Below are 57,671 nucleotides of genomic sequence, written 5' to 3'. Positions count from 1 at the left end.
TCTCTTCGTGATATTGGTAACTCGGTTATTGTAGTAGAACATGATAAAGACATGATTGAGCGTGCAGACTATGTTATTGATATTGGTCCAAAAGCCGGTAAACATGGTGGAGAAATTATCAGTATTGGTAATCCCGATGAATTAAAAACGCATAATACTTTAACAGCAGATTATCTTAATGGTTCTAAAAAAATTGAAGTACCTAAAAAAAGAAGATCTGGGAATGGTAAAAAACTGGTTTTAAAAGGGTGTACTGGTAATAATTTGAAAAACGTTTCGGTTGAGCTTCCTTTAGGTAAAATGATTGGTGTGACTGGTGTTTCTGGAAGTGGTAAGTCAACCTTAATCAATGAAACGCTTTATCCAATTCTCAATGCACATTACTTTAACGGTGTAAAGAAACCTATGCCCTACAAAAGCATAAAAGGCTTAGAACATATAGATAAAGTTATTGATATTAATCAGTCACCTATAGGAAGAACCCCAAGAAGTAACCCAGCTACTTATACAGGAACTTTTAGCGAAATAAGAGCTTTATTTGCCAAAATTCCTGAAGCTATGATTCGTGGTTATAAAGCTGGAAGATTTAGCTTTAATGTAACCGGCGGTCGTTGCGAAACATGCAAAGGTGGTGGTTTAAGAGTCATTGAAATGAATTTCCTCCCAGATGTTTATGTAGAATGTGAAACTTGCCAAGGGAAACGATTTAATAGAGAAACATTAGAAATAAGGTATAAAGGAAAAAGCATTAGCGATGTTTTAAACATGACCATTAATGAAGCGGTGTCTTACTTTGAACATATTCCTAAAATATACAAGAAACTAAAAACAATAAAAGATGTTGGTTTAGGTTATATTACTCTCGGGCAACAAAGTACTACTCTTTCTGGAGGAGAAGCACAAAGAATAAAACTCGCTACAGAACTAAGCAAGCGCGATACAGGTAATACCTTCTATATTTTAGATGAACCAACTACTGGTCTTCACTTTGAAGATATTCGGGTACTTATGATAGTTTTAAACAAGCTTGTAGACAAGGGAAACACGGTTCTTATTATTGAACATAATCTAGATGTTATTAAAACAGTAGATCACATAATTGATATAGGATACGAAGGAGGAAGAAATGGCGGGGAAATAATAGTGGAAGGGACACCAGAGACAATTATAAAACACAAAAAAAGCTATACTGCGAAATTCCTTAAAAAAGAATTAAATTAGCAAAAAAAGGTATATGAGAAAAGAACAGCACCATAAAGGATGGAATCAAATTAAAACGAATGATTCATGGGCAATTTTCAAAATCATGGGAGAGTTTGTAAATGGTTTTGAAAAAATGAGTAAAATTGGTCCTTGTGTCTCTATTTTCGGATCAGCAAGAACAAAACCAGATAACGAGTACTACAAATTAACTGAGAAAATAGCCAAAGGCATTGTTGAAGCTGGATATGGAGTTATAACTGGTGGTGGTCCTGGTATTATGGAAGCTGGAAATAAAGGGGCGCATTTAGGTGGTGGAACATCAGTTGGCTTAAATATTGATCTGCCATTTGAGCAACATGACAACCCTTACATAGACCATGATAAAAGTTTAGATTTCGATTATTTCTTTGTTAGAAAAGTTATGTTTGTCAAGTATTCCCAAGGCTTTGTGGTTATGCCCGGGGGCTTTGGGACATTAGATGAACTTTTTGAAGCAATTACGCTTATTCAAACTCATAAAATAGAAAAATTCCCAATTATCCTAGTGGGTACTTCTTTTTGGGAAGGTCTTTTAGATTGGGTAAAAGCTACACTTTTAGACAAGTTTTCTAATATTAGTGCAAAAGATCTTGATTTAATTCATTTGGTAGATACTGAAGAAGAAGTAATTACAATTTTAGATGCCTTCTACAAAGAATCAAGGTTAAGTCCAAACTTCTAGATCAAATGCCTTTTGTCGATAAATTAACATACAGATTTGCTGTGTGTTGAATTATTAGTTCAGATAAAAAACATATTTCATTATATTGCACCGCTTGAAAAAAAATTATCACTTAACTTCAAATAAATTGAAATTCAATCTTATAGCTTTATCCGTATGCCTTCTATTGGTATTACATACTTTTGGTCAAAATAATATTGACTTAAAAGCCTATTTTGATATTGATAATAAGGAAATAACAATTTCTCAGTCAATTACTTATACAAACGAAACACAGGATGAGCTAAAAATTATTTATTTGAATGATTGGAACAACAGTTATGCAACTAAAAAAACACCATTAGCTACGCGCATTGCAGATGAATACGTAAACGATTTTCACTTGGCAAAAAACGAAGATCGAGGATTTTCTGTAATCACCGCAATAAAACAAAATGGTGAGGATGTGAGATATGAACAAGTAAAAAATCAAATTGACGTTATAAAAGTGATCTTAAACACCCCATTAAAAGCGAATCAATCTTATACGTTAAAGCTAAATTATATCGTTAAGATTCCAAGTGATAAATTCACAAATTATGGAATCACGCCAGAAGGTGATGTTAATTTAAGATATTGGTTTATTACGCCAGCAATTTACAACGGAAAATGGCGCTTTTATAGTAATAAAAATTTAGACGATTTATTTATCCCAAAAACAGATTTAAGTTTAGAAATCGAGTATCCAAATAGCTATTATGTAACATCTGATTTAGATTTAACTAATGTATCTGAAAGCACTAACAATCAGATAATTAAACTAAAAGGAAAGGATAGAATTAATAATAGAATTTATTTTAATAAGGAGAAGATATTTAACACCGTTACTTCTGAGGATTTATCTATCACTTCAAGTATAGGAGATGAAGGATTAGAACTTATGAATAAGGTTTTAATTACGGAGAAAATTAAAACTTTTTTAGATGAAAATTTTGGTAATTATCCTCATAAAAAATTAGTAGTTAGTGAGATTGATTATAATAAAGATCCTGTTTACGGACTTAACTTGTTACCAGATTTTATTAAGCCATATCCAAGTAATTTTGAATACGAATTAAAGCTGTTAAAAGTTGTTATTCATAATTATTTAGAGAATACTTTATTAATAAATCCTAGAGAAGAGCAGTGGTTGTTAGATGGAATACATATATTTTATTTAATGAAATATATTGATGAACATTATCCTAGGATGAAATTCCTAGGATCTATGGCCGATATTTGGGGAGTACGTTCATTTCATGCTGCAGATATGACATTCAACGATAAATATGTTTTTGCATATATGTCTATGGCAAGAACTAATCGAGATCAGCCCCTCACAATGGCAAAAGACTCTTTATTAAAATTCAATAAAAATATAGGAAATAAATATAAGGCTGGTGTTGGTTTCAAGTATTTGGATGATTTTATCAATTCAGATATTTTAGAAAATTCTATTGAATCTTTTTTAGCAAACAACAAACTTCAAAATGTTACAGGACAAGATTTTGAATCCTACTTAAAAACCAAAACACCCAAAAATGTTGAATGGTTTTTTAATGACTATTTAAGTACCAGAAAAAAAATCGATTTCAAAATTAAAGATGTTCATAAAACAGAAGATTCTGTTACCCTAACAATTAGAAATAAGAGGGACAACAACATGCCAGTTTCTTTGTATGCCTTAAAAAATGATAGCATTGTTTCTAAAACCTGGGTTGAAAACATAAATGAAAACAAAACAATTACTATTCCAAGAAATGGCGCTAATAAATTGGTACTGAATTATGATAAAATTATCCCAGAATACAATCTTCGTGACAATTGGAAGTCATTAAAAGGTTTTTTCTTTAATAATAAACCATTACAATTCAGATTAATAAAAGACATTGAAGATCCTTATTATAATCAAGTATTTTTAATGCCTATAGTTGAGTTTAATAATATTTACGATGGAATAACATTGGGAGCGCGAGCTTATAATACAACCCTCTTGAGAAAGCGTTTTAATTATAAAATTGCACCCAAATATTCTTTAAAATCAAGATCTCTAACAGGTGGTGCTTCAATTATAATGACACACTTTTTTGAGGAAAGTAATCTATATGCCATAAAATATGGAATTGGTACCAGTTATACTTCATATGCTGAAGATTTATTTGTTCGCCAAATTAAGCCAACTATAACCTTTTCATTTCGACAAAACGATGATTTTAGATCAAATAAAAGACAATCAATTATTTTAAGATATCTAGACATAAATCGAGATAAAGATCCTAATGATCTATTGAATGAAACTGAGCCAAATTATAGTGTATTTAATGCCAGATATATCCATTCCAACGATAATCTTATCAACTTTAGTAAATGGTACGCAGACTTCCAAGTAGCTAAAACTTTTACTAAAGTATCCTTTAATTATGAATACAGAAAACTCTTCGAGAGTAATCGTCAACTTAATTTACGCTTTTTCACAGGTACTTTTCTAAGCAATAAAAACGATGTTGGCTCAGATTATTTTAGTTTCGCTCTAGATAGACCAACAGATTACTTATTCGATTATGCATATTTAGGCAGATCTGAGGCTTCAGGAATATTTAGCCAACAATACATTGATGCAGAAGGTGGTTTTAAATCTAAGTTGGAAACACCATTTGCAAATCAATGGATAACCACTTTAAACACAAGTACCACTTTATGGAAATATATACTTGCCTATGGTGACATTGGATTAGTTAAAAACAAATTTACCGATCCACATTTTGTATACGACTCTGGAATTAGGGTAAACTTAGTTACCGATTATTTTGAAATCTATTTCCCAATATATTCCAATCTTGGTTGGGAAATGGGTCAACCTCATTACGATGAGAAAATAAGATTCAAATTTACAGTAGACCCACAATCACTACTTGGACTCTTCAGAAGACGCTGGTATTAAATGTTAAAATATTGAATAATATCACGTATTTTACTAAATTATTGTGATAATATTATATATGACTATATATATTGTTGTTTTTTTATCATATTCGTAAATACTTATAGTATTCATTAATTGCAAAACAGATAAAATTTGACTAAATTTGCATGGCTTTAACCATATCCTATGCAAATAATTCCCGATTTAAAAAATAATATATCATTTGAAGATTTTAAAGCAGAAGTTTTAAATGATTATGCTATTGCCGTTAGAAGTCGTGAATGTAGTTTACTTGGAAGAAGAGAAGTGCTTACTGGAAAAGCGAAATTTGGCATATTTGGCGATGGAAAAGAAGTTCCTCAACTTGCTATGGCTAAAGCATTTAAAAAAGGAGATTGGCGTTCTGGTTACTATCGTGATCAAACGTTTATGATGGCAATTGATGCATTCACTGTTAACCAATTTTTCTCAGGTTTATATGCTAATACAGACATAGAACTAGAACCTATGTCTGCAGGACGACAAATGGGTGGACATTTTGCAACCCATAGTCTAGATGAAAAAGGTAATTGGAAAGATCTTACTAAACAATATAATTCAAGTGCAGATATATCCCCTACTGCAGCTCAAATGCCACGTTTATTAGGCCTTGCTCAATCATCAAAAATTTATCGTAATTTAAATGAAATAGACAGCACAAAATTTTCTGTAAATGGCAATGAAGTAGCTTGGGGTACTATTGGTAATGCTAGTACAAGCGAAGGCTTGTTTTTTGAAACTTTAAATGCCGCTGGTGTTTTACAAGTACCAATGGTTATTAGTGTTTGGGATGATGAGTACGGTATTTCTGTGCATGCAAAGCATCAAACAACTAAGGAGAATATCTCAGAAATACTAAAAGGCTTCCAACGAGATAAAGACAATAAGGGTTATGAAATTTTACGTGTAAAAGGTTGGGATTACCCTAATCTTATTGAAACATATCAAGAAGCTGCTGCTATAGCCAGAGAAGAACATGTACCTGTTTTAGTACATGTACAAGAACTCACACAGCCACAAGGTCATTCAACTTCTGGATCACACGAACGCTATAAAAACAAAGAGCGACTAGACTGGGAAGCAGACTACGATTGCAACAAAAAAATGCGGGAGTGGATTATAGAAAGTGGTATTGCAGACAATGTGTCTTTATTAGAGGTGGAACGATCTATCAAGCGAGAAGTTCGTGAAGCCAAAAAGAACACATGGGATGTCTTTTTACAGCCTATTAGAAAAGAGCATAAAGAGTTATTAGCAATACTTGAAAATGTAATTCCTACCAGCGCTAATGGTGTTTTTATATCTAAGTTAAAAGATAATTTAGCCAAAAATAATGAACCTACAAGAAAAGATATTTTATCTCATGCTAGAAAAGCACTAAGGTTTATGATTGGTGAAACTTCAAAAGAAAAAGATATTTTAGCCAATTGGATTTCTACAAACATTAAAGAAAGTCAACCAAAATTTAGTTCTCATTTATATACTGAATCAGATAGATCAGCCTTATTTATAAAAGAAGTAAAAGCAACTTATGATGATGATGCAAGTCAAGTAGATGGAAGAATTATTATTAGAGATAATTTTGATGCTATTTTTAACAATTATCCTGAAGCTTTAATTTTTGGGGAAGACACCGGAAATATAGGGGATGTTAATCAAGGTCTTGAAGGTTTACAAGAAAAATACGGAGAACTGCGCATTGCAGATACTGGTATAAGAGAAGCAACGATTATAGGCCAAGGAATTGGTATGGCTTTAAGAGGATTGCGTCCAATCGCAGAAATTCAGTATTTAGACTATGTTCTATACGCTTTGCAAATTATAAGCGACGACTTAGCGACACTTCAATATAGAACTAAAGGAATGCAAAAAGCACCTTTAATTGTTCGAACACGTGGTCACAGACTTGAAGGTATATGGCATTCAGGATCTCCTATGGGCGGTATTCTTAATTTGGTTAGAGGTATTTATGTTTTAGTACCAAGAAACATGACTAAAGCAGCTGGTTTTTATAACACACTCTTGCTTAGTGACGATCCAGCCTTAGTGGTTGAATGTTTAAATGGTTATAGGTTAAAAGAAAAAATGCCAAATAATCTTAGTGATGTTAAAACACCTATTGGCGTTGTAGAAACCATAAAAGAAGGGTCTGATATTACGTTAGTTTCATATGGGTCTACACTTCGCATTGTTATGGAAACTGCTAAGGAATTATTGGCCGTTGGTATTGATGCCGAGGTTATTGATGTACAATCTTTATTGCCGTTTGATCTAAATCATGATATTGTTAAAAGCATTGCAAAGACTAATAATGTTATGATAATTGATGAAGACGTTCCTGGTGGTGCTTCAGCTTATATTTTGAATGAAATTTTAAACATTCAAAATGGATATCAATATTTAGATAGTCAACCTAAAACATTAACGGCTAAGGCACATAGACCTGCTTATGGAAATGATGGGGATTATTTCTCAAAACCATCTGCAGAAGATATTTTTGAAGCCGTATATGAAGTAATGCACGAATTGAGTCCTAATGATTTTCCAAAATTGCGATAATAATGCTATTTTAGGTTTTTAAAACCATTTTAGTGTTTCCTAGTTTCAATTTTTACAGTACACCTCTTTTAATCCTTGTATTACAAGGGCTTATTTTTACATTTCTCTTATTATCGCGATATATAAGAAAAGGTAACATCTCAGATTTGTTTCTAGGTTTAATTCTATTATTTACATGTTATAGTCAAACATGCTATACTGTTGGTTTTATGGGTTGGTACAATGTATTTCGTACTACTAAAATAAATTACTTCTTATATAACATTGCAATAGTTTTAGGTCCTTTAATTTTTTTATATGTCAAGTCTATTACGGAGTCCAATTTTAAATTTAAAAAAAAACATTGGTGGCATTTTTTATTAGCAATTGTTTTTCTTTTTTATCGAGCATCAATATATATATATGATGCAACACAACCTGGCTTCGACGAAAATCAAAATGGTGTTTTAAAGATTACTATCGATGAAGCTTTCGTGCAACCGATAATGAGTTTCATTGAATTTCCTTTCATGCTATTGTATCTTGCTTTTACCTTGCAACTATTCTATAATTATAGGAAGAAAATAATTCAATATTTTTCAAACACTTACAAATTAGAGCTTAACTGGATACTTAGCTTTTTAATATTATTCACCGTTTTATTTTTATATAGTACTATACAGTCTATTGTTGGAGCTTTTGTTACTAATTTAAATTACGAACAACGCTGGTGGTTAAATTTGCTTACAGCTATAATAACCATTTATGTTGGTGTAAAAGGTTATTTTACTGATACTGAAAGACTTAATAAATTGAAATTTAATTTTTCTCCAAAAAAAGACACAAGTCTTTTTAGTAAAGAGAAAAACAAGATTAAGTCGATATCATCAGAAGATATTAAATCGGTAAGAAATAGCATGATAGAAAATAAAGCATATTTAAACCCTGATTTAAATTTGTCTGATTTAGCAGAACAAATTAATATGTCTAGAGCAAAATTATCTGAAGTCATTAATTCTGAATTTAATAAAAATTTTAACGATTTTGTAAACACCTACAGAGTCGAAGCTTTTAAGGAAATGCTAAAAGCAAATAAACACAAGCACTTATCATTATTAGGGATTGCATACGACTGTGGCTTTAATAGTAAAGCAACATTTAATCGTGTATTTAAAAAACTCACCAATTACTCGCCATCTGAGTATTTAAAATCTGCATAAAGTAAAGAGTCTCAAATCGTATTTAAGCCTTCTTTCATACAAAATAGGTCTTTCATTAAATGCTATTTATACAAATTTGCATATCAATACAACATTATGAAAATCTTAAAAACAATTATTAAACCAAGAATTCAAGATTATTGGTTTGCAGATTTGGTTTTTGCCCTTATCCGTTTTATTTGTGGTATGCTACTTTCTCTAACCTTTGGTGCGGATAAGTTTGGAGTCCCATGGACGGAAAGCCACCGAAACCTTAATTTATTTGAAGTTGCAGCTTGGTTTCCAGAAGATGTAGCTTCATATGGAGGAATATTTGCCATCGCTCCTGTATTTTTTGCATGGATAGGAGCTTTTAGCGAAGCTGTTGGCGGCATCTTATTTGCATTTGGATTAAAAACAAGAGTCGCAGCGTTCTTAATTATGTGCACCATGTTGGTTGCTATTTTTATGCAAAAATGGGCTCAAGGGATTTGGGGAATGCTACCTGCCATTAGTTTTCTTTGGGTTAGTATCTACACCCTGTATTTTGGATCTGGCAGATTTGGATTAGATTATTTAATAAGTTTAAAACTTAATAAAAATTAATACATATGAAAACTTTAATAATTACGTTTAGCATAATTTTCATTTCAACCTTAAATTATGCACAAGAAAATACAATAGCTCTATCTGACTTTTACTTTTTAAATAATACAAATTGGAAAGGCACACTAACATATATCGATTATCAATCAGAAAAACCTACTGATGTAGATGCTACTTTACAAATTACTATTGAAGGTGATAAAATTAAGTCAAACATGCAATACACTTATGAGCCAAATAAAAACAATAAATCTTCGGTCACAATTAAAATGAATGGTACTTATTTTGGAAGTGAAAAAGTAGTTTCTAATACCTTTAAAAATAACCTCAGAACTATTGTTACAACTTATAAAGGGCTTGATGGTGGAAAAAAGGCAACTATCTATATGACTCGTATTTTTAATTCTACAATCTATACTGTAAGCAAAAGAGTAGTTTTTAAAGATACTTCGGAGAGTTTAATCAGAAACACTTATAAATTCATGAGGATATAATTACTTCAAAAAAACCTTTTACCCAATAAATTTTTAAAGTATAAAATTTAATTATAATCCAGAAATCTTAACATATATGTTAAATTTAACTGTCCAAAAGAAATAATTAATAGAGAACATTAATATTATAAATTAAACATTAATACATACTTTTCATATATTTAGATTCTTATCATAAAACAATTTATACAATATGAAAAATTTGTACGATTACGGGCTATTATTACTTAGAGTTGGCATTGGCGGATTAATGCTTACACACGGAATTCCTAAAATATCAAAGCTTGCAGAAAGCCCAATTAAATTTCCGGACCCTATAGGTTTAGGTTCTACAACCTCTTTAATTTTAACCTTAATTGGAGAAGTAGTCGCTCCAATTTTAATAATAATTGGTTTAAAAACAAAGCTTGCCTCTATTCCAGCTGCCATTATAATGTTTGTGGCATTTTTTGTAATACATGCCAGCGATCCAATGGGTAAAAAGGAAAAAGCTTTATTATACCTAATCTGTTTTATCGTAATATTTTTGACGGGACCAGGGAAGTATTCTATTGATTCTATGAGAAAAAATAGCTAACGAATATCTCATTAGATAGCTTTATAAGTAAATACTTTTATCTAAATTGTAAAGGATTTTTATAAACATCCTTTTTGTATGCTATCTAAATTAGACAAAGAAAATTTACGGAGTTCCATTTTTAGACATCTAGATGGTATTGCTACTGCCACTACCGCTTATGCACTTCATAAAAAAGGTGTATTAAACTATCTTTTAGAACATAAGAAATCTAGTTTAAAAAATCTCACTAATAAATTTAAAGCTAATGAGGGTTATCTCAATATAGGTTTAAGAATTTTATGTTCACAAGGTTGGTTAATACAGAATCTGGATAATAAAACTGATGGCATTACTTATGAAATAAATGAAACTAGCCAAAAAGCTTTTTCACTTGTTCCTTTATATGAAAAACCTGTAAAGCTTCTTAACTATTCTGTTAAGTTTCCTACTGAAAGAATAGGGCCAGATGCTTTCAATGCTTTGGATGCTGTTTTCAAACAATTTGACACTAATTTTGATCTAAATAATATTGAAATCAATTCTATTGAAAGTCAAATCTTAAAGCATATAGAAGGTGTTATAGCAGCTCCTCTAATTGTTTTACTTGGTGTTAATGGTTTGTTTCATAAATATTTCATGGAAGCTTCATTTAGAGCGCAAGAGTATCATAATGACCCAGAGAGTTTTAAAAAGATATTAGATTTTTTAGCGAGTCTAGGATGGTTTTCTAAAAAGAAAGACACTTATCAATTCACAGATGCAGGCTTGTTTTTTGCAAAGCGGGCAAGTGCCTATGGGGTAACAGTTTCTTATCTTCCTACCCTTGTTACGCTTGATGACTTAATCTTCGGCAACCCGCTTATCCTTAAAACAGATACGCCTGAAGAAACAGAAAAGCATGTGCATAGAGAAATGAATGTTTGGGGCAGTGGTGGTGCTCACTCTACCTATTTTAAAGTGGTAGACGAAATAATTATTAAGCTTTTCAATAAACCAATTGAAGAGCAGCCAAAAGGAATCTTAGACATGGGCTGTGGCAATGGCGCTTTTATTCAACATATTTTTGATGTTATAGAATTTAAAACACTAAGGGGAAAAATGCTAGACGAACACCCTTTACTACTAGTTGGTGCCGATTTTAATAAGGCCGCATTAAAAGTTACTAGGGCAAATTTAATTAAAGCAGATATTTGGGCCAAAGTAATTTGGGGAGATATTGGTAGACCCGATTTACTGGCTAAAGATTTAAAAGAAGATTATAACATCGACTTGAAAGACCTTTTAAATGTGAGAACGTTTCTTGACCATAACCGTATATGGGAATCCCCAGCGAATAAAACAGAGCGAATTAGCAAGTCTTCTGGCGCGTATGCCTTTAAAGGAAAACGACTTAATAATAACTTGGTGGAACAATCATTATTAGAACATTTGAAGAAATGGAAACCCTACGTTGATAGATTTGGCTTATTAATTATTGAGCTTCATACAATTAATCCAAAATTAACAGAAGCTAACTTAGGAAAAACAGCAGCTACAGCCTACGACGCTACTCATGGGTACTCAGACCAATACATCTTAGAAGTAGGCGTATTTAATAAAATTGCTACTGAAGCTGGATTAGAACCCGATCCAAATTATTTTACTACATTTCCAAATAGCGAATTAGCAACCGTTAGTATTAACTTGCTTAAAGACAATAACAAATAAAATTAATGAAAGCAGTTTCTGTAACTACAATCAAAAAAGAATTACAACATCATTCTCAAAACGATCTTTTAACGCTTTGCTTACGGCTCTCAACATTTAAAAAAGAAAATAAAGAACTCCTTACATATTTGCTCTTCGAATCACATGACGAGCAAGGTTATATAGCTTCTATAAAAAATCATGTTGATGATCAATTTGAATTGATAAACACCAAAAGTTATTTCTACATCAGAAAAAGTGTTCGTAAAATACTTAAAGAAATAAAAAAATTCACGAGGTATTCCAAACAAAAAGAAACTGAAGTTGAGCTCCTGCTATATTTCTGCCAAAAGTTAAAAGACTTTCGCCCTAGTATCAATAAAAGCCAGCAATTGGTTAACTCATACGAACGACAGTTAATACTAGCAAAAAAAATTGTATCATCATTGCATGAAGATTTGCAGTATGATTATAGCTTGGTAATTGAAGAACTAGAGTTTTAATATACTCATGCAAATAAAGGTCATTATTATTAGGGCTTTATCAAGATTTTCATACAAGAATTTATAAATTTGTCATTCTTGAAAAAGGCTTAGATAAATAGATGATTAACATTCATAAAAAAACATTACAAGATTTAGAATTTCATACGGTTTTACAGCAAGTTAGCGAGCTATGTATAACATCCTTAGGAAATGAAAAGGCATTAGATATTTATCCTTATAAAACAAAGGAAGAACTTCATATTGCGCTTAAATTAACTAATGAGTATGTGTCATCTTTATATAATGATAATCGTATACCAAATCATGGGTTCGACACTATCTCCAAAGAATTAAAACTCCTAAATATTGAAAATACTTTTCTAGAAGTTCATGGTTTAAAGAAAATTGTAGCCATGTCAATAACGGTAAACGCCATAGTAGTTTTTTTAAAAAAGTTTGAAGAGTATTACCCAACCCTAAACGATTTTGCATCACATATAGAAGTTACGAAAGTAATTATAGTAAAAGTGGATGCTATAGTTGATAGATTTGGAGATATTAAAGATAACGCATCAAGATTACTTTTTGAGCTAAGACAATCTATTAACCGCATAAAAGGAAAAATAAATCAAAGTTTTTCTACAGCTTTAAATATGTATCATAATCTTGAATACTTAGACGATATTCGAGAAACCGTTGTAGAAAATAAACGTGTTTTGGCAGTAAAAGCCATGTATAGGCGTAAAGTAAAAGGCGCTATCATGGGTGGTAGTAAAACGGGGAGTATTGTATATATAGAGCCAGAAACGACCTTACAACATTCTAGAGAACTTAATAATTTAGAGTATGAAGAACAGGAAGAGATTACAAGAATTTTAAAAGAAGTAACCAATTATATTCGTCCGTTTTTACAATTATTAAAAGACTATCAAACTTTTTTAATCAATCTAGACGTTATTTCGGCAAAGGCTAAGTATGCCAAATCCATGAATGGGATTCTTCCAGAAATTTCAGAAGACAGAAGTATGTTTCTTCGCGATGCCTTTCACCCACTGCTCTATTTAAATAATTTAGAAAAGAAGGAAAAAACGTTTCCGCAGACAATAAAACTTAAACAGGATAGTAGAATTATCGTTATTTCTGGTCCTAACGCAGGTGGAAAAAGCATTACATTAAAAACGGTGGGTTTATTACAAGTCATGCTCCAAAGTGGTATGTTAATTCCAGTACATGAACGCAGTACAGCTTGTTTGTTTGATCGTATTTTAAGTGATATAGGCGATAATCAATCCATAGAAAACCACTTGAGTACGTATAGCTATAGGCTAAAACAAATGAATTATTTCTTGAAGAAATGCAACAAAAATACGTTGTTTCTTATAGATGAATTCGGAACAGGTAGTGACCCAGAATTGGGTGGCGCTTTAGCTGAAACGTTTTTAGAAGAATTCTACCATCGAGATGCATTTGGGATTATTACTACCCACTATTCTAATTTAAAGATATTAGCTAACGAGTTGCCGCACATGCTCAATGCGAATATGTTATTCGATGAGCGCACATTAGAACCGCTTTTTAAACTCGTTATTGGTCAAGCTGGAAGTAGTTTTACATTTGAAGTCGCACAAAAAAATGGTATTCCATACAGTTTAATAAATCGTGCTAAAAAGAAAATTGAACGCAGTAAAGTTAGATTTGATGCTACCATTGCAAAACTACAAAAGGAACGCTCTAGATTAGAAAAAACAGGACAATCATTAAAACTTAACGAGAAGAAAAAAATTGAAGAAGCCGATAAGTTAGAAGAAATTAATGTAAAAATTCAGAAAAAACTTGAGAGTTATCAAGAGCTTTATGATAGCAATCAGCGTTTAATATACTTGGGACAAAAAGTAAATGACATAGCTGAAAAATACTTCGATAATAAGCAGAAAAAGAATTTGATGGATGAGCTTTTTAAATTGGTTCAAATAGAAAATTCGAAACGTAAAAAGGTTACAGTAAAACAGAAAAAAGTTATTAAAGCCAAAGAACAACAAACAAAGCAGGAAGCAGAAAAGAAAGTAGAAGCTATTCGAAAGAAGAAAAAAATAGCAAAACAGAAGGCTATTGAAACTCCAAAACCAAAAGCGATTATTAGAATTGGTGACCGCGTTAGAATGGAAGATGGTAGAGCTATTGGTACTATTGATAAAATTGAAAAAAATAAAGCCGTTGTTAATTATGGCATGTTTACAACTAATGTAAGTTTGGAACAATTAGAATTAGTTGAAGCGGTTAAGAAATAGTTTTCAGTCGCAGTTTACAGCCTCTGATCTATTAATATGAGTGCCTTAAAAAGAAGCTAAATCTGAATAAAGAAACCGATTTGAATAGCTTTTTGAATATATATGTAAAGCGGTATCTTTGTAACGTCATTCTGAGCTTTTTTAGAAACGTAAGAATCTGTCAAAAAGTTAGTTGTAATTATGCATATTGTTACGTCATACTTCCTCACAATGACATATTATTATGGTAAATATCCCAAAACATAAAAAACTCATTCTATTTGATGGTGTTTGCAACCTTTGCAACAGCTCGATACGATATGTAATTAAGCATGATAAAAAGGACTTATTTATGTTTGCACCTTTACAGGGAGACGTTGGAAAAAAGATTATATCTCATTACCATATAGATACTACCAAAATAGATTCCATTATATTATACACGCCAGAAAAAGGAATTTATTATAAATCTACAGCAGCTTTAAAAGCAGCATCACAATTAGACTTTCCAACAAATTTATTAAGTATATTTTTAATTGTACCAGCTTTTATACGCAATTGGGTTTACGATTTTATTGCTAAAAATCGTTATAAATGGTATGGCAAAAAAGATGCCTGTATGATTCCTACTCTTGAATTAAAAAGTAGGTTTTTGTATTAACACACTTTATTTAAAAACAATAATTTCATTTCTAACAAATGTTGATTATTAAAGTTGTACCTATGCAATCTTTAGTAACAAACTTCTGTTAATAAAGCTATTAACAGTCTCTGTCGAGATTCAAAGTTTGTATTTCAAATAAATGTTTAATTTAAAATCAAAAAAATGATTAAAAAATCAATGAAAACGATGTCCATTGTATTTGGGGCATCAATGTTATTAACTTCTTGCTATTCATATACAAGTGTTGTAGGTACTGGAGCTCAAGGAAGCAATGAAACAACTAGTTGGAATCATTATGTGATTTATGGATTAGCACCTGTTGGCGTTTCTGATTCAAAACAAATGGCTGATGGGGCAGAAAATTATTCTGTTCACACTAGACAATCATTTCTTAATGGATTAGTCTCTGCGATTACTTTTGGTATATATACACCAACAACTACAACAGTAACTAAATAGTCCAAATTAAAAAGAAAGGTTTGGTTACATACTTAACCTTTCTTTTTATTATTTTGAGAGCATTATGAAAAAACTAATATTTTACATATCAGTCATTATTTCAATTATTCTATTGGTAAATGTTGTAAAAATATTAACTAATGATTTTGACAGATTAACCGAATATGGTTTTGGTTTTTTAGCAGGTAAAGTGATTTTGATAATAATTTTCCTGTCAATAATATACATTACTAGGAAAAACAAAATTAACTAGATTTCTACATTAGGACTTAGATTTATAACTCTTCAGTGTGAATCCAAAAGTCAAAAAAGTATCCTCTTGTTCTTGGTCTTCTATTACAATACTCTCAAAAGTATGGAGGTAGTTTATTTTAAAATTAAGGAATTTCCAAACGGGAAACTCTAATCCTAAATCGGTTTGCCAACGGTAATTATTTCCTTCTTCTAGGGAAGGTTGGATATAATTTTCATGACTCAGAATTACCTTATCTTTAAATAAATGAAATTTCCCGTTCACCCAAAGTGTAGCGCGTAGTGTATTAATATGTCTATTGCCATTGTATTCTGCCTTATTAAAGCTGAACCTATTAAATGCCGTTTGCTCATATTCGCTGGTAAGTGATAGCTTTAGCCAATCATCCTTTTTACTATATGCTTGATAGGCTATACCCAATCCGAAAAGAGATCTTAAATCTATTTCCCTTCTAAAATTAGTACTTACAAAACCTAAAACAAGCGGATATAATTTTCTGTCCGGATTTAAATACAAAAAGTTTAAACTCAAAATATCCTCATCTGCCTTTTCTTTTCCAAACTCTTGATACACGTAAGAGTTTTTTGTTTTAAAAACCCAGTTCTTCCATGGTTTAAAACCAATCTCAGACTTTGTTCTGAATATAACCGTTTCTACATTGCCACCTTGCCAAAACCCAGTGATGGAAAGATTTGCCTTAAAGTTAAGCGAATCGCTTTCGTTTATTTGAGCACAAAGAACAATTGGTAAAATAAGAAACCAATATACTAGCTTTTTCATTCAATTTTCCTAATAAATAATTTGGCAAATATAGGTATTCAAGTATTAATCTGTAAACTCATAAATAATATGTAGTATGAATTCCCTGAATAATAAAAACTCCTAATAAGCTTAATATAGCTTTAAAACGAATCTTTAGCATTATAGATAAACAATAACAATTAATTGTGAATACGCTACTTCAAACTCTTTAAAATAAAATCTACCTTTTTGTTAGTGTTTTTATTTTCGGTATAGGAATCGGTAATATGCTTTGATGGAACTGCTAATCCTTTTTGTATTAACGATTCTATTTCTTGTACATATTCAAGAGATACTTTACCGGTTAATAGCAGACTTAAATCTTTACCAGAATGGTAATAATCGTATACTTTTTTAAGCCCAGTGAGATATAAATAATCCTTTGTAAATCCGCCACCACGATGGGCGCGGAGTGTAATATAAAATGCGGTTTCTCTATCTAAATCGTATTGGTTGTGTAATAGTCTAAACGTTCTAGAAAAGGGATAGCCTTTTGCTAAAGTATCTACTGCAATAACCCGATAAGCTAATTCTTTAAGACGTGTTATGGTTAAGTTGTTACTCATGTATTCTGAGAAAACAGCTAAACCTTCTTGGGTTTCTTCGTTATTTGGGAACCCATGTGAAAATATTTTTAAAGGATGCAATAAACCATTCATGGTCGTTACCATATGCACCCCAATTTCATGATTGGTAAGTACGGCAATTTCATTATCTGAATACGTATGGTTCGTGTTTAAAACCAGAGTCTTAATGTTATTTAACACCATGGCAATTGCCGAAATCTTATCTGAAAAAGCAATATTATATTCGAAATCATACTGCTTAGAAAATGCTTCAAAATGTCCTTCTGCTTCTTTTGCAGAATATTTAGGTTGAAACGCAGGAACATTTGGGTTCTCATCTTCAAAATGAAGAATAAATTTAGCGTTCTCCACATCATTCTCTGTAGGTGTACCAAAACAATGCAAACAATTATAATAAAACTTTTTGCCGTTACCAATAGTTTCAATACACTGGATTAATCCTGAATAGGCATAAATAATATCTTCATAGAGGTTTCTTACTTCATCGTCTTCAATAGATTCTAGCGATTGGGTAAATAACTCTCTATGCAATTTAAATTTATCAAAATTTATAGAAGGGTATTTAAAAACAGGGTCTGTTAAATATTTTGATGAAAAAAATCGTGCTTTCTCTTCTTCAATATTTATGGGATTGACATAACTAAGCAACTCGATTTGCTTGACTAGCCTATCAATATTTTTATCAATTTCTAAAAGTACTTTGGATGTTAATGTATCTTCAATCTTCATAAAACCTAACTTTTAAACATTTCATACACTTCAAAAGCGTGTTTCGGGATGCGGTTTTTCAACTCCATCTCAACCGTTTTCACAACTTCTGGATACATAATCTGTTCATATTCATCGCAATACACTTTCGCGATTTCAGTAGCCAAAACTAAGGTATTTTTAAAGTTTTTAGTAATATATTTCAAGAAATATCCGTTGCCTTGAAAGGTATCGTTAATTAATGCTGTAGATTTAATGTTATTAGGAAATTGAATCTCAGAAAGGCTTTCTCGCCATGTTTCAATAACATCTCCAAAGCGGTCGTTATCGATATTACTAGTGCCTAAATTCCATGTTGGTACTTCCCTATCCCATCGTTTCCAATTATAGCTATGCATATCGTAAATTGTGCAAAATCCGAATTTGGATTCTAATGTTTCAATAAGTGCATGTACAACTTTATAAAAGCTGGTGTGCTTTTGAAGACTTTTAGCTTTCATTACTTCCGAAAGAGGTTCCTTCCAAAGATCCTTACCCCAAGCGGTCACAAATACCGCATTATTTGGTTCACGATTTAAATCGTATTCGAAACGAGAATCACAACACGCAATAACAATGGGATGTGTGTTTACCATATTTTTGGTTTCGGGGTCTTCTTCATACCAGCGTTCGTATTCGGTATGGATGCAATTGTCCCAAAGTTCTTTTCTAAATTGATGCCCATCATGTACAGCACCACAGGCATACGGCACATACTCATCAATTTTTATTGTAAACGAATAATCTGAAGACACCGCTTCAAATATTTCTTCGCTTTTAATCTTAGTGATAATGTCTTTTAATGCTAACTTTTGCATAATCTATTCCTTTACCAAAGTGCCCCACTCGGTCCAACTTCCGTCGTAAACAGAAATATTTTTATAACCTGAAATTTCAGCACCCAAAGCTAAAATACAGGCTGTAAGACCAGATCCGCAAGAAAAAATAATATCATCTGTTTTATTTGCAATCATATATAAAGCCTTCGCTAAATCTTTCTTGGGTTTTAAAAGACCCTCTTCTAACAAATCGGTATATGGCAGATTTACTGAATTAGGAATGGTTCCCATGCGCAAGCCTTCTCTAGGTTCGGCATCAATACAATTAAATCTTCCAGATGAACGTGCATCTACAATGGTATGTGTATTGTTGTTTGAGGCTTCTTTAACATCATTAAAAAACTTCATATAATCAGATTGTAGGTTAGCCACAAAATCACCTTTTTTTCCATTATATGGTGACATGGATTCGGCTGAGTATTCTGCTTTTAACCAAGCTGGAAATCCACCATTTAAAACAGCAATATTGTTAAATCCAAATGCTTTAAACAACCACCATACTCTTGCGCTAGAATATATCCCTTTATCATCATAAACTACAATAGCACTATCTTGATTAATACCTAGTGTTCTAGCTTCTCTTTGAAATTGTGTTTGGGAGGGAAACGCACTTGGAAACGGATTTGACTTGTCACTAAACTTTTTCTTAATATCAAAAAAACGAGCATTTGGTATTTGCGTCAATGAAGCATCTGAAGTCTTATTTATTGTGCCATCAAGAATAACTAAATTTTCAGCTTTTAAGTTATTATGAAGCCATTCCACGGAAACTATTGGAGATGTTAAACTAATCTTTGACATGTTATTTATTGAAATGCTTTAAAAAGTCTTGGGATAATTATCCATTTGTTATTTACATTAAAAAACGCAGCGCGCGACTTATTTGGCGTACCATCATTATTTAAATATTGTAAACCATAAACCGTAATATCGTCCTTGAGGTACTTTGATAATATGCTGTAACCTGCTTCTAATCCATTTGAAACACCATTGCTTAATTCTTTTTTCGATGCACGAATTATAGCATGATTATCACCTTTATTAATTGGTTTCATACTATTAACCGGTATATTATGAATACTTTCCCATTTAGAATCAGAATATTTTAATGCTATTTCGACAGATTCATTTGTTATGAATAATGCTTGCAAATCACTTTTGGTAGGTCTTAAGGTTGTAAGGAATTCGTGATTTGAGTCTATTTTAAGCTTTTCTGCAACTAAAGAAAGTCCTTCAGTATTATATTGAATATCCTGCGCTGAAACAATAAAAGGATTAAATAATAGCAGAAAAAGAAATGGTCTCATAATAATTTAATTATGCATCTTGAACAGTTTTTCTTAATCTCGTACGTCTATCGAATGCTTGAAGTTTATCAATAACCTTCATTTCAAGAAAATCAATAACTTTTTCTTCAATCTTAGTCTTCAATTTATAAACTTTATTAATATAGGTTATACCTCCAGGAGACATTACATTAACTTCAACTAATTTTCCGCCAATTACATCTATACCAACAAAATAAAGTCCGTCGTTTACCAATTTAGGGCCAATTTGCTTGCATAAGGCTTTTTCTGCTTTAGTAAGCGAATGCTTTTGTACACTGCCTCCAGCAGATACGTTAGAACGATGGTCATCACTTCCTGGAACACGTTTCATAGCACCAACTGGTTCACCGTTCAATATTAAAATACGCACATCGCCTTGATCGGCACCTTCTATATAATCTTGCAGAATAACATAATTAGAAGAGCCATCGCCACTAGTAATATAAAAATCAAGTAACGAATTAATATTACTCATAGCCGATTTTTCAATTAAAATAACCCCTGAACCACCAAATCCATTTAATGGCTTTAAAATCATTTTGTCTGCTTTAGACTCTTTTATTTGTTTAATTAAATAGTTTTTACTTTTCGATACATGAGTTGCAGGAATAATATTACTATGTGCATCACCAAAAGCCGCAGTATATAATTTGTTGTTTGCTTCACGCATACCTTCTAATGAATTCATAATAAATACATCGTCCTTAACTGAATCTAAAAAGTTAAGCATGATGGGGTCTAATGGTGGATTAGCACGAAAGAAAATAACATCAAATCCCGCTAATGGTAGCATTTCTTCGCGTAACTCTGCTTTGTTATAAAAAGATTTTAATGAACTAGGTGTTTTTTCCATTCTACCAATAACGGTGCAATTAGCGGTTGTAACGCTATTTCGTATGGTTAAATTTGCCGGCGTACACATAGCAACTCCATGTTTACGTTTTACACATTCTTTAATTAACGCTAAGGAAGTATCGTTATCTGGGTCTATTTCTTCCCATGGATACATTATAAAACATACGTTCATTTTAAATTTTTTTAGTTGTAGCTAAATTTAAAAATTTTATTTCACTTCATCGTAGTGATCGTCCCATTCTTTAGGCTTCGGATCATGCAACTTATCTAACGACTTTGCTACAATCATTGACACTGTAGCATCACCTGTTACATTTACAACAGTTCTACACATATCTAAGGGTCTATCTACCGCAAAAATAAGCGCCAAACCAATTGGAAGTAGCTCTGCTGGGAATCCAATAGATTCTAATACAATAACTAGCATAACCATACCGGCACTTGGTACTGCGGCACTCCCTATAGATGCTAATAATGCTGTTGCAACAATAACTAATTGATTTGTGAAGGTTAAACCTTCTGGCCAAATAACTTGCATAATAAATACGGCTGCTATCCCTTGATATAAACTAGTGCCGTCCATATTGACTGTTGCTCCTACTGGTAATACAAAACCAGAAACTTCTTTATCTACGCCTAAATGTTCTTCAACACGCTCCATGGTTACTGGTAAGGTTGCTGCACTGCTACTTGTTGAAAAAGCCAATAATTGTGCTGGACTAATTTGCTTTAAAAACCACATAGGTGATTTTTTAGTGTATACGCTAACCAAAATTAAATAGAATACAATCATTAGCATCAACCCACCAAGAACACAAAATGCGTAATATAAAAGCTTGATTAAAATTTCAACATCATCAAAAGCAATGATAACATTTGCTAATAAAGCGAAAACAGCATACGGCGCAAAAAGCATTATTAAATCGACCATTTTCATAACTACTTCGTTTAATGAATCGAAGAAATTAATTAATGGTTTTGCTTTCTTTTCACCAATTAATAACAAGCAAATACCAACAAAAAGCGCAAAGAAAATAACTTGAAGCATTGATGCTTCTACAAAGGACTCAAATATATTGCTTGGAAAAATATCTACTAGAGGTTGCAACGGACCTGCTTCTTTTTGAGCTGATGCTTTCATTAATTTATCGGTTACGCCTGCATCGTTTTCATATTTTAATTTAATTTTCTCAATGGTTTCTTGAGGCATCCCATTACCTGGTTTAAAAGTATTTACAATGCTTAAACCAATTATAATAGCAACTAAAGTTGTTCCTACATAAATACCTATGGTTCTTAAACCCATAGATTTTATTTTAGAAATATCTTTTAAATCTGAAATTCCTTTAATTAAAGAGGCTAATATTAAAGGCACTGCAATGAGTTTTAAAAGGTTTATAAAAATAGTTCCAAAAGGCGCAATCCAATCTGTTACGAATCCTTTCCCACCATCTACTGTATTCATTATAAAACCAAAAATGATTCCTAGAACCATTCCTATAATAATTTTCCAATGAAGTGCTAATTTTTTCATATGAGTACTTTAAAGTTTGTTGATGACAAGATAAGTAATTTTGATGTTTAACTGAAATGTAAAAAGCGACTTTGATTTTAGGAAAAATGAATAATTATAACACATTTGTATTCAAGTAAATACGATACTTAAATACCCGTATTGTTTAAAATATCAAGTCTTCGTATAACACCTCTCTAGATATTCCCTGGACATTCCCTAAATAATCTCTGCCTCTCAATTTACCTACAGTGTAAGCTCTCAATTCTCCCTCAGGATATGTTTTAATTAGTTCCTCTATATCCTTTTTATCAGCTTCACTACTTATAGGGTTTAACCACCCATCTTCCTCCTCCTCAGTTAAGATTAACGGCATCCTCGGGCCCTTAATTTTTGGGTTATTATGAATTTTAGCTAGCATTGAATTCCCTTTTGTCGTAACTATTGAAAATGTAATTAATTGCCCTTTTGTATCTGGATTATTCCATTCACTCCATAGGCCTGCTAAGGCCATTGGTTTTTCATCTTTTCGTTGAATGAAGAATGGATATGTCTTGTTATTATAATGGTGGTGCTCATAGAAGCCATCAACAAATATTAAACAGCGATAGTTATTTGCAGATTCTTTGAATGAAGGTTTCTCGAAAATTGTTTCACCTCTTGCATTAATGGTATTATTCCATAACTTTTTAAGTTGGATGCTATCTTGTACCCAATGTGGTATCAATCCCCAGGTAGCAATTTCTGGGAATTCTGGTGATCTATTGGTGTAGATTAATAAATCGGGGTGACTGAATCCAGAGACATGATACAATGGTAAATCTGTTAAAGGAATTAATCTTTCCATAATTTCCTCAATCGCAGACAAATCACCTTTACGCTTTGCTCTCTTTAGCTGTGCATCATAGCTTGCCTTAATATCGTAACACATGACTTTTAAAGATTTTCTGCGTGGATAAAATAATTTACAGCACCTTCAATAGCTCGCGGGAAATTTTTAGACGTATCAAAATACTTGATATTATTTTTTTTGCAAGATTTCTTTATTTGAACACTATGAGCAACCATGTTTTGGATGTGATCTGTTATATATTCATTCGATTTATCACTTAACCAATCGTTCTTAGAGTTACTAAATTCCTTTACCTCTTTTACTTTTTCATTTACATCTATATCAGTAAAACCTAAAAAACATATTTTTAATTTATCGGGATATTTCTTTAATACATCAGATATTAATTCTGGAAGCATAGCTTCTCCTTCTATAATATAGTTAAGGTCTTCATATATCATGTTTTCTAACATAGCTTTCAAAAAGCTCCAAAACCTCTTAGCTATATCATCTGGGAATAGCATATCATCTATTCCGTATTCCGGAATACCATTTGTAAAGCCCATTATTAGCCAGTCAAGTGAAAGATAAGGGATTCCAACTTGCTCAGATATCCTTTTTGCAATCAATGTTTTACCTGCTCTCGATGCTCCGCTAATTAAATATAACATAATTTAAATCTCCTGTTTTTAGTCTTATTTCAAAATAAATGGGCTTGTAACCAAAGATAGCGAATAAGTAAATACCCTTCTGTATAGAGCTGTGCATTGCAGTTTTAATATTATTGTGCCAGAAATAAGTTTGAATTCCTTAATTTAATATTGCATATTCTTTCAAAGATTATATTAACTCCAACAACAAGCTATTGAGATATGTGTTATTTTATATTACATTTACATTCTCTTATAAATATCTCAATTTGATATCACCAACATCTATAGATCAAGTGTTTGAAACCGCCCGTGTAGAGGAGGTTATTGGTGATTTTGTACAATTAAAAAAGGCTGGGAGTAATTTTAAAGGACTCAGCCCATTTAGCGACGAGCGTTCTCCAAGTTTTATGGTGTCGCCAGTTAAACAAATCTGGAAAGATTTTTCGAGTGGTAAAGGCGGAAATGTTGTTGCATTTTTAATGGAGCACGAACATTTTACTTACCCCGAAGCTATCAAATATCTAGCTAAAAAATATAACATTGAGATAGAAGAAACCGAACAAACTAACGAGCAAAAAGAGCAAGCAAATGAACGTGAAAGCCTTTATTTAGTGAGTGAGTTTGCTAACAACTATTTTCAAAATATAATACATAAAACAGATCAGGGAAAATCTATAGGTTTAAGCTATTTTAAAGAACGCGGATTTACAGACGAGACAATTAAAAAATTCAACTTAGGATATTCACTTAATGAGTGGCAAGCTTTTACTGATGAAGCCTTAAAAAAGGGTTACAACATTGATTATTTATCGAAAACAGGATTAACCATTGTAAAGGAAGATAAGCGATTCGATCGCTTTAAAGGACGCGTCATGTTTCCTATAAAAAGTATGAGTGGACGTGTACTAGGTTTTGGTGGACGTATTCTTATTGCCGATAAAAAAGCTGCCAAATATGTAAACTCCCCAGAAAGTGATATTTACCATAAGAGTAAAGTTTTATACGGTATTTATCATGCAAAGCAAAGTATAGCAAAAGAAGATAACTGCTATTTAGTTGAGGGTTATACCGATGTTATTCAATTTCATCAAACAGGTATTAATAATGTCGTGTCCTCTTCTGGAACGGCGTTAACCTCAGAACAAATCCGACTTATAAACAGGCTTACCAAAAACATTACGGTACTTTTTGATGGAGATGCAGCTGGAATGAGAGCGTCACTTCGTGGGATTGATTTGATTTTGGAACAGGGTATGAATGTTAAGGTATGTACAATTCCAGATGATGAAGATCCAGATAGTTTTGCAAAAAAGAATACTTTAGAAGAGTTGTCATTATATCTTGATGAGAACGCCCGAGATTTTATTCAGTATAAAGCATCTATACTCTTTGAAGATTCTAAAAATGACCCTATAAAAAAAGCGGAAACGATTCGGGATATTGTGAATAGCATTTCAAAAATTCCAGACCGTATAAAAAAAGAGGTTTATATTCAGGAGTGTGCAAGAATCATGGATATTAGTGAGGAAGTTCTTTTTTCAACCTTAGCCCAAATAAGTAAAAAGGAGTCCAACGAAGAAAACAAACATAATAAAAAAGAACAAAAAGCCTTTCAAGTCGTTAAACATCAACAACCTTTAAAAAAAGTTGATGTTCAATATGTTTTAGAACAAAAAATAATAGAAGTCTTGTTGCTTTATGGAAATAAAACAGAAGATTTTGAGGATTTAGTTCTAAAAGAAAACGAAAAGGGCGAACTTATATTAGAGCCTGTAATTCATCAAACCAAAGTTTTTGAGAAAATATTTTTGGATTTGCAAGATGATGAAATGGAATTCACTAATGAAAAGTTTAAAACACTTTATTACACGGTTATTGATACGCTTAATCAGAATCCAGATTTTGAATTGAGGACTTTTGTTAATTCAGTAGACCAAAATATGGCTAATGAAATAACAAATATCTTAATGGAAGATGAGCGTTATGCATTAGATAACTGGGAACGTATGAATATATTTCCCAAAGGAAAAAATCACAGCGTTGCCCAATTAGTAAGTGAAACTATTTTAAGTCTTAGATGCTTTTTAATAGATCAAAAGGTGAAAGAATTTCAGCAAGAAACTATGCATAATATTAATGATTCCAATAAAAATATTCTAGAGGAAGTAAAAGATTATTCTAGTTTAAAAATGCTGCTTTCCAGGAAACTTAACCGTGTTCTATAACTCGGCGGTTCTAAGTTTAGCTTGATTAACTAAATCTACCAAATTAGTAACCTTAAGTTTTCGCATTAATCGCGCTTTATAGGTACTAACAGTTTTTTCGTTAATGTCTAACTCCTTAGAAATTTCCTTGTTTTTTCTACCGATTGTTAAAAGCTTTAATACTTCTGCTTCTCTGGTCGATAATTTCTTATAAAATCTACCAGACCTGCTCATTTTAGTCCCAAAAGCAAGTTGCTGCGTAAGTTCATTGCTCAGGTAAATACCACCTTCAGCTACTTTCATTATAGCCTCGCTAATAGCAATAATGTTAACAGATTTCGAAACATACCCAGAAGCACCAGCTTTTATAGCATTGATAGCGTAAACCTCTTCTGGTTCACCACTAAAAATAATAGTTTTAATGTCTGGATACTCCGTTTTTAAATGTCTTAAAACCGTAAGCCCGTTTAATTTTGGGAAATTAACTTCGGTTAGAATAATGTCTACAGGAGTTCTCTTAATAAACTCCAAGATGGCTTCGCCATCGTCTACGCTTCCTACAATTTCAATGCTAGAAGACGCTGAAAAAAGCAATTCAAGCCCTTTTCTGATAATCGGGTGATTATCTGCTATTAATAATTTTATCATAATTTTTTAAGCTTTTTTTAAATCTTAATCACTTGAGAGATTAACTAAGATATAGAGAGTTATAAGCTATGCGTAAATATAGGAAATTAATGATAATATCGCAATAATTACCTCAAATTCGTAGGAATATCGCAGATAGGGATAGGGATCATTTTATGATTATTGGCAGTGTTAAAACGCTTGTAAATTTTAAACACTTCTTTTTCACGTCCAGTAAAATCTATAACAGTTTTTCCGGTATCATCCATGGCCATTGCCCATTCAAGTTCTGGGTAGGAGGCGCCAATTTGGTCCTCGTCACTTCTGGTATCTCCAAATAGCCCGTCGCTAGGCGCCGCATTCATAATACTTATTGGAACTTTTACATGTTTTCCAATCGCATAAACTTCAGATTTTAGCAGATCGGCAATAGGACTTAAATCCACACCACCATCGCCATACTTAGTATAAAAACCAACACCAAAATCTTCAACTTTGTTACCAGTTCCTGCAACTAATAATTTTTTAAGACCAGCATAATAATAAAGCGTTGTCATTCTTAATCGGGCTCTCGTATTGGCTAGAGCCATATCTACAATTGCTTGGTCACCATCTAGAGATACTTCCGTTTTAAACTCTTCGAAAACTGGCGTTAAGTCAGTTCGAGTATCTGTAACATTTTTAAAACGTCCTTTTAATTGAGAAATATGTTCTTGTGCCCTCGATACATGACTTTCTGCTTGGTGTATAGGCATTTCAATGCATAAAACTTCTAACCCTGTTTTAGCGCATAAAGTTGAAGTAACTGCCGAATCGATACCTCCAGATATACCAACAACAAATCCATTTACACCTGCATTTATAGCATAATCTTTTAGCCAATTAACTATGTGATCAACAACTTTTTCTGTTTGCATATTAAATGAATTTAATTCTAAGAATAGTACCTTTGCAAACAAAAATAAACGAATCACTCAATTAATAAAAATTTATGACGTCTAAGTTTTATATGAAACATTTATTATGTTTTTTTATCGTTTTTTTTATGCTGTTTTCTTGTAAAGATGATAGTGCGATACAAAAAGAAATTACTGAAATTAAGACTGATGTAAAAATTGAGCGCTTCGAAGCTATTTTTGCAAACTCTACTGTAAATGATTTACCGAAACTTAAGAAAGCATATCCCTTTATGTTTTCTGAAAAGTATGCCGATTCTTTTTGGATTGCTAAAATGAATGACACCTTACAGTTACAATTATTTGATGAAGTAGAAAAAGTGTTTTCAAATATTGATGAAACAGAAAATGAGATTGAATTGTTGTGCAGTCATCTGGAATATTACTTTCCGGAGTTTAATCCACCACGAGTTATTACTACTACTTCTATGGTCGATTATAGAAATAAAGTTATTGTAACAGATACCATCGCCTTAATCTCTCTTGACACTTATTTAGGTAGTGACCATGAGTTTTATGGTGGTATTCAAAATTATATAGTTGCCAATTTAAGGAAAGAACAAATTGTAGTTGATTTAGCAACCGAGTATGCAAAAAAATATACTTACCAAGGAACTAAGAAAACCTTGTTAGATGAAATGATCTATTTTGGAAAACAACTTTACTTTAAGGATATGGTTATTCCGTTTATAGATGAATCAGAACGCATAGGCTATACTCCGCAGCAATTAGATTGGGCAAAAACAAACGAGAGTTATATTTGGAGATACTTTGTAGAACGCGAATTATTATATAGTACCGATTCAAAATTACTAGGTAGATTTATAAATCCAGCCCCGTTTTCTAAGTTTTATTTAGAAGAAATTGATAGTGAATCACCAGGACAGTTAGGTCAGTATATAGGATGGCAAATAGTAAGGGCTTATATGAATAATAATGATGTTTCTTTAAAGGAAATGTTATTAAAAACTCCAAACGAAATTTTTAATAAATCGAAGTTTAAACCACATAAATAATGGCAGATAATAGAACCTCTAAAATTGAATTAAATGTTGAACTTGATGCAAATCGGGTCCCTGAAAAACTACATTGGACAGCGGAAGATGGAGGTATTACAAACGAAGAAGCAAAAGCTATGATGCTTGCAGTTTGGGATGCTAAAACTAAAGAAACTTTGCGAATTGATTTGTGGACTAAAGATATGCCAGTGGATGAAATGAAACAATTTTTTCATCAAACATTAGTTGCAATGAGTGATACATTTAATAGAGCCACACAGGATGATAAAATGACAGCAACCATGAAAGATTTTTGTGATTATTTTGCTGAAAAACTTGATTTAAAAAAGTAAATAACTAATTGATTAATTTTTTAAACACCAAAAACATAGTATGTGTGTTTATGAATAAACCTTATTAATCAAATGGAAATCTGCTAAAACCAATGCCGCCATCGCTTCAACAATAGGCACGGCACGTGGAACAACACATGGGTCATGTCTTCCTTTTCCTTGCATTTCAACAGTATTACCTTCCTTATCAATAGTTTCATACTTCTGAATAAGTGTTGCAACGGGTTTAAAGGCTACGTTAAAATATATATCCATTCCGTTACTAATACCTCCCTGTACACCTCCTGAAAAATTAGTTTTTGTTGTACCATCACTATTAAATGAATCATTATGGTCACTTCCGTACATAGTGCTTCCATGAAAACCGCTACCATATTCAAACCCTTTTACAGCGTTAATAGAAAGCATTGCTTTACCTAATTCTGCATGTAATTTGTCGAAAACAGGTTCGCCTAAACCGACAGGAACATTTTTTATAACACAACTCACTATACCACCAACGGTATCGCCTTTACCACGCACTTCTTTGATGTAAGATTCCATCTTTGATGCAACATCTTGGTCTGGACATCTCACAATATTAGATTCTACTTTAGTGAGGTCAAGCTCGGTATATGGTTTATCTAATTTCATGGTACCCACTCCTGAAACATAAGCAGTAATTTCTATGCCCTTGAGCATTTGTTTCGCTACTGCACCAGCTACAACACGACAAGCTGTTTCGCGAGCAGAACTACGTCCGCCGCCACGATAATCTCTTACTCCATATTTTTTATCGTATGTGTAATCGGCATGACTTGGTCTGTAACTATCTTTTATATGCGAGTAATCGTGTGACTTCTGATTGGTGTTTTCAATTACAAAACCAATGGAAGTTCCGGTGGTCACACCTTCAAAAATACCTGAATAAAATTTGACCGTATCTGGTTCTTTTCTCTGAGTTACAATAGCAGATTGTCCAGGTTTTCTTCTGTTTAATTCGTTTTGAATAGCATCTAAATCTAATGTAATTCCAGACGGGCAACCATCAATTACACCTCCTAAAGCTGGTCCATGAGACTCGCCGTATGTCGTTAAATTAAATAGTTTACCGTAGGAGTTACCAGCCATAATTTGAATTTTTGGCTAAAATAAAGGTTTTTTAGAAAATAGCACCCAAAATAAAGTTGTTTAAAAGCTATTGGGTAAAAGAAATTTTTATAATATTATGCTATAATAGCATACACTAATTTTTGTTATCTTCTATGTTATTAAGAGTCAAAAAATATAAAAATGAGATGGATAAAATTACTTCTTGTAATATTCCTTGCTAAATTTAAAAGCAAGATTAAATCCTCTGATACTTTTATTTTAAATTTTAGAGTTTGGGTTACCGATATAGATGTTTCTGTAATGAATCATGCCGCAATTATGACTGTGTTTGAAATGGGGCGTGCAGAATTTATGGTACGATCTAGTTTTTTTAAAATCGCCACAAAAAACAAATGGTTTTTTCCAAATCAAGCTATAAGTGTTCAATTCTACAGACCTCTGAAAATGTTTCAAAAAGCTAAAGTGTATACAAGAGTTTCGTACGTTGATGATACTTTTTTTTATTTTGAACAAAAAATAATGAGAAATGGTAAGCCAATGGCTGCTTGTTTTGCAAATGGTATGGTAAAAAGCGGGAGAGATACGGTTCCAACATCAGAAATAATTAATGCTTTAGATTTTGAAGAAGTTCCGCGAACTAAGTTTGAGTTAATTACTGCTTTTAAAGAAAAAAACAAACATATGACAGATAAAATCATTGATAACTGGGAGGTATAGTTAAAAATTAAGTTACACAATTTAGACCTTTTATCAATATTCTATTTTTTTAGAATAGGTTTTATAAATACTATTTATGAAAGTAACAATAACATCCATAGAATTAAAAAACCCCTTTAAGTTTTTTGTTTTGTCCATCATTTCCTTAAAAATTGTTAGACAATTAAAATTAACTAATTGTCGAAAACTAAAAAACACTGGGTTTTGGACAAAACATTATACAATGACGCTCTGGGATAACTTAGGCGATATGAGAACCTTTGCAACGAGTGGAGCACATTTAAAAGCCATGAGAAGAAGTAAAGAAATTTCAAAAGAAATTAGAACAATTACTATTGATGCTTCCGAATTACCCAAATGGAAAGAAGCTAAAGAATTACTTAATAATGGTAAGGTTATAAGATTTTAAATTAAAGCCTCCTTCAAAATAGTAATTGGGTGTTTTGCTAATCTCTGTGTGCCATCTTTTATTTGGTGCCTGCAACTTGTCCCATTTGCAGAGATAATAACATCATCAGAAGCCTTTCTAACAGCCGGAAATAAAGCCTGCTCTCCTATTTGCATACTCACTTCATAATGTTCTTTTTCATACCCAAAGCTTCCTGCCATACCACAACAGCCACTAGGGATGATAGTTACTTTATAATTTTTTGGAAGGTTCAAAACTGAAAAACTTGATAATTGATTACTCATTGCTTTTTGATGACAATGCCCATGAAATTTAATGGTTTTTTCTCGTAGTGTAAATTGCTCTGAATTTATATTTACAAGCTTAATTTCTTGCTGAATAAATTCTTCAATTAAAAATGTATGATTCGCTATATTTTCTGCTGAAACTTTGTCATCTGCTAATTTTAGATATTCATCTTTAAAGGTTAAAATAGCTGAAGGCTCAATACCAATTAACGGTGTTTCTTTCGAGATTACATTTTTTAATTCAGATACATTAGTATTAGCTAAACTCTTTGCTTGCTCCAATAACCCTTTAGATATATAAGAGCGTCCACTCTCTAACTTATGTATTGGAATTACTTTATAATTTAAAGCTTCCAACAAAGTTAACGTATCAATAGCTATTTCAGATTCCAAATAATTTATGAATTCATCAACATATAGATATATAGTTTTTATCGGAGTTGCAAGATTGTCTTTTTGTTTTCCTGAATATCTAAATTTGAAAGATTTTGTTACCTTGGGCATGCTTCTTTTCTGGTGAATACCAAGAGTTTTTTTTATTAAAAATGAAGTTGTCCTATTTTGAAGCAAAAAATTATGGATTTTTGGCCCTTTAGAAAACAACTTGTTAAATTGAGTTGATTTAGCAAATATTTTGTCTTTAAAATCAACCCCATTTTCTTTTTGATATTGATACTGAAATTCAGCTTTTAAGCTTGCAACATCTACACTACTTGGGCACTCACTAGCGCATGCTTTACAGCTTAAACATAAATCGAAAACTTCTTTTAATTCTTTATGATTGAACTTATTTACCTTATCAGAATTGGTCAGAAATTCTCGCAAAGCATTAGCACGTCCTCGTGTGGTATCTTTTTCGTTTCTTGTTGCGCGATAACTCGGACACATGGTTCCTCCAAATTCAGGTAGTTTTCTACAATCTCCTGAACCATTGCATTTTTCAGCCTCACGTAATATCCCTTGGGATTTGGAAAAATCTAAAATCGTTTCAATTTTTGGCTCTTCTCTACCTACTTGATAACGCAAAAATTCATCCATGGATAGGGCATCAACAATTTTTCCAGGGTTGAAAATATTATCAGCATCAAATGTGTTTTTTATACGTTTTAATATTTGATAATTTTCTTCACCAATCATCATTGTTATGAACTCCGAACGCACAATACCATCTCCATGTTCGCCACTCATGGAACCTTTATAGCTTTTTACTAAATGTGCTACATCTGTTGTTATTTTTCGAAATAAATCAACATCTTTAACTTTTTTTAAATTCAAAATGGGTCTTAAGTGAATTTCGCCAGCACCAGCATGCGCATAATAAATGGCATCTTGTTTATACGACTTCATTAATGCAGTAAACTCTGAAATATAATCAGCCAAATCTGATAAGGCAACCGCAGTATCTTCTATACAGGCAACACCTTTTTTATCGCCAATAATATTACCTAATAATCCTAAACCAGCACTACGCAGGTCCATAGCTTTATTAATACCGGTACCAGTTAACTTTGGATAAGCATAGCTTAACCCAGATTTCCTTATGTCTTGCACAAGGTTTACCGCAAGTGCTTCAACCGCTTTTGACGTATTCGCTTTTACCTCGCACATCAAGATAGCCTTTGGGTCTCCAACTATAAAATGGCGATTTTCCTCTTGAGTCTTATTATGTTTTGTACAGTCTAAAATGGTTTTATCCATCATCTCGCAAGTGTACAAATTATGTTTCATAACTATTTCAACTGAACTCATACAACTTTCGACACTTTCGAAATGAGCTGCTATCATAATAGATTCTGACGGTGGTAACTTGTCCAGCTTTAAAGTAATTTGAGTAGTAAACGCGAGTGTCCCTTCGCTTCCTGAAAGAAGCTTACACATGTTAAAAGGCTCCAAAGAATCGGATAAAATGTCAGAATAAATCAATTCATCAATTGCGTATCCGGTATTTCTTCTATGAATACTCGGTTTAGGAAAGTTATCTAATATTTGTCTTTGAATTTCTTCAGAATGCAGCTCATCATAAATGGTCTTATATATACTGCCTTCTAAAGATTTGTGTTTCATCTTACCTTTATAGGCCTCAGAAGTTAATTCACCAAAGGAAACTTCGCTACCATCACTTAAAATGGTATGCATATCTAACACCTTATCCCTTGTAACACCATATTGAATAGATGTGGTACCTGATGAATTATTACCCACCATACCTCCTATCATACATCTATTAGACGTTGAAGTGTTTGGACTAAAAAATAAGCCATACGGCTTTAGGTAATTATTTAAAGCATCACGCACGACGCCTGGTTGAACTGTAACTGTTTGTTCTGCTTCGTTTACTTCAATAATTTTTGTAAAATATTTAGAAACATCAACTATAATACCCTCTCCAACGCATTGTCCTGCCAATGATGTCCCCGCAGTTCTTGGTATTAAAGATGTCTTGTGGATTTTAGCAAACTGAATAAGGTGTTTTATATCTTCACTATTCTTTGGATAAGCAACGGCTAGTGGAAGTACTCTATAAACTGACGCATCTGTAGCATAAAGTACTTTTATTAAATCGTCATAATATAATTCTCCTAAAAGTAGTTTACTTAATCCTTGTAAATGTGATGATAAGCTCATTTAAAATTTAAATGTTGATAAATGTAAAAAGAAGTTAAATATAAATACATTTTTGGCGTTATTTTTGTAAAAGTAATCTGAATTACAAAAAGTGACGTATTTATAGACAAAGTGTCTATTTTTAAAACAAACAAAAATTTAACTTTATGAAAAAATTATTTTTATTATCAATTGCATTAATTGGATTTGCATTTACTTCAAATGCTCAGGCTATAGCTGACAATGCACTAGGTTTACGTTTAGGAGACAGTGATGGTTTTGGAGCTGAAATCTCTTACCAGCGTGCCTTAGGTGACAATAATCGATTAGAAATTGATTTAGGTTGGAGAGATGGCAATAATTATGATGGTTTTAAAATTGCTGGTTTATACCAATGGGTATTTCCTTTAGATCAAGGTTTTAACTGGTACGTTGGTGCTGGTGGCGGATTAGGTTCTTATGATGTTAATGTTCCAAATGTAGGAAGTAATAGTGAAACTTTTTTCTTTGCCGCTGGTGATATTGGTATTGAATACGATTTTGATATTCCTTTATTAATTTCTCTAGATTTTAGACCAGAAATTGGTTTTGGAGATTTTAATGATGATTTAGATTTCGATATTGCTTTAGGGCTTAGATATCAGTTCTAGTTATTCTAGAAAATAAGTTTATATATTTAAAAGCGTCTTAATTGACGCTTTTTTTATACCTTAAAATCAAATTTAACAATTTGATTTTGAAAGAAAAAAATGATATTTTAGTTTTAGAATGAAATTGTACTTTACATTCATACTCGCTCTATTATTCCTTTTTAAAGCATCTGCACAAAAAGAAAAAGAAACTCTTTATAGCACATGGAATAATTTAAATCTAAATGATTCAATTAGATTTAATTCTATGATTGATTTGGTTCAAAAGTATTATCTACTTACTAAAATAGACAGTGCTCTTGTTTTAAGTAAACAAATGCTCAATTTAGCCCAAAAGAAGAAGAATCTTCAATTTGAAATTGAAGCCAGCACATTAATTGGTGAAATTCATTTTGAGCTTAAAGAATTTGAAACTGGAGAAAAAATCTATACTAAAGGATTAGAATTAGCAAAAAAAAACAAAGACAGATTCCTTTATGCCGAAAAACTATTTGATTTGGGGTATATGTATTCAAAATACGAAGATTACACCAATTCTTTTAAAACATTACAAAAATCCGAAAAGCTTTACAAGGAACTAGGGGATCCATTAAATGAAGGTTGGAGTATAGTGCATCAAGGTTTTATTTACAGGGATTTGGGCGACTATAAGGAGGCTGAAAAATATCATTTAAAACATTTAGAATTAAGCGAAAAACATGAAATAAAAAAAAGTGTTTCGGCAGCCAATGGTAATTTAGGAGAGATTTATCATAAATTGGGTGATCTTCCAAAATCAATTGAATACTGGAAAAAAGCTATTAGATTATCAAAGGCGTTAAACTTGGAACAATATGCAAATGTTGGAACAGGTAAACTTGTTGAAATATATATAATCGAGAAACAATTTAGAGAAGCAGCTAAATATTTAAATGAATATATAGCAGTTACAGAAAAATATCCTATTCCAAAATACGAAAGAGATTTTTTAATGAAAATTCAGCTGTGGAAATGTCAAATAGACTATGGATTTAAAAATTACACTAAAGCTTTAAAAGAATGTGAAGAATGCCTGAAAATCAATAAAGTTAATAATTGGAAACTTGAATCTGGTCTTTTTAAAAGCCTTTATGAAGTCAATAAAAAATTAAATCGTCCTGCAATTGCTCTCGATTATTTTGAAAAATATCAAATTGCTATTAACGACGAAAAAAAAGATAAGGCAAGAACAGAAATTCAATCTATTGTTTTTAATAATCAATTAGTTGCAGATAGTATAGCTCAAGCCAAGGAAAAGGAGTTATTAAATATCGCTTATGAAGAAGGTATACACAAAAAGAATCGCGAAAAGAATTTAATTTTAACAATTGGGCTGTTAGTACTTTTATCAGCTATAATATATTTTGTGATTTCTCGAAGAATGGCTGAATCAGAAAGAAAAAGGCTTAATGAGATTAACAATTTGAAAAATGCATTATTTACCAATATTACACATGAATTTAGAACGCCACTTACCGTAATAAAAGGTATGACCAGTACTATTAAATCAAACTTAAAAAACAGTCAGCATGACGATATTAAAAATTCATTAGAGATCATTGATCGTAATAGTGATGGCCTAATGCATTTAATTAATGAAATGCTAGATCTAGCAAAAATTGAAAGTGGTAATATGGATTTGAATTTAGTTCAGGCTGATATTATTCCTTTTGCAAAATATCTATCTCAAAGTTTTCATTCGCTTGCTGAAGAAAAAGGAATTAATTTTTCCGTTCACAGTGATGTAGAGCATCTTAAAATGGATATAGATGCAAATAAATTTACAGCAATTATTACCAATTTACTCTCTAATGCTATAAAATTCACTTCAGAAAATGGTGAAGTAAACGTGCATATGAAAAAGATCGAAGATCATAATACTGATTATATCGAAATAAAAATTATAGATAACGGTTTAGGAATTTCTAAAGAAGAACAATTGCATATTTTCGATAAATTCTATCAAGTAGATAACTCGTCATCCAAACTACAAAAAGGTACTGGCATTGGTTTAGCTTTAGTAAAGGATTTTTTAGAGTTAATGAACGGCTCCATTAATGTGGATAGCACACTAGGAAAAAGCAGCGTTTTCAGAATTACAATTCCAATTACTAACAATGCAGATTTAATGAATGATTCAGAACTCATATCAAATTCATTAATTACTAAAGCAAATGTTGCAACAATAGTATCAGAAAATACTCTTTCAATAAATAATTCTGATGAGAATCTTCCGTTGGTACTTATTATTGAAGATAATAAGGATGTTGCTCATTATATAAAGACTTGTTTAATTGAAAACTTTCAAATCTTGCACGCTACTAATGGCGCAATAGGCATTGAGATGGCTCTAGAAAAAATTCCTAATATTATAATTAGTGATGTGATGATGCCAGAAAAAGATGGTTTTGAGGTATGTAAACATTTAAAAACCGATGAGCTCACAGATCACATTCCAATCATCATGCTCACTGCTAAAGCTACTTTTGAAGATAGACTTACTGGACTTTCGCATGGTGCAGATGCCTATATAACCAAACCGTTTGAGAAAAAAGAATTATTAACGCGTATTGAACAGTTAATCCTTTTGCGAAAAAAAATGTTGAGCAAATTTGAGAAGACTGGCATAGAGAGCTTGCTAAACAAGAATGTCAAAAATTCTGAAACTAAGTTTCTTGAGAAGATCATTAAGATAATACATGACAATATTATACAAACTGATTTTGGTCCTTTCCAACTAGCACAAAAATCACACTTTAGCGAATCACAATTATATCGAAAATTAAAAGCCACTAGCGATAAATCTACAGCCATGTTTATTCGGTCTATTCGACTCCAAAAGGGAAAAGAATTAATTCAAACTACCAACAAAACAATTTCTGAAGTGGCTTACGAAGTAGGATTTAACGACCCTTCCTATTTTAGTCGTGCTTTTAAGGAAGAATATGGCTCTGCACCTAGTGCTATCTCCAAGAAATAGTAATCTATATTACATTTTATTAATCCAAAATTTCAGGATAACAACGTTACGCAACTTTCTTAATATTTTGGAATTAGTCCTAGTTTTTGAAAAAATAGTCCATAACGTTAGTTAAGTTTCACAATAGCTTTGTTGTATAATCAAAATCAGTCATTTATAACAAAAATGTCTGAAGCTATTAATCATTTAAATATAATGTTATGAAAACAATTTTAAAATTAACTGTTATTATTATTCTTGCCTTATTCATTACAGCTTGTAGTGATATTAATCAAGCTACTGTATCTGGACAAGAAGCTGAATTAGCAACTCATTTAGCATCGAGAAACGGTGGCAGCGTAATTAACCAGGAATATCCAGATGCACAAGCAGAGGTCTTAAAAACTTTTATGGCCATTGCAACAAGTATAACAAAAGGAGCCGGACTTGGAGCAGATTCTGAATATATGGATCAGCTTATCTCTTTTCATGATTATGATGCCATGTTTACTGAATTTAATTATGATTTCAATGGTAATGGATTTCTTACGGATAGTGAAGGTAATGAAGAACATGAACGTATGTTATTTGGTGAAATAGTAAAACCTGGAGGAGTTAAACGATTTGCTGCTCTCCCAGAAACTTTGAAAGTTGCTGTATATTATGGGAATGTAGCTAATTTAACCTTTATTTCAGATTTTGTATTAGATACTTATCCACTTGGTGAAATAACAGTCAATAATCTAATTACTTTATTATTTGTTAAGACAAAGGGTGAATGGAAAATGGTGCACGAACATCATTCTCCTTTGACGATTTTACCATCAACAGGGGACAAACCTAGCAATATTCTTTCTGAATTTGACCCAAGTTCGGCTTCAGCTGCACAACTAGAGGTTTACGCAACTTTTGGGGCTATTGGAGCAACTATAATGGCAAATTCTGGAACAGGAGCAGAAAACATGGATGAACTTATTTCTTTCCATGCCTATGGTCCAAAGTTTACCGAATTTAACTACGATGCTGAAGGTAATGGATTTCTTACTGATAGTGAGGGTAATGAAGAACATGAACGTGCTCTTTTTGGTAATTACACGGTTGAGAAATTTGCCTATATAGAAAATACTTTAAATATTGCTTTATATCATAGAAATGTAGCTAATGTAACTTTTATCTCAGATTTTGAAGTGAAGGGAATTGGTACAATTAATAATCTAATTACTTTGTTATTTGTTAAAACAAAGGGTGAATGGAAAATGGTTCACGAGCATCATTCACCATTAACAAAATAGCAACACCCATTATATCCTTAATAATAAATATAAACGCGAGTTAATAGCTTGCGTTTTATCTATCTAATTTTTAAAAAATATTATATAATAAAAAAATAACTTACATCAAAAATTAAAGTACCAAACACTTTGTTAAGGTGTCTTCATAAATAGCTTCATATTGTGGTACAATGGCATGCAAATCAAATTTTAGAGATTCATTTCTAGCATTCGATTTAAATGATTTTAAGCGCGCATAATCACTCAAAATATATAAGGCGTTTTTAGTCATATCTTCAATATCTCCAACATCGCTTAAGTATCCTGAAACGCCTTGTTTATTTACTTCTGGAATACCTCCTGTATTACTTGAAATAACTGGAACTCCCGACGCCATAGCTTCTAAAGCTGCTAGTCCAAAACTTTCAGTTTGTGATGGCAATAAAAATAAATCGCTGAAACAAAGAATTTTATCAATTTCGTTACTTCTTCCAAAAAATATAACCTTATCCAAAATACCTAATTCTTGACATTGCAATTCTATGTTTTCCTTTTCTGGCCCTTCCCCTATAAACATGAGTTTAGCGGGAATTTCTTTTTGAATATTATAAAATATACTTATAACATCTTGCACACGTTTTACTGGTCGTAAATTACTAATATGCGTAATAATTTTTTCGTTATCATTCGCCATCATTCCACGCTGGCAGTCTGTAAAATTGTGATTATATTTCTCTAAATCGATAAAATTTGGAACGACATGAATATCATTTTTTATATCGAATAAACGTAAAGTATCTTCTTTTAAACTACTAGACACAGCCGTTACAGCATCCGATTTATTAATGCTAAAAGTAACCGCTGGTTTATAAAAAGGATGGCTCCCAACTAACGTAATATCTGTTCCATGCAATGTGGTAACTATTGGCACATAAATACCTTCTTCCTGTAGCATTTTTTTTGCCATGTAAGCTGCATATGCATGGGGGATGGCATAATGTACGTGGAGAATTTCTATTTTGTGCAATTTAACCATATCTACCAATTTACTTGATAGAGCTAGTTCGTATGGCTGGTAATGAAATAATGGATATTCAGGCACATTTACTTCGTGATAATGTACATTATTACTAAGTAACTCTAGCCTAACCGGTTGATTATATGTGATAAAATGTATTTCATGACCACGTTTTGACAACTCAATTCCTAGTTCTGTAGCAACAACGCCACTTCCACCAAAAGTGGGATAACAAACAATTCCTATTCTCATAATTAATCTTCTATCGCTTCGTATATTAAGCGTTGTATTTCTGTTCTAATATTTTCTCTTAACAGCAAATTTTTCCCAGCTTTTGGATATGTCCTATTTGCTAGAAACACATAAACTATTTCCTCTTCTGGGTCTGCCCAAGCATAGGTTCCGGTAAAACCAGAGTGTCCAAAACTTGTCATAGAAATACAACCACATGTTGGGCCAGTATCACTTAACTGGGGTTTATCGAAACCTATACCTCGCCTATTGTCTTTTTCACAATAATAGCAGGTGTTAAATTTATTCATGGTTTCCGTTTTAAAATAACGCTTACCACCATAAAAACCTTTTTGCAAAAACATCTGCATTATCTTTGCCACGTCATTTGCATTACTAAATACTCCGGCATGTCCACCTATTCCATTCTGCATTGCCGCCCCCATATCGTGCACATAACCATGTACCTCTTGATACCTATAATAATCATCAACTTCAGTTGGAATAATTTTTTTACTACTGATTTTATGATATGGATTATACAGGGTATTATTTGCCCCTAATGATTCATAGAAATGGTTCTGCACTAATTCTTCTAATGTTCTGTCGTAATGATGCTCAATAAATTTCTTTAATATGTAATATGGAAAGTCACTATATCTATATCTAAGTCTATCAAGAAGCTCGGACTCTTTAATGATTTCTTGAATAGAATCTTGATAATCTGACCTCAAGAATAAGTTTTTAGAAACTTCTATATTGAATCTAGCGGTTTTTTGATTTCTATAATAATCACCACTAGGTTTCTTTGTAATTGAATCTAAAGTTCTATAATAAAAAGGCTCCCAAGGACGTAATCGGGCATAATGAGAGAGCATTTGTTTTATGGTTATATCTTCTTTATTTGAGCCTTCGTATTCAGGTAATAATTCGGGTAATTTACTATCTAATGATACAATACCCTGCTCTTCTAATTCCATTAAAAGCGGCAAAGTTGCTAATATTTTTGTTAAAGATGCAACATCATAAATATCGTCGCTACTTACTTTCTCATTTCCTTTATAAGTATGTTTGCCGAAATTTTTGTTGTATATAACTTTACCTTTCCTCGCGACTAATAATTGAATTCCTGGGGTCATTTTTCCATTAACAGCAACATTGGCAACAGAATCAATTCGTTTTAATCTTTCTGAATTCATTCCAACTTGTTCTGGTAATCCGTAACTCAATCGGTTTATAGCACTGTTTTCAATACCATCACCAATATTAAAAAATTGACCAGCAGAAACGGGTAATTTCCCTCTGGATGGAATGGCTCCGAATATAATTTGTGCTGATTTCTTCTGAGCAATCTCGCTGTTTTGATAGCTAACAATCACACTTTCAATATTCACTAAATTTTCTATATCTATTAGTGCATAAGGCTTAACAAAAATATCCAAAACAACTTTATGTGTTTCCGCAATTTCATCAATCCATGTCAATTCTTCCTTAGTAAATTTATAGCCTTTCCATGGGCTTTTATTTGAACGATGTAGACCTATTACAACTGTATTATATGGCTGTAGTTTCTTTGTCAACTCGGTAAAATTGTTAGAATAAATTTGATGTACTTTTGAATACTTTTTTAGCTCGTTAAAAAATACTGAGCCGCTATCGTCACCAAGTTTTACATAAGCAATAGATTTTGTTTCTAATTGACGAAATGGCACTAATTCACTTTTGTTTTTTACAATGGTAATGGCATTTTCAATGAGATCTTCATAGAGTAAATCATCTTGAAGCCTGTTTAAATCTTCAACTAAATTATAAAGTCCAATAGGCTCATAATTATTTAAACCTACTTTATACTTTGCTTGAAGTATTTTTTTTACAGAATTTTCTAATCGCGATTCTTTAATTTCATCATTATTTATAGCCTTCATTATTTTTGAAATGCCAATACCTACATCTTCCGACATAAGCATTACATCGTTTCCTGCTTTAAAAGCTGCTAAATCTATTTCTCCAGTTTCACTAAAATCTGCAGCACCTTTCATTGTCAAAGCATCTGTAAAAATAAGACCTTGAAATCCTAGTTTTTCTTTTAAAATATCTGTAACAATGTGTTTTGATAAAGAAGAAGGATAGCCTTCTCTTGACTCTAAACTAGGAACATTTAAATGCGCCACCATTACACTTGAAAGCCCTTCTTTTATTAATTGCCTATAAGGATAAAGTTCTATGGAATCAATACGCTTTTCATTAAAACTTATTGTTGGTAATGTATGATGTGAATCTTGTTCTGTATCTCCATGTCCAGGGAAATGTTTGGCATTAGCCAAAACACCAGCACTTTGCATACCTTTCATGAAAGCTGACGCCTTTTCAGTCACATTGTCTCTATCTTCTCCAAAAGAACGGTTACCGATAATTGGGTTCTTCGGATTCGTGTTAATATCTACTACTGGAGCAAAATTGAAATGAACACCTAGCCTTTTACAATGTTCGCCAATATGTTTTCCTGCTTTCTCAATTAATTTATTGTCTTTTATGGCTCCTAAAGTCATATTCCATGGGAATGCATAAGTTGAATCTAAACGCATGCTTAAACCCCATTCGGCATCCATTCCAATAAGCAAAGGTGTTTTGGAGAGATGTTGCATTTCATTATTTAAAGTTGCTTGACGCACGGGGCCACCGTTTGAATATATAATCCCGCCAATATGATGTTCTCTAATTAACTTAATTAATGCATTTTTTGATTTTACATCTTGATTAGACATCACTTGAACCATATACAGCTGACCTACACGTTCCTTCATATTCAGTGATGCATAGACACTATCAACCCATTTTTGCTGTGATTCTTTATCACTAGCTATAAGCGGATTTGTATTATTTTGACTAAAACCTGAAAATATTGTTGAAAAAACGAAGCTTAATAAAAAGAATGGGCGCATAAAATAAATTCATTATGTATTAGTACACTCTTGTAATACTAATAATCATGCCAAAATAATACTTTTAAAAAGAAGATAGAAAGACTTTAAGATAGTTTTATAAAGAAGCTTATAAACAATATTTTAATGATAAAAGACTATTCTATTAGGTCGATATGTCTATCATGATAACCCAACAAATATAGTACGCCATCTAATCCAATACTCGATATAGAACTTTGTGCATTATCTTTTACTGTTGGTTTTGCATGAAAAGCGATGCCTAAACCTGCTAAATTAAGCATAGCAAGGTCATTAGCTCCATCGCCAACCGCTATGGTTTGACTAATATCGATACCTTCCTTTTTTGCAATTTCTTGCAGATACTCTGCTTTTTTATTACCGTCAACAATCTCACCAAGATAACCTCCTGTTAACACACCATCTTTAATTTCCAATTGATTGGCATACACATAGTCCATACCCAACTCTTTTTGTAAATAGTGCCCAAAATAAGTAAAGCCACCTGATAGAATTGCTGTTTTAAATCCATAACTTTTCAAGGTGTCAATAAGTCTTCTAGCTCCTTTGGTGATTGGCAGATTGATTGCGACATCATGCAATACATCTTCACTTAACCCTTTAAGGAGTTTCATACGCCTTTTAAAGCTTTCATTAAAATCTATTTCTCCTTGCATTGCAGCTTCAGTAATAGCTTTTACCTCGTCGCCAACACCTGCTAATTCAGCCAATTCATCAATAACCTCTGTTTGAATGAGCGTTGAATCCATATCAAAACAAACTAAGCGCCTGTTTCTTCTAAAAATATTATCTTCTTGAAATGCAATATCAACATCTAAATCATGAGAAATCTGCATAAATTTTTCAGTAAATTCAGCTTTGTTTTTTATTTTTCCTCTTATAGATAATTGTATAGATGCTCTTGGGTATTCTTCCTCCTTTACAAGTGATAAACGCCCAGTAAGCCTTTTTATAGAATCAATATTCATATTTCTTTCTGAAATTACTTTAGTAACCTCAGATATCTGCTCAGCAGCAAGTTTTTCACCTAAAATAGTTATGATATAGCGATCTTTCCCCTGAAGTCCAACCCAATTCTCATAGTCTTCGAGTGTAATAGGTGTAAACTTAGCCTTGATGCCCAATTCATAAGATTTAAAAAGTAAATCCTTTAATACAGCTGCCGATTTTTTACCCTTCGGGATTTCAAACAATATTCCTAAGGATAAAGTGTCGTGTATATTAGCCTGCCCTATGTCCAGAACTTTTGCACCATATTCGGCTAAAACACCTGTTAAATTTGAAGTTAATCCAGGTTTATCCTGTCCAGATATATTTAATAGGAAAATATCGTTCGCCATAATTGCACTTTTACTTTTTGCAAGGTGTAAAAATCATTATTCTAATTGAGATATGAAAGTTTTTTTTAGGTATACTTTTAAAATTGTAAGTTACCTATTTAACGAATCGACTATGCCAACTTTCACTTGCTGGCACCTCCCAATTTTCTTTAAATTCAGCAATATTATTGACTAAATTATTAAAGACAATGGTTTTTTTAGAAATGGCTTTATCTTTTGCCATTTTTCTGAAATCTGTAAGCGATTTATACGCAACATAATCACCTTGTTTGTAAGACACGTTCATTTTATCCATTAAATCAACTTTGTATTCTTTTTCAAGTTGTTGAATAAAATGAACTGAGGCATCAATAGAACAACCAGTTGCGTTGTTTAAATTCTGATTTAATCCTATTACGATAAAACGCTTATATTCAATTGAATAACCTGATTGCAAATCACTACCGTGAGCAGTCCAGTTTTCAATAAATATGTTGAGCTTCGATTTGAGTTCTTCTAGTTCTTGTTCAGAAAATGAACGATTGGCTTGGTATATCCAAACGCGAGATTCATTGGGTAACGTATTGAAATCTACTAACATGAATTTGATTTACGAATTATAAATAAAAGTTTTGATAACAGAATTTTATAAATCCTGTGCATTAGCTATTAATTCAGCGATATCCATAACAGTAACGTCACTTTCTTTCTCTTTAGCCTTTACGCCATCTGTCATCATGGTATTACAAAATGGACAACCCGCTGCTATTATTTCTGGCTTTACATCTAAAGCTTGTTCTGTGCGCTCTACATTAACATCCTTATCTCCCTTTTCCGGCTCTTTAAACATTTGAGCACCACCAGCACCACAGCATAAACCATTACGTCTGCAATTTTTCATTTCCACTAGCTCAGCTTCTAATTTCTGAATTAATTCTCTAGGAGCTTCATAAACGTTATTTGCACGTCCTAAATAACATGGGTCATGAAATGTAATGCGTTTACCTTTAAATTTTCCACCCTCTATCGTTAAGCGTCCTTCATCGAGCAAGTTTTTTAAAAATTGGGTGTGATGCATCACTTCATAATTACCACCAAGACCAGGGTATTCATTTTTTATAGTATTAAAACAATGCGGACATGCAGTAACTATTTTTTTTACTTCATAGGCATTAAGTACTTCAATATTGGTTACAGCTTGCATTTGAAATAAAAATTCATTGCCTGATCGTTTTGCAGGATCTCCTGTGCAGCTTTCTTCTGTACCTAAAACAGCAAATTCTACTTGTGCTTTGTTTAACAATTTAACAAAAGCCTTTGTTATCTTTTTTGCTCTATCATCAAAACTACCTGCGCATCCAACCCAAAATAACACTTCTGGTTCTTTGCCCTGAGCCATAAATTCTGCCATGGTTGGCACTTTCAGTAATTCGCTCATTATATTAGTTTATTCGTTTTTCCAATTTAATCGGTCCATCTGGTTATAAGGCCAAGGTGCGCCATTATTTTCAATATTGGTCATCATGTTATTTAATTCCGATGGAGCTGCGGATTGTTCCATAACTAAATAACGACGCATTTCTAAAATGATTGATAACGGGTCGATACTTACTGGGCAAGCTTCAACACAGGCATTACAAGATGTACAAGCCCACAATTCTTCTCTAGAAATATAATTATCTAATAATTGTTTACCGTCTTCTTTATATACACCTTTATTCGCATCAATATTCTTTCCGACTTCTTCCAAGCGATCTCTAGTGTCCATCATTATTTTTCTCGGAGACAATTTTTTACCGGTTTGGTTAGCTGGACATTCGCTGGTGCAACGACCACATTCAGTACATGTGTAAGAATTGAGTAGTTGTACCCAATTTAAATCATGTACATCACTTGCTCCAAATTTAGCTGGAACTTCATCATCTGCCCCTTCTGCTGGTGTAGCAAATGGGTCGACGTTTGGATCCATCATCATTTTAACCTCTTTGGTAACGGCCTCAAGATTATTGAATTGCCCTTTAGGTTTTAAGTTTCCAAAATAAGTGTTGGGAAAAGCTAATAAAATGTGTAAATGTTTAGAAAAATATAAATAGTTTAGAAATATTAAAATTCCAATAATGTGCAGCCACCAAGCACTTCTTTCAATTAAATGAAGTGTTGTTTCCGAAGCGCCATTAAAAAATGGCAGTATATTCTGGCTAATTACATTTCCAGAATTCATGGCTTGAAAATGACTATCTGTAGCATTCATAATAAGGAATAGCGTCATTAACACCATTTCAAAATATAAAATGAAATTTCCGTCATTTTTTGGCCAGCTTGTCATTTCGCTTTTCCAGAAACGTGCCAATTTTATAACGTTTCTTCTAATCCAAAAAATGGTAACAGAAATAAATACTAAACATGCAAGAATTTCAAAAGCGCCAATTAAAAAACCATATATAGATACTGGCAATACTTTTAACCCGATTCTATGTGTTCCAAAAATGCCATCAAGAACAATTTCTAGAACTTCAATATTAATAATTATGAAGCCCAGATAAACTATAACGTGTAGAATTCCGGCAATGGGACGACGAACCATTTTACTTTGGCCTAGAGCAATCAACGCCATGTTTTTCCAACGCTGCGATTTATTATCACTAACATCAATGTCTTGCCCTAACTTAATGTTTCGAAAAAGCTTCTTGACGTTTCTTGCAAAATATCCAACTCCAAAAATTAGAATTATAGCAAAAAGTATATTTGGTAAATATTCCATAAACACTAATTAGATTCTTCTTCGCTATATGGAATTTCCTTTTTAGAAAGTATTCTGAAATAACGCTTTGGATGTAATTTAATATCGCGAAGCAATTCTTCCATTTCTTTCGAAACGCCTTTCAAATTATTATATAACGCATCATCTTTAAGTAGCTTACCCATAGAGCCTTCTCCTTCTTCTAGGTTTTTTAAAATTTTATCGAAGTTTTGAAGTGATGATTCTAGATTATTAATCGTTTTATCTAAATTACTTTTAGAAATAGAATTTGTGATTTTTGACAAATTTGAAGTCAACTCATTAGCATTGGTTAAAACACTGTCAATATTTGCTTGATTTCCTTTAATAACTTGATTTAAGGAAGTTGATGTGTTTTCAAAAGATTGAATTGTAGAATTTAAACCTGCAATACTTGATTTTAGATTCGACTTAGTTTGTTCATCAAAAACATCATTTAAATTAACTAGAAGTGAATCTGCACTCACCATCATCTTTTCAATTTTTTCTTGCAACGGTGTAAGCTTTTGATTTACAAGCTCGGTTAATCCTGCTTTTACAGAACCTTCAAGGCTACTACCACTAAGAGCCTTTTCTGCATTATCCAAAGCTGGTAAAATAGCAATTGCTTTTCCTCCAATAAGACCAGCTTCGTACAATTCTGCTTTGCTATTCTTAGAAAATTGAAAATCATTGTCAACTAAAAGCTTTACTAATAATTTCCCAGAGCCATCTTTTTTAAAGCTAATATCGATGACTTTACCAACATTATTCCCACTAATAGTAACGGGTGAAGAAATTGCTAACCCTTCTACATTATCATACTCGGTAAAGAAAGTACGCGATGAGTCTAATAAATTTTGTCCTTTTAAATAATTGAACCCGAAAATGAAAAGGATAATTCCTGCAATTACAAGAATGGAGGTTTTAACTTCTTTTGATAGCTTCAAAATAAAATATCTTTTAGATGAACAAATTTAAGATAAATTTAAAAAGAATGAATTTAATTCGCAGTTGTTTTTAAAGCCTCTGCTAAAGGTATTTTCTTTCCATTCTTAAATGCCACTATGAAACTGCTTGAATAACCCTTCTTTATTGCCAATTCTTCTAAATCTTTAGTTTTATCATAGCTTGAAGTTTCTCCATAAAAATATTTGTATAAGCTTCCTTCTTTAAGCCTCGATATTTCTTGCAATCCTTTAAAATTATAAGGCTTTAAATCTAGAGCTTTAGAACTAGCTGCTATTTGGATTTTGAATTTTATAGATTCTTTTTTATTAGCAATGTCTTGAGAGTTTTCTCTTGGAGAATTATCTATATCCAAATGACTAAAACCTAAATTTAAACTTTCTAGATATTTTACAGTAGCATTAAATAAAGATTTGGTCATAACATTCTTTCCCTTCTTAGAATTCAAAAAATCTTCTTCTTTTTTATGAGTAAGAAAACCAAGTTCAACTAAAACACTTGGCATATATGTATAAGCCAAAACATAAAATATATTTTGTTTAACGCCTCTGCTTCGTCTCTTGCCAGTAACTTGAAATTCCTTTTCTATATAACTAGCAAACCTTATGCTTTGATCCAAATAGTCCTCCTGAGCTAACGTGAGTCCTATTAAGGATTCTGGCGAATTAGGATCAAAATTCTTATAAGTAGATTTATGATCGTCTTCCAAGAAGATTACCGAGTTCTCCCGCTTTGCAACCTCAAGATTTTGTTTATTTTTTGTTGTTCCAAGTACATATGTTTCGGATCCATAAGCTGTTCCTTTCTTACCAGGTTGGGCATTACAATGAATTGATATAAATAAATCTACATCTTTATTGTTTGCAACTTTCGCTCTTCCATTCAACGTTGGGAAAACATCTTTACTTCGGGTATATACAATATCTATATTCGATAAGTTCTGTTTTAGCATTTTTCCCAATGCTAAAGATACATCCAAGGCAATATCTTTCTCGGTAGTTTTATATCTACCTGTTCCAGGAGTACCTGAATCCCTGCCTCCGTGCCCAGGGTCAATCATGATAACAAAATTATCAGAATTAGTTTGTGCACTAGCATTTTCAGCTTTGCAAAACGTTAATACTATTATAAAGAATACGAAAAGTAAACTATTACTCGTTTTCATATGGTAAATATTGCTTTAATTCGTTTAGTCTTTTTATTATATGTTAAATAATTTTTATTCTGGCCTAATAACGATTAAAAAACTAGGTTTATTACCCAATCAACTTGAGTACAGGCTTAATTTTAAATTTTTAATTAAAATAAATTAATCCCAGAAAAATATATGTAATTTTGGCTTTTCAAAAACCGAGCCATACTTTTACAAAAATACATTAAAAGCGTTGCACACAAACAAGTTTAAAATACTTTTTGCCTTAAGTTTTACCGTGTTTATTAACATGTTTGGCTTCGCCCAAGATATCCCAAAAAAGCCGGATGCTATAAAACCCAATGTCGTAAAAGAGGATAGTTTAATAATATCTACAGATAGTATTCTTGATCTAAAAGAAATCACCGAAAGAAAACAAGATTCAACAATAAGTGATTCTATAAAACCTAAAAAAGGACTTTTAGAGAACATTGTTAAGTATAAAGCAAAAGATTACACCTCATTCAATAAAAAACTGCAGAAATTATACTTGTACAATGAAGCCGAAATAGATTACGGCGACATGAACATAAAGGCTGGTAGCATAACCATTGATTATAGTAAAAATGAAGTATATGCCAAAGGAATTAAAGATTCTACTGGCTATAAGCAAGCACCTGTTTTTAATCAAGCTGGTAATATTGTTGAACCTGATTCTATTTTATTTAATACAGAGTCGGAAAAAGCACTAATTTATAATTCAATAAGTGAACAAGGAGAGGGTACTGTAATTGCTAGTATTACAAAACGAGAAAATGATTCTGTCTTTTTTATAAAGAATGCTAAATATACTACTGCAGAAGATTTAGAAGACCCTGAATATTATATCAAGCTAAGAAAAGCGAAAGTAGTTCCTGGAAAAAAAATTGTAACTGGTCTTGCTAATTTATTTATTTATGATGTCCCTACACCAATAGGACTCCCTTTTGGCTTTTTCCCGCAGAGTGAAAAGAAAACATCCGGTATTATTATCCCAAGTTTTGGTGAACAAAATGATCGCGGTTATTTTTTGCAAAATGGTGGTTATTATTTCGCCATAAGTGATTACTTTGATTTAGCTGTTTTTGGTGATTATTATACAAATGGAAGTTATGGTATAAGAGCAGAGAATACCTATGCCGTTCGATATAAATTTAGAGGAAATCTGGGATTTCGATACGAAAATTTAATCACCAGTGAACGTGGTTTTCCAGACTATGCAAAAAACACGATTTATAATTTGCGATGGACCCATAGTCAAGATAGTAAGGCAAATCCAAATTCGCGTTTTTCTGCATCGGTTAACTTAGGAAGCAGTACTTATTATAGATCGTCACTAAATCAAATTAATACAGGTAATTTCTTGAACAATACCTTAGCTTCTTCGGTTTCGTATTCAAAAACATTTCAAGGAGAGCCACAAGTTAACTTTAGTGTTACTGCAACACATTCTCAGAATACACAATCTGAACAAATAAATATGACCTTACCTACCTTTCAAGGAAGTGTTGGCAGAATTTTTCCCTTTGCATCTAAAACAGGTAGTAACAAAGGAATCATTCAAAATATCAATTTGCAATACAATTTAAGAGGAGAAAATAGAATTCAAACGTCAGACTCTCTCTTTTTCAAAAAAGAAATGTTTGATGATGCTAAGGCAGGTTTTCAGCATTCAATACCAATTAGTACCAACTTTAAAATATTTAAGCATTTTAGCGTGAGCGCAAGTACTAATTATAATGAAGTTTGGACATTTAAGACCATAGATAAAACTTACGACCAAGAAAAACAAGAAATTGTTACTGATACGATTAATGGATTTGATTCCTTTAGAACTTATAATTTTAGCACGAGTTTAGGTACAACCGTTTATGGCATGTATACCTTTGAAAAAGAAGGGCAAGACAAAAAAATAAAAGCTATAAGGCATATTATGCGGCCTTCCATTAGCTATAATATAAATCCAGCTTTCGATAAATACTACGATACCGTTGAAGTGGTAAATGCCGATGGTGAAACAGAAAGCGAAGTAGAATTTACAAGATTTGAACAAAGTATTTTTGGAAGACCTGGAAATAATTTTTCTAGTTCCATGGGCATTGCTCTATCAAATAATCTAGAAGCCAAAGTCCGAGATAAGGACAGTACAGCAACAGAACCAAAAAAAATTACTTTACTTAATAACTTAAACTTTTCTACGTCGTATAATTTTGCGGGTGATTCATTACAATGGAGCCCAGTGAGAATGACCGGGGGCACACAATTTTTTGACAATAAAATGAGTGTAAATTTTGGTGCTACGCTCGACCCCTATGCCTTAGATAATAATAATAATCGCATAGATAAATTTAATATAGACAATGGTGGAAGTCTCTTTAGGCTAACGAGTGCTAATTTAACTATGAGCTATTCTTTGTCAAGCAAGGGAAATAATGACAACGGTGGAGATTCACAAAGAAATAATCGCCCTGAAGATGTCCTCCCTAAAAATTTAGATTTTGCTAATGAGCAAATTAATGGCGAGGATGAGGATGATGAAGATGAAAAACCTGGAGAATTATACAATTACCAAGTTCCTTGGAGTTTACGATTAGCATATGCAGTAAACTATAGTAATAGTAGGCGACAGAGTGAAATTTCGTCCCATTCACTTATGTTTTCGGGCGATATAGAGTTGTCACCAAAGTGGTCGGTAGGTGCTTCCTCTGGTTACGATTTAAAAGATAGAGGGTTTACCTATACACAGTTTAGATTTGAGCGTGATTTGTTGAGTTGGCGTATGAGTTTTAGTTGGGTTCCTTTTAGTGCCAGAAGTTCTTGGAATTTCTTTATAGGAATAAAATCAAGTATTTTAAAGGATTTGAAATACGAAAAACGAAGACAACCAGACCAACAACTTTAACACCTATATCATGAAAAAAATTATCCATACTGCAAAAGCTCCTGCTCCTATTGGACCTTATAGTCAAGCGGTTTTAGTAAAAGACACGCTTTATACTTCTGGGCAAATAGCTATTAATTCTGAAACTGGAAATTTGATTCTTAATGATATTAAAAATGAAACAAATCAAGTCATGATTAATTTAAAAGCGGTTTTAGAAGCTGCTAACATGACTTTCGATAATGTTATCAAATCCTCAATTTTTATAAGCGACATGGATAACTTTTCTCAAATTAATGAGGTTTACGGAAGTTATTTTGATGACGCCAACGCACCAGCAAGAGAAACTGTTCAAGTGGCCCGTTTACCAAAAGATGTGAATGTTGAAATTAGCGTGATAGCAATAGCTTAACAGCATTACATATTCCTTTCTATATTTTATAATTTTGTTTTAAAAACTGTTCTCTATACATCACGCTAAGGCGTGACACTCGAACTGACATTTTATTAGATTACAAAGTATTGTCAATATTTTAAAACATATATTTTCTTTTTTTTATCGCTAAAAAGGCTAATTTTAGGGTACAATAATTTAAGTACTTGAAAGATGCGCATAGAATATGAAATTAAATTAGGTTTTAAAGATGTAATGATACGCCCTAAGCGTTCCACATTACAAAGCAGATCGCAGGTGAATTTAGTTCGCGAATTCAAATTTTTACATAGCCCAATTACTTGGAAAGGTATTCCTATTATGGCTGCCAATATGGATACAGTAGGTACTTTCGATATGGCTAAAGCCCTTTCTAAAAAAGGCTTATTTACGGCCATTCATAAGCATTATTCATTGGAAAAGTGGAGCACATTTTTATCCACACAATCGGATGATATATTAAATTACCTTGCTGTTAGTACTGGGGTTGGTAAAGACGATTCACAAAAACTAAAAGATATCTTTCAACTAAATTCAGATTTAAAATTCATTTGTATAGATGTCGCTAATGGCTATTCTGAATATTTTGCAGAGTTTGTTAAGCGCACCCGTGACACCTATCCAGACAAAGTTATTATAGCTGGTAATGTGGTTACAGGCGAAATGGTTGAAGAACTTTTATTATCTGGAGCCGATATTGTAAAAGTGGGCATTGGCCCTGGGTCTGTTTGTACCACTAGAGTAAAAACTGGTGTTGGCTATCCACAACTATCTGCCATTATAGAATGCTCTGATGCAGCCCATGGTTTAGGCGGGCAAATTGTAAGTGATGGTGGCTGTTCTTCTCCTGGAGATATTGCAAAAGCCTTTGGTGCAGGAGCCGATTTTGTGATGCTAGGTGGTATGCTTTCAGGACATGACGAAAGTGGTGGCGAAATAATTGAACATAATGGATTACCATACCGAAAGTTTTACGGCATGAGTTCTGCGACCGCAATGAAAAAACATGTTGGAGGTGTTGCCGATTATAGAGCCAGCGAAGGCAAAACAGTAGAAGTGCCTTATAAAGGTGAAGTGGAGTCTACCATTCAAGATATTTTAGGCGGACTACGAAGCACATGTACCTATGTTGGCGCTGCGAGATTAAAAGAACTTACAAAGAGAACTACTTTTATTCGAGTTGCTGAACAGGAGAATACGATTTATTCTAAATAATTATTTGTCATTCCTGCTAATCCCGATAGCTATCAGGAAGGAATCCATAGGCATTAAATATGGATTCCGCATCAAGTGCGGAATGACAAAACATTAATAAAAATTGTTGGATTCTTGATTAATCTCTGAACTACAGATATTCATAACAAAAAAGGGATATGACTTTGTATAATGTCATATCCCCTTTCAATCAACCAAACTAAACTAACTAATTCAAATATTTTTCTTTTTCATTTTACTATTATTCATGTATAATTTATGGTACTAAAACAGCATCTACAACATGTATTACGCCGTTTGTTGCTTGTACATCTAATAAACTAGGAACTAAATTGGCTGTTCCCATGCTTGATGTTGTAATTGATAATCCAGATAAGTCGAAAGAACCACCAAGTGTTCCTACTGGACGATTTGATAAATCACTAGAATATATGCGTCCTTCAGCAACATGGTATAATAAAATGCTTGTTAAAAGAGCAATATCCTCTTCAGTATCGAAATCATCTAAGGAGCTATATCCTGGTAATGCACCTAATAAATCCAAAAATGCTTGATTTGTAGGAGCAAATACCGTTAGTTGTGGAAACGGCCCATTACCCGATAATACATCAACTAATCCTGCTTTTGTCGCTGCTGCTAACAATACTGAGAATTCTGGAGCAAAGCTGCTAGCTAATTCAACCAAATTCATAGTTGGTGGCATTAAAACTTTATTTATACCGTGTATGACACCGTTTGTCGCTTGAACATTAGCCGCAATGACGCCTGCATTATTAATCATAACTCCTGAAGTTAAATCTACTTCAACTGCTGCCCCATTCAAAGTTGGCACATAACCATTACTTAATTGGTTGCTAAAAACATAGCCATCAACAACATGATATAATAATATTTGTGTTAATAAATCAACAGGAATATCATCCAGACTATTAAAATCTTCAGAGGCATCTAGCAAATCTAAAAATGCTTGATTTGTTGGGGCAAATACTGTGAATGGACCACCATTAGTTAATGTGCCTCCAAGGCCAGCTTTAGCAACTGCATCATATAATATTGAAAAATTATCATTCGTGTCTGCTATTCCAGCAATACTCATTGTTGGTGGAAATAACACGCTATCTATAACATGTACTACACCATTTCTAGCTTTTAAATCGGCCATAGTAACCTTAGCGTTATTAACCAATACGCCATTGTCTATATTTATAATTACTTCTTCACCGTTTGCAGTACCTACAGGGCCGTTTTCTAACTGAAAGCTATATACTGGCATTCCAACAACGTGGTATAATAAAATGTCTGCTAAATTATCAACCGTTGTAATGTTTTTTGTTGTTAAACCTAAGGCAGCAAAGGCTTTATCGGTAGGTGCAAAAACAGTTAATCGGTTTCTTGATACTGTACTTGCTAATTTTGTTCTAGCCAATGCTTTACTTAAAACGTTGAATGTTGGTTCGTAGTCTGATGATTTGTTATTCGAACTCTTAGCCGCTGCGCCACCTTGATTGAAAGATTCTAATAGTTCAACTATTGTTGGTCCTTCTGCCTCAATTTCTAATACTTCTGCGTCTTCATTACTACAAGAAAATGTAAATAAAGCTAATGCGAATACTAGTATAGGTAACTTAAAAAGATTTGGGCGTCTGGTTTTAAATAACTGTGTTTTCATTTTGATTTTGTTTAACATTTGTTAATATTTATCAAACATAATACATTTTGTTTAACTTTTTATTCTTTTCATTCAACAAAAAGATAAAGTGTATAAAAAAATCGTTCAATGGTAATTTTGGACGATATATTTCATATAAACTCAAATTTAAGTGTTTGGATAAAGCACTATTGCTCTTTATATACTGTTGTTTTATCTTTAATGATTTAGGTTCCTTTTAATGACTTAAATATTTTATATTTCTAATACATAGCCTTAAACAACACTAATAAGTTAGATAAAAAAATTTGTCACTTTGGGCATTGATGAAATGAATTTATCTTTTCATTTAAAGCACAGTAAATAGTTGTTTTTTGGGATTCGACTGCGCTCAACCTGACATTGTAGTTAAATAGCGGATAAATATAAATTAGATATTTGGCAAACCAAATTATATTGACATTTAGTAACTTACATTCTAATTTTTCTTTCTAACGCCAATAAATGAACTAGTTTATTGTTTCTATCTTTTAATTGATAGATATCTAAATTACAATTATAGGCATCACCATTCTTTTTATAATTGATAATTGACGTATTGAATGGGGTGTCTTTCTTTAGGTTTTCTCGTATGGATTCTAAAGAAGATTGTGATGTATTTTTTCCTTGTAAAAAACTTGGACGCTTACCTTCTGCATAATTAGCTGGGTATCCTGTCATTTTAGTAAAACCCTTATTAACCCATTCTATTTGTTGCTGGCTATTGGTTAATACAGCTGCTTCAAAATCGGAATTAGTTATTAGTTCTTCAATATTAAAAACCCAGCCATATTCCTTTTTGTATACATTTAAAATGTCAATCTCTACTTGCTTGTTGAAATGCTTTGCTTGGTTTACTAAATACATTCCATAAATGTCCCAACATTTTAACGGTCCTTGTTTAACCTTCATAGCTTCATTATTAAAGTGCAGTGTGAATGAAGCCAATTTGGTGTTTAAAGTGCACACCAATATATTATAGAATATATCTTGACCTAGCTTCAAAACGCGAAAGCACATGGTTAATATGTAAAGGCAAGTATCTGGCTTGTAATTTGCATTACTTACAGTTGCGCGACAGCTTGTGATTTTAACACAATTCCTTTTTAATTAGCGAAAAGCTAAACCTTTATAATAAATTCGAAGATAACATTTTAGAAACTCTATAGCAAATATTATAAATCTTTTAAGTAACGATTTTCCATAGTTTCTCTAGTTTCTGGAGCATCGCTAGTACCTAATTGATCTTTTAGCATCTGCCCTATTGTTGGAAAAGATTCTCTGTCGATTTGAGTGGATACTTCCCATAATTTAGAGCGCATGAAGGCTTTGGCACAATGTAGAAATGATTCCTCAACCGTAACACAAATACATCCTATAGGCTTATTTTGTTCATTTGGAAACAACTCTAAATGTGATTTATCTGTAGAAAGATAGGCACTGCCATTAACACGCAAAGTTTCATTGACTCCTGGAATTAAAAATAATAAGCCAACACGCCCAGTTTCAATAATATTAGAAATACTATCTACTCTATTATTGCCTTTGGCATCAGGAATTATAAGAGTGTTTTCATCTAAAACCTTCACAAAACCGGAGCTTCCACCTCTAG

Annotated in this window: 48 protein-coding genes and 1 riboswitch (2 of these 49 only partly in view); of the genes, 24 read left to right on the top strand and 24 right to left on the bottom strand. The window is 32.3% G+C overall.

The features are described from left to right. The 13 genes from uvrA to AC2D6V_RS10485 form a co-directional block, all read left to right on the top strand. A protein-coding gene (gene uvrA / locus AC2D6V_RS10545) for an excinuclease ABC subunit UvrA (protein WP_484648111.1) crosses the window boundary here: on the top strand, nucleotides 1-1,221 show its 3' end. Its footprint begins 1,611 nt before the window's first position; only the last 1,221 of its 2,832 coding nucleotides appear in the window; its start codon lies beyond the left edge, outside the window; its stop codon occupies nucleotides 1,219-1,221. Nucleotides 1,222-1,234: 13 nt separating this feature from the next. Further along, on the top strand, nucleotides 1,235-1,924 hold the full coding sequence (locus AC2D6V_RS10540; RefSeq protein WP_484648110.1) for an LOG family protein: 690 nt from the start codon (nucleotides 1,235-1,237) through the stop codon (nucleotides 1,922-1,924). 127 nt (nucleotides 1,925-2,051) lie between these two features. Then, entirely contained in the window at nucleotides 2,052-4,883 is a 2,832-nt protein-coding gene (locus tag AC2D6V_RS10535; RefSeq protein ID WP_484648109.1) for a gluzincin family metallopeptidase, read from the top strand. Nucleotides 4,884-5,051: 168 nt separating this feature from the next. Continuing rightward, a complete protein-coding gene (locus tag AC2D6V_RS10530) occupies nucleotides 5,052-7,463 on the top strand; it encodes an alpha-ketoacid dehydrogenase subunit alpha/beta (protein WP_484648108.1) in 2,412 nt (803 codons plus the stop codon). A gap of 209 nt (nucleotides 7,464-7,672) precedes the next feature. Further along, nucleotides 7,673-8,662, top strand: a complete 990-nt coding sequence (locus AC2D6V_RS10525) for a helix-turn-helix domain-containing protein (protein WP_484648107.1) — start codon at nucleotides 7,673-7,675, stop codon at nucleotides 8,660-8,662. A 96-nt stretch (nucleotides 8,663-8,758) separates the two neighbouring features. Beyond that, nucleotides 8,759-9,247, top strand: a complete 489-nt coding sequence (locus AC2D6V_RS10520) for a DoxX family protein (protein WP_484648106.1) — start codon at nucleotides 8,759-8,761, stop codon at nucleotides 9,245-9,247. A 5-nt stretch (nucleotides 9,248-9,252) separates the two neighbouring features. Continuing rightward, nucleotides 9,253-9,741 carry a hypothetical protein gene (locus AC2D6V_RS10515; RefSeq protein ID WP_484648105.1) on the top strand — a complete coding sequence of 163 codons (489 nt, stop codon included), beginning with the start codon at nucleotides 9,253-9,255 and terminating at the stop codon, nucleotides 9,739-9,741. A gap of 193 nt (nucleotides 9,742-9,934) precedes the next feature. Continuing rightward, the gene (locus tag AC2D6V_RS10510) at nucleotides 9,935-10,318 is read left to right on the top strand and encodes a DoxX family protein (protein WP_484648104.1); all 384 of its coding nucleotides are present in this window, start codon (nucleotides 9,935-9,937) and stop codon (nucleotides 10,316-10,318) included. A 78-nt stretch (nucleotides 10,319-10,396) separates the two neighbouring features. Then, nucleotides 10,397-12,007 (top strand): class I SAM-dependent methyltransferase, encoded by a 1,611-nt coding sequence (locus AC2D6V_RS10505; protein ID WP_484648103.1) that lies wholly within the window; start codon nucleotides 10,397-10,399, stop codon nucleotides 12,005-12,007. 5 nt (nucleotides 12,008-12,012) lie between these two features. Further along, the gene (locus AC2D6V_RS10500; protein ID WP_484648102.1) at nucleotides 12,013-12,489 is read left to right on the top strand and encodes a hypothetical protein; all 477 of its coding nucleotides are present in this window, start codon (nucleotides 12,013-12,015) and stop codon (nucleotides 12,487-12,489) included. Nucleotides 12,490-12,590: 101 nt separating this feature from the next. Next, a complete protein-coding gene (locus AC2D6V_RS10495; RefSeq protein ID WP_484648101.1) occupies nucleotides 12,591-14,759 on the top strand; it encodes an endonuclease MutS2 in 2,169 nt (722 codons plus the stop codon). A gap of 223 nt (nucleotides 14,760-14,982) precedes the next feature. Next, nucleotides 14,983-15,399 carry a thiol-disulfide oxidoreductase DCC family protein gene (locus tag AC2D6V_RS10490; RefSeq protein WP_484648100.1) on the top strand — a complete coding sequence of 139 codons (417 nt, stop codon included), beginning with the start codon at nucleotides 14,983-14,985 and terminating at the stop codon, nucleotides 15,397-15,399. 165 nt (nucleotides 15,400-15,564) lie between these two features. Beyond that, nucleotides 15,565-15,861 carry a Bor family protein gene (locus AC2D6V_RS10485; protein WP_484648099.1) on the top strand — a complete coding sequence of 99 codons (297 nt, stop codon included), beginning with the start codon at nucleotides 15,565-15,567 and terminating at the stop codon, nucleotides 15,859-15,861. 262 nt (nucleotides 15,862-16,123) lie between these two features. Here AC2D6V_RS10485 and AC2D6V_RS10480 read toward each other — a convergent pair whose 3' ends face one another. From AC2D6V_RS10480 to AC2D6V_RS10440, 9 genes are all read right to left on the bottom strand, one after another. Continuing rightward, nucleotides 16,124-16,894: a DUF481 domain-containing protein gene (locus AC2D6V_RS10480; protein WP_484648098.1), complete on the bottom strand. Its 771-nt coding sequence runs from the start codon at nucleotides 16,892-16,894 to the stop codon at nucleotides 16,124-16,126. Nucleotides 16,895-17,070: 176 nt separating this feature from the next. Then, on the bottom strand, nucleotides 17,071-18,231 hold the full coding sequence (locus AC2D6V_RS10475) for a peptidase MATCAP family protein (RefSeq protein WP_484648097.1): 1,161 nt from the start codon (nucleotides 18,229-18,231) through the stop codon (nucleotides 17,071-17,073). Nucleotides 18,232-18,236: 5 nt separating this feature from the next. Then, the gene (locus tag AC2D6V_RS10470; RefSeq protein WP_484648095.1) at nucleotides 18,237-19,067 is read right to left on the bottom strand and encodes an N-formylglutamate amidohydrolase; all 831 of its coding nucleotides are present in this window, start codon (nucleotides 19,065-19,067) and stop codon (nucleotides 18,237-18,239) included. A gap of 3 nt (nucleotides 19,068-19,070) precedes the next feature. Next, a complete protein-coding gene (locus AC2D6V_RS10465; protein WP_484648094.1) occupies nucleotides 19,071-19,889 on the bottom strand; it encodes a sulfurtransferase in 819 nt (272 codons plus the stop codon). Nucleotides 19,890-19,894: 5 nt separating this feature from the next. Further along, nucleotides 19,895-20,395 carry a hypothetical protein gene (locus AC2D6V_RS10460; RefSeq protein ID WP_484648093.1) on the bottom strand — a complete coding sequence of 167 codons (501 nt, stop codon included), beginning with the start codon at nucleotides 20,393-20,395 and terminating at the stop codon, nucleotides 19,895-19,897. 10 nt (nucleotides 20,396-20,405) lie between these two features. After that, on the bottom strand, nucleotides 20,406-21,443 hold the full coding sequence (gshB, locus tag AC2D6V_RS10455) for a glutathione synthase (protein WP_484648092.1): 1,038 nt from the start codon (nucleotides 21,441-21,443) through the stop codon (nucleotides 20,406-20,408). 36 nt (nucleotides 21,444-21,479) lie between these two features. Continuing rightward, on the bottom strand, nucleotides 21,480-22,805 hold the full coding sequence (locus AC2D6V_RS10450; RefSeq protein WP_484648091.1) for a dicarboxylate/amino acid:cation symporter: 1,326 nt from the start codon (nucleotides 22,803-22,805) through the stop codon (nucleotides 21,480-21,482). Between the two features lie 145 nt (nucleotides 22,806-22,950). After that, nucleotides 22,951-23,715 (bottom strand): SOS response-associated peptidase, encoded by a 765-nt coding sequence (locus AC2D6V_RS10445; RefSeq protein ID WP_484648090.1) that lies wholly within the window; start codon nucleotides 23,713-23,715, stop codon nucleotides 22,951-22,953. A gap of 5 nt (nucleotides 23,716-23,720) precedes the next feature. Further along, a complete protein-coding gene (locus AC2D6V_RS10440) occupies nucleotides 23,721-24,287 on the bottom strand; it encodes a hypothetical protein (protein WP_484648089.1) in 567 nt (188 codons plus the stop codon). A 248-nt stretch (nucleotides 24,288-24,535) separates the two neighbouring features. On the opposite strand from AC2D6V_RS10440, the gene dnaG reads away from it, so the two are divergent. Continuing rightward, the gene (gene dnaG / locus AC2D6V_RS10435) at nucleotides 24,536-26,494 is read left to right on the top strand and encodes a DNA primase (protein WP_484648088.1); all 1,959 of its coding nucleotides are present in this window, start codon (nucleotides 24,536-24,538) and stop codon (nucleotides 26,492-26,494) included. Here dnaG and AC2D6V_RS10430 read toward each other — a convergent pair. Next, nucleotides 26,489-27,121, bottom strand: coding sequence for a response regulator (locus tag AC2D6V_RS10430; protein WP_484648087.1), 633 nt, complete (start codon nucleotides 27,119-27,121; stop codon nucleotides 26,489-26,491). The two genes, dnaG and AC2D6V_RS10430, sit on opposite strands and share 6 nt — an antisense overlap. 107 nt (nucleotides 27,122-27,228) lie before the next feature. Further along, a complete protein-coding gene (gene nadE / locus AC2D6V_RS10425) occupies nucleotides 27,229-28,017 on the bottom strand; it encodes an NAD(+) synthase (RefSeq protein WP_484648086.1) in 789 nt (262 codons plus the stop codon). Nucleotides 28,018-28,109: 92 nt separating this feature from the next. Between nadE and gldB the strand changes: the two genes are divergently transcribed. Together gldB and gldC are read left to right on the top strand one after the other, a co-directional pair. Beyond that, complete coding sequence (gldB, locus tag AC2D6V_RS10420; RefSeq protein WP_484648085.1) at nucleotides 28,110-29,072, top strand: gliding motility lipoprotein GldB; 963 nt, start codon at nucleotides 28,110-28,112, stop codon at nucleotides 29,070-29,072. Next, the gene (gene gldC, locus AC2D6V_RS10415; protein ID WP_484648084.1) at nucleotides 29,072-29,407 is read left to right on the top strand and encodes a gliding motility protein GldC; all 336 of its coding nucleotides are present in this window, start codon (nucleotides 29,072-29,074) and stop codon (nucleotides 29,405-29,407) included. The genes gldB and gldC overlap by 1 nt, the downstream gene beginning before the upstream one ends. 48 nt (nucleotides 29,408-29,455) lie before the next feature. Here the strand turns inward: gldC and aroC are convergent, their stop codons facing one another. Then, nucleotides 29,456-30,517: a chorismate synthase gene (gene aroC / locus AC2D6V_RS10410; RefSeq protein WP_484648083.1), complete on the bottom strand. Its 1,062-nt coding sequence runs from the start codon at nucleotides 30,515-30,517 to the stop codon at nucleotides 29,456-29,458. 162 nt (nucleotides 30,518-30,679) lie between these two features. Between aroC and AC2D6V_RS10405 the strand changes: the two genes are divergently transcribed. Together AC2D6V_RS10405 and AC2D6V_RS10400 are read left to right on the top strand one after the other, a co-directional pair. Beyond that, the gene (locus AC2D6V_RS10405) at nucleotides 30,680-31,216 is read left to right on the top strand and encodes an acyl-CoA thioesterase (RefSeq protein ID WP_484648082.1); all 537 of its coding nucleotides are present in this window, start codon (nucleotides 30,680-30,682) and stop codon (nucleotides 31,214-31,216) included. Between the two features lie 76 nt (nucleotides 31,217-31,292). Next, complete coding sequence (locus tag AC2D6V_RS10400) at nucleotides 31,293-31,625, top strand: DUF3291 domain-containing protein (protein ID WP_484648081.1); 333 nt, start codon at nucleotides 31,293-31,295, stop codon at nucleotides 31,623-31,625. Here the strand turns inward: AC2D6V_RS10400 and AC2D6V_RS10395 are convergent. Continuing rightward, nucleotides 31,622-34,537, bottom strand: coding sequence for an FAD-binding and (Fe-S)-binding domain-containing protein (locus AC2D6V_RS10395; RefSeq protein ID WP_484648080.1), 2,916 nt, complete (start codon nucleotides 34,535-34,537; stop codon nucleotides 31,622-31,624). The two genes, AC2D6V_RS10400 and AC2D6V_RS10395, sit on opposite strands and share 4 nt — an antisense overlap. Nucleotides 34,538-34,683: 146 nt before the next feature. Between AC2D6V_RS10395 and AC2D6V_RS10390 the strand changes: the two genes are divergently transcribed. From AC2D6V_RS10390 to AC2D6V_RS10380, 3 genes are all read left to right on the top strand, one after another. Further along, a complete protein-coding gene (locus tag AC2D6V_RS10390; RefSeq protein WP_484648079.1) occupies nucleotides 34,684-35,166 on the top strand; it encodes a hypothetical protein in 483 nt (160 codons plus the stop codon). A 118-nt stretch (nucleotides 35,167-35,284) separates the two neighbouring features. Next, nucleotides 35,285-38,164 (top strand): ATP-binding protein, encoded by a 2,880-nt coding sequence (locus tag AC2D6V_RS10385; protein WP_484648078.1) that lies wholly within the window; start codon nucleotides 35,285-35,287, stop codon nucleotides 38,162-38,164. Between the two features lie 200 nt (nucleotides 38,165-38,364). Next, nucleotides 38,365-39,435 (top strand): nuclear transport factor 2 family protein, encoded by a 1,071-nt coding sequence (locus AC2D6V_RS10380; RefSeq protein ID WP_484648077.1) that lies wholly within the window; start codon nucleotides 38,365-38,367, stop codon nucleotides 39,433-39,435. 112 nt (nucleotides 39,436-39,547) lie between these two features. Here AC2D6V_RS10380 and bshA read toward each other — a convergent pair whose 3' ends face one another. The 8 genes from bshA to AC2D6V_RS10340 form a co-directional block, all read right to left on the bottom strand. Further along, on the bottom strand, nucleotides 39,548-40,684 hold the full coding sequence (bshA, locus tag AC2D6V_RS10375) for an N-acetyl-alpha-D-glucosaminyl L-malate synthase BshA (RefSeq protein ID WP_484648076.1): 1,137 nt from the start codon (nucleotides 40,682-40,684) through the stop codon (nucleotides 39,548-39,550). A gap of 2 nt (nucleotides 40,685-40,686) precedes the next feature. After that, nucleotides 40,687-43,605 (bottom strand): serine hydrolase domain-containing protein, encoded by a 2,919-nt coding sequence (locus AC2D6V_RS10370; RefSeq protein ID WP_484648075.1) that lies wholly within the window; start codon nucleotides 43,603-43,605, stop codon nucleotides 40,687-40,689. Between the two features lie 137 nt (nucleotides 43,606-43,742). Continuing rightward, nucleotides 43,743-44,966: a phosphoserine phosphatase SerB gene (gene serB / locus AC2D6V_RS10365; protein ID WP_484648074.1), complete on the bottom strand. Its 1,224-nt coding sequence runs from the start codon at nucleotides 44,964-44,966 to the stop codon at nucleotides 43,743-43,745. 94 nt (nucleotides 44,967-45,060) lie between these two features. After that, nucleotides 45,061-45,546, bottom strand: a complete 486-nt coding sequence (locus tag AC2D6V_RS10360) for an ABC transporter ATPase (protein ID WP_484648073.1) — start codon at nucleotides 45,544-45,546, stop codon at nucleotides 45,061-45,063. Nucleotides 45,547-45,591: 45 nt separating this feature from the next. Next, a complete protein-coding gene (locus AC2D6V_RS10355; RefSeq protein ID WP_484648072.1) occupies nucleotides 45,592-46,383 on the bottom strand; it encodes a (Fe-S)-binding protein in 792 nt (263 codons plus the stop codon). Between the two features lie 9 nt (nucleotides 46,384-46,392). Further along, nucleotides 46,393-47,706: a 4Fe-4S dicluster domain-containing protein gene (locus AC2D6V_RS10350; protein ID WP_484648071.1), complete on the bottom strand. Its 1,314-nt coding sequence runs from the start codon at nucleotides 47,704-47,706 to the stop codon at nucleotides 46,393-46,395. A 5-nt stretch (nucleotides 47,707-47,711) separates the two neighbouring features. Continuing rightward, on the bottom strand, nucleotides 47,712-48,653 hold the full coding sequence (locus tag AC2D6V_RS10345) for an MlaD family protein (RefSeq protein ID WP_484648070.1): 942 nt from the start codon (nucleotides 48,651-48,653) through the stop codon (nucleotides 47,712-47,714). A 53-nt stretch (nucleotides 48,654-48,706) separates the two neighbouring features. Further along, nucleotides 48,707-49,837, bottom strand: a complete 1,131-nt coding sequence (locus AC2D6V_RS10340; protein WP_484648069.1) for an N-acetylmuramoyl-L-alanine amidase family protein — start codon at nucleotides 49,835-49,837, stop codon at nucleotides 48,707-48,709. 277 nt (nucleotides 49,838-50,114) lie between these two features. On the opposite strand from AC2D6V_RS10340, the gene AC2D6V_RS10335 reads away from it, so the two are divergent. The 3 genes from AC2D6V_RS10335 to AC2D6V_RS10325 all read left to right on the top strand — a co-directional run bounded on the left by AC2D6V_RS10335 (nucleotide 50,115) and on the right by AC2D6V_RS10325 (nucleotide 54,372). After that, the gene (locus tag AC2D6V_RS10335) at nucleotides 50,115-52,745 is read left to right on the top strand and encodes a putative LPS assembly protein LptD (RefSeq protein WP_484648068.1); all 2,631 of its coding nucleotides are present in this window, start codon (nucleotides 50,115-50,117) and stop codon (nucleotides 52,743-52,745) included. Nucleotides 52,746-52,755: 10 nt separating this feature from the next. Further along, a complete protein-coding gene (locus AC2D6V_RS10330; protein WP_484648067.1) occupies nucleotides 52,756-53,136 on the top strand; it encodes a RidA family protein in 381 nt (126 codons plus the stop codon). 195 nt (nucleotides 53,137-53,331) lie between these two features. Continuing rightward, nucleotides 53,332-54,372, top strand: coding sequence for a GMP reductase (locus tag AC2D6V_RS10325; RefSeq protein ID WP_484648066.1), 1,041 nt, complete (start codon nucleotides 53,332-53,334; stop codon nucleotides 54,370-54,372). Between the two features lie 256 nt (nucleotides 54,373-54,628). On the opposite strand, the gene AC2D6V_RS10320 is transcribed toward AC2D6V_RS10325, so the two are convergent. From AC2D6V_RS10320 to AC2D6V_RS10310, 3 genes are all read right to left on the bottom strand, one after another. Then, nucleotides 54,629-56,041, bottom strand: coding sequence for a fasciclin domain-containing protein (locus AC2D6V_RS10320; RefSeq protein WP_484648065.1), 1,413 nt, complete (start codon nucleotides 56,039-56,041; stop codon nucleotides 54,629-54,631). Between the two features lie 450 nt (nucleotides 56,042-56,491). Beyond that, nucleotides 56,492-56,971, bottom strand: a complete 480-nt coding sequence (locus AC2D6V_RS10315) for a PAS domain-containing protein (RefSeq protein WP_484648064.1) — start codon at nucleotides 56,969-56,971, stop codon at nucleotides 56,492-56,494. 106 nt (nucleotides 56,972-57,077) lie between these two features. Further along, a riboswitch (cobalamin riboswitch) is annotated at nucleotides 57,078-57,205 on the bottom strand. Nucleotides 57,206-57,234: 29 nt separating this feature from the next. After that, on the bottom strand, nucleotides 57,235-57,671 hold the 3' portion of the coding sequence (locus AC2D6V_RS10310) for a pyridoxamine 5'-phosphate oxidase family protein (protein ID WP_484648063.1). It continues 169 nt past the right edge of the window; 437 of the gene's 606 nt are visible here — the last part of the coding sequence; the start codon falls outside the window, past its right edge; its stop codon occupies nucleotides 57,235-57,237.

This window comes from Algibacter sp. YIN40 (assembly GCF_057219435.1).
The sequence above is the reverse complement of the archived record's forward strand: the minus strand, read 5'-3'. Positions and strand labels throughout refer to the sequence as shown.

Bases quoted from the DNA above. Each gene is read 5' to 3' on its own strand.
- gldC (WP_484648084.1), top strand. From the start codon at position 29,072: ATGGCAGATAATAGAACCTCTAAAATTGAATTAAATGTTGAACTTGAT.
- AC2D6V_RS10395 (WP_484648080.1), bottom strand. From the start codon at position 34,537: ATGAGCTTATCATCACATTTACAAGGATTAAGTAAACTACTTTTAGGA.
- gldB (WP_484648085.1), top strand. From the start codon at position 28,110: ATGAAACATTTATTATGTTTTTTTATCGTTTTTTTTATGCTGTTTTCT.
- serB (WP_484648074.1), bottom strand. From the start codon at position 44,966: ATGGCGAACGATATTTTCCTATTAAATATATCTGGACAGGATAAACCT.
- AC2D6V_RS10355 (WP_484648072.1), bottom strand. From the start codon at position 46,383: ATGAGCGAATTACTGAAAGTGCCAACCATGGCAGAATTTATGGCTCAG.
- AC2D6V_RS10400 (WP_484648081.1), top strand. From the start codon at position 31,293: ATGAAAGTAACAATAACATCCATAGAATTAAAAAACCCCTTTAAGTTT.
- gshB (WP_484648092.1), bottom strand. From the start codon at position 21,443: ATGAACGTATGTTTTATAATGTATCCATGGGAAGAAATAGACCCAGAT.
- AC2D6V_RS10360 (WP_484648073.1), bottom strand. From the start codon at position 45,546: ATGTTAGTAGATTTCAATACGTTACCCAATGAATCTCGCGTTTGGATA.
- AC2D6V_RS10490 (WP_484648100.1), top strand. From the start codon at position 14,983: ATGGTAAATATCCCAAAACATAAAAAACTCATTCTATTTGATGGTGTT.
- AC2D6V_RS10330 (WP_484648067.1), top strand. From the start codon at position 52,756: ATGAAAAAAATTATCCATACTGCAAAAGCTCCTGCTCCTATTGGACCT.
- AC2D6V_RS10450 (WP_484648091.1), bottom strand. From the start codon at position 22,805: ATGAAAAAATTAGCACTTCATTGGAAAATTATTATAGGAATGGTTCTA.
- bshA (WP_484648076.1), bottom strand. From the start codon at position 40,684: ATGAGAATAGGAATTGTTTGTTATCCCACTTTTGGTGGAAGTGGCGTT.
- AC2D6V_RS10335 (WP_484648068.1), top strand. From the start codon at position 50,115: ATGTTTGGCTTCGCCCAAGATATCCCAAAAAAGCCGGATGCTATAAAA.
- AC2D6V_RS10500 (WP_484648102.1), top strand. From the start codon at position 12,013: ATGAAAGCAGTTTCTGTAACTACAATCAAAAAAGAATTACAACATCAT.
- AC2D6V_RS10495 (WP_484648101.1), top strand. From the start codon at position 12,591: ATGATTAACATTCATAAAAAAACATTACAAGATTTAGAATTTCATACG.
- AC2D6V_RS10525 (WP_484648107.1), top strand. From the start codon at position 7,673: ATGGGTTGGTACAATGTATTTCGTACTACTAAAATAAATTACTTCTTA.
- AC2D6V_RS10440 (WP_484648089.1), bottom strand. From the start codon at position 24,287: ATGTTATATTTAATTAGCGGAGCATCGAGAGCAGGTAAAACATTGATT.
- AC2D6V_RS10385 (WP_484648078.1), top strand. From the start codon at position 35,285: ATGAAATTGTACTTTACATTCATACTCGCTCTATTATTCCTTTTTAAA.
- AC2D6V_RS10380 (WP_484648077.1), top strand. From the start codon at position 38,365: ATGAAAACAATTTTAAAATTAACTGTTATTATTATTCTTGCCTTATTC.
- AC2D6V_RS10505 (WP_484648103.1), top strand. From the start codon at position 10,397: ATGCTATCTAAATTAGACAAAGAAAATTTACGGAGTTCCATTTTTAGA.
- AC2D6V_RS10315 (WP_484648064.1), bottom strand. From the start codon at position 56,971: ATGAAGGTTAAACAAGGACCGTTAAAATGTTGGGACATTTATGGAATG.
- AC2D6V_RS10530 (WP_484648108.1), top strand. From the start codon at position 5,052: ATGCAAATAATTCCCGATTTAAAAAATAATATATCATTTGAAGATTTT.
- aroC (WP_484648083.1), bottom strand. From the start codon at position 30,517: ATGGCTGGTAACTCCTACGGTAAACTATTTAATTTAACGACATACGGC.
- AC2D6V_RS10325 (WP_484648066.1), top strand. From the start codon at position 53,332: ATGCGCATAGAATATGAAATTAAATTAGGTTTTAAAGATGTAATGATA.
- AC2D6V_RS10475 (WP_484648097.1), bottom strand. From the start codon at position 18,231: ATGAAGATTGAAGATACATTAACATCCAAAGTACTTTTAGAAATTGAT.
- AC2D6V_RS10430 (WP_484648087.1), bottom strand. From the start codon at position 27,121: ATGATAAAATTATTAATAGCAGATAATCACCCGATTATCAGAAAAGGG.
- AC2D6V_RS10540 (WP_484648110.1), top strand. From the start codon at position 1,235: ATGAGAAAAGAACAGCACCATAAAGGATGGAATCAAATTAAAACGAAT.
- AC2D6V_RS10460 (WP_484648093.1), bottom strand. From the start codon at position 20,395: ATGAGACCATTTCTTTTTCTGCTATTATTTAATCCTTTTATTGTTTCA.
- AC2D6V_RS10340 (WP_484648069.1), bottom strand. From the start codon at position 49,837: ATGAAAACGAGTAATAGTTTACTTTTCGTATTCTTTATAATAGTATTA.
- AC2D6V_RS10445 (WP_484648090.1), bottom strand. From the start codon at position 23,715: ATGTGTTACGATATTAAGGCAAGCTATGATGCACAGCTAAAGAGAGCA.
- AC2D6V_RS10350 (WP_484648071.1), bottom strand. From the start codon at position 47,706: ATGGAATATTTACCAAATATACTTTTTGCTATAATTCTAATTTTTGGA.
- AC2D6V_RS10520 (WP_484648106.1), top strand. From the start codon at position 8,759: ATGAAAATCTTAAAAACAATTATTAAACCAAGAATTCAAGATTATTGG.
- AC2D6V_RS10370 (WP_484648075.1), bottom strand. From the start codon at position 43,605: ATGCGCCCATTCTTTTTATTAAGCTTCGTTTTTTCAACAATATTTTCA.
- AC2D6V_RS10510 (WP_484648104.1), top strand. From the start codon at position 9,935: ATGAAAAATTTGTACGATTACGGGCTATTATTACTTAGAGTTGGCATT.
- AC2D6V_RS10470 (WP_484648095.1), bottom strand. From the start codon at position 19,067: ATGCAAAAGTTAGCATTAAAAGACATTATCACTAAGATTAAAAGCGAA.
- AC2D6V_RS10390 (WP_484648079.1), top strand. From the start codon at position 34,684: ATGAAAAAATTATTTTTATTATCAATTGCATTAATTGGATTTGCATTT.
- AC2D6V_RS10465 (WP_484648094.1), bottom strand. From the start codon at position 19,889: ATGTCAAAGATTAGTTTAACATCTCCAATAGTTTCCGTGGAATGGCTT.
- AC2D6V_RS10320 (WP_484648065.1), bottom strand. From the start codon at position 56,041: ATGAAAACACAGTTATTTAAAACCAGACGCCCAAATCTTTTTAAGTTA.
- AC2D6V_RS10405 (WP_484648082.1), top strand. From the start codon at position 30,680: ATGAGATGGATAAAATTACTTCTTGTAATATTCCTTGCTAAATTTAAA.
- AC2D6V_RS10485 (WP_484648099.1), top strand. From the start codon at position 15,565: ATGATTAAAAAATCAATGAAAACGATGTCCATTGTATTTGGGGCATCA.
- nadE (WP_484648086.1), bottom strand. From the start codon at position 28,017: ATGCAAACAGAAAAAGTTGTTGATCACATAGTTAATTGGCTAAAAGAT.
- AC2D6V_RS10480 (WP_484648098.1), bottom strand. From the start codon at position 16,894: ATGAAAAAGCTAGTATATTGGTTTCTTATTTTACCAATTGTTCTTTGT.
- AC2D6V_RS10515 (WP_484648105.1), top strand. From the start codon at position 9,253: ATGAAAACTTTAATAATTACGTTTAGCATAATTTTCATTTCAACCTTA.